This window comes from Pseudomonas sp. GW822-FHT02D10, assembly GCF_058802345.1.
Genome location: NZ_JBXAOB010000010.1, coordinates 1 through 55538, shown reverse-complemented (window position 1 = coordinate 55538; position 55538 = coordinate 1). Strand labels below are relative to the sequence as shown.

Annotated in this window: 58 protein-coding genes and 1 tRNA gene; 10 read left to right on the top strand and 49 right to left on the bottom strand. The window is 59.0% G+C overall.

Translation table 11 applies throughout. The features are described 5' to 3' along the window. Positions 1-128: 128 nt before the first annotated feature. The 13 genes from AC1RPZ_RS17315 to AC1RPZ_RS17255 form a co-directional block, all read right to left on the bottom strand. Positions 129-917, bottom strand: coding sequence for a TatD family hydrolase (locus AC1RPZ_RS17315; RefSeq protein ID WP_493138198.1), 789 nt, complete (start codon positions 915-917; stop codon positions 129-131). Positions 918-929: 12 nt separating this feature from the next. Then, a complete protein-coding gene (locus AC1RPZ_RS17310) occupies positions 930-1286 on the bottom strand; it encodes a PilZ domain-containing protein (RefSeq protein ID WP_493138197.1) in 357 nt (118 codons plus the stop codon). Positions 1287-1328: 42 nt separating this feature from the next. Next, entirely contained in the window at positions 1329-2315 is a 987-nt protein-coding gene (locus AC1RPZ_RS17305; protein ID WP_493138196.1) for a DNA polymerase III subunit delta', read from the bottom strand. Further along, entirely contained in the window at positions 2308-2940 is a 633-nt protein-coding gene (gene tmk, locus AC1RPZ_RS17300) for a dTMP kinase (protein WP_493138195.1), read from the bottom strand. Before tmk ends, AC1RPZ_RS17305 begins: the two co-directional genes overlap by 8 nt. Positions 2941-2959: 19 nt before the next feature. Continuing rightward, on the bottom strand, positions 2960-4132 hold the full coding sequence (gene mltG, locus AC1RPZ_RS17295; protein ID WP_493138194.1) for an endolytic transglycosylase MltG: 1173 nt from the start codon (positions 4130-4132) through the stop codon (positions 2960-2962). A gap of 3 nt (positions 4133-4135) precedes the next feature. Beyond that, a complete protein-coding gene (gene pabC, locus AC1RPZ_RS17290; protein ID WP_493138193.1) occupies positions 4136-4951 on the bottom strand; it encodes an aminodeoxychorismate lyase in 816 nt (271 codons plus the stop codon). Further along, positions 4951-6195: a beta-ketoacyl-ACP synthase II gene (gene fabF, locus AC1RPZ_RS17285; protein ID WP_493138192.1), complete on the bottom strand. Its 1245-nt coding sequence runs from the start codon at positions 6193-6195 to the stop codon at positions 4951-4953. Before fabF ends, pabC begins: the two co-directional genes overlap by 1 nt. A 109-nt stretch (positions 6196-6304) precedes the next feature. Next, positions 6305-6541: an acyl carrier protein gene (acpP, locus tag AC1RPZ_RS17280; RefSeq protein WP_003175607.1), complete on the bottom strand. Its 237-nt coding sequence runs from the start codon at positions 6539-6541 to the stop codon at positions 6305-6307. Between the two features lie 192 nt (positions 6542-6733). After that, positions 6734-7477 (bottom strand): 3-oxoacyl-ACP reductase FabG, encoded by a 744-nt coding sequence (gene fabG, locus AC1RPZ_RS17275; protein ID WP_007942004.1) that lies wholly within the window; start codon positions 7475-7477, stop codon positions 6734-6736. 17 nt (positions 7478-7494) lie between these two features. Next, positions 7495-8433: an ACP S-malonyltransferase gene (fabD, locus tag AC1RPZ_RS17270; protein ID WP_493138191.1), complete on the bottom strand. Its 939-nt coding sequence runs from the start codon at positions 8431-8433 to the stop codon at positions 7495-7497. Positions 8434-8559: 126 nt separating this feature from the next. Beyond that, complete coding sequence (gene plsX / locus AC1RPZ_RS17265) at positions 8560-9570, bottom strand: phosphate acyltransferase PlsX (protein WP_493138190.1); 1011 nt, start codon at positions 9568-9570, stop codon at positions 8560-8562. 3 nt (positions 9571-9573) lie between these two features. After that, positions 9574-9756: a 50S ribosomal protein L32 gene (gene rpmF, locus AC1RPZ_RS17260; protein WP_003179396.1), complete on the bottom strand. Its 183-nt coding sequence runs from the start codon at positions 9754-9756 to the stop codon at positions 9574-9576. A 13-nt stretch (positions 9757-9769) separates the two neighbouring features. Continuing rightward, entirely contained in the window at positions 9770-10297 is a 528-nt protein-coding gene (locus tag AC1RPZ_RS17255; protein WP_008152342.1) for a YceD family protein, read from the bottom strand. A gap of 105 nt (positions 10298-10402) precedes the next feature. Between AC1RPZ_RS17255 and AC1RPZ_RS17250 the strand changes: the two genes are divergently transcribed. Next, a complete protein-coding gene (locus AC1RPZ_RS17250; RefSeq protein WP_493138189.1) occupies positions 10403-10981 on the top strand; it encodes a Maf family protein in 579 nt (192 codons plus the stop codon). Between the two features lie 47 nt (positions 10982-11028). Here the strand turns inward: AC1RPZ_RS17250 and AC1RPZ_RS17245 are convergent, their stop codons facing one another. Genes AC1RPZ_RS17245 through rluC form a run of 3 tightly spaced genes read right to left on the bottom strand, consistent with a single transcriptional unit; the run spans position 11029 to position 13648 of the window. Then, entirely contained in the window at positions 11029-12018 is a 990-nt protein-coding gene (locus tag AC1RPZ_RS17245) for a S49 family peptidase (RefSeq protein WP_493138188.1), read from the bottom strand. Positions 12019-12039: 21 nt separating this feature from the next. Beyond that, positions 12040-12702 carry an HAD-IA family hydrolase gene (locus tag AC1RPZ_RS17240; protein ID WP_493138187.1) on the bottom strand — a complete coding sequence of 221 codons (663 nt, stop codon included), beginning with the start codon at positions 12700-12702 and terminating at the stop codon, positions 12040-12042. After that, the gene (gene rluC, locus AC1RPZ_RS17235) at positions 12692-13648 is read right to left on the bottom strand and encodes a 23S rRNA pseudouridine(955/2504/2580) synthase RluC (protein WP_493138186.1); all 957 of its coding nucleotides are present in this window, start codon (positions 13646-13648) and stop codon (positions 12692-12694) included. The genes AC1RPZ_RS17240 and rluC overlap by 11 nt, the downstream gene beginning before the upstream one ends. Positions 13649-14389: 741 nt before the next feature. Here rluC and rne point away from each other — a divergent pair. Both rne and AC1RPZ_RS17225 read left to right on the top strand, forming a co-directional pair. Then, positions 14390-17533, top strand: coding sequence for a ribonuclease E (rne, locus tag AC1RPZ_RS17230; RefSeq protein WP_493138185.1), 3144 nt, complete (start codon positions 14390-14392; stop codon positions 17531-17533). A gap of 256 nt (positions 17534-17789) precedes the next feature. Further along, a complete protein-coding gene (locus tag AC1RPZ_RS17225) occupies positions 17790-18653 on the top strand; it encodes a LysR family transcriptional regulator (protein ID WP_493138184.1) in 864 nt (287 codons plus the stop codon). Positions 18654-18704: 51 nt separating this feature from the next. On the opposite strand, the gene AC1RPZ_RS17220 is transcribed toward AC1RPZ_RS17225, so the two are convergent. The 12 genes from AC1RPZ_RS17220 to AC1RPZ_RS17165 form a co-directional block, all read right to left on the bottom strand. Then, a complete protein-coding gene (locus AC1RPZ_RS17220; protein WP_493138183.1) occupies positions 18705-19601 on the bottom strand; it encodes a hypothetical protein in 897 nt (298 codons plus the stop codon). Beyond that, positions 19601-20518 (bottom strand): DMT family transporter, encoded by a 918-nt coding sequence (locus AC1RPZ_RS17215; RefSeq protein WP_493138182.1) that lies wholly within the window; start codon positions 20516-20518, stop codon positions 19601-19603. The genes AC1RPZ_RS17220 and AC1RPZ_RS17215 overlap by 1 nt, the downstream gene beginning before the upstream one ends. Before the next feature lie 11 nt (positions 20519-20529). Further along, positions 20530-21891, bottom strand: a complete 1362-nt coding sequence (locus AC1RPZ_RS17210; protein WP_493138181.1) for an acyltransferase — start codon at positions 21889-21891, stop codon at positions 20530-20532. A gap of 227 nt (positions 21892-22118) precedes the next feature. Beyond that, positions 22119-22703: a nucleotidyltransferase family protein gene (locus AC1RPZ_RS17205; RefSeq protein WP_493138180.1), complete on the bottom strand. Its 585-nt coding sequence runs from the start codon at positions 22701-22703 to the stop codon at positions 22119-22121. 222 nt (positions 22704-22925) lie between these two features. Further along, the gene (murB, locus tag AC1RPZ_RS17200; RefSeq protein WP_493138179.1) at positions 22926-23945 is read right to left on the bottom strand and encodes a UDP-N-acetylmuramate dehydrogenase; all 1020 of its coding nucleotides are present in this window, start codon (positions 23943-23945) and stop codon (positions 22926-22928) included. Then, positions 23942-24406: a low molecular weight protein-tyrosine-phosphatase gene (locus AC1RPZ_RS17195; RefSeq protein WP_493138178.1), complete on the bottom strand. Its 465-nt coding sequence runs from the start codon at positions 24404-24406 to the stop codon at positions 23942-23944. The genes murB and AC1RPZ_RS17195 overlap by 4 nt, the downstream gene beginning before the upstream one ends. Further along, a complete protein-coding gene (gene kdsB / locus AC1RPZ_RS17190) occupies positions 24406-25170 on the bottom strand; it encodes a 3-deoxy-manno-octulosonate cytidylyltransferase (RefSeq protein WP_493138177.1) in 765 nt (254 codons plus the stop codon). The genes AC1RPZ_RS17195 and kdsB overlap by 1 nt, the downstream gene beginning before the upstream one ends. Next, complete coding sequence (locus tag AC1RPZ_RS17185; protein WP_019689343.1) at positions 25167-25352, bottom strand: Trm112 family protein; 186 nt, start codon at positions 25350-25352, stop codon at positions 25167-25169. Before AC1RPZ_RS17185 ends, kdsB begins: the two co-directional genes overlap by 4 nt. Before the next feature lie 24 nt (positions 25353-25376). Beyond that, positions 25377-26387 carry a tetraacyldisaccharide 4'-kinase gene (gene lpxK, locus AC1RPZ_RS17180; RefSeq protein ID WP_493138176.1) on the bottom strand — a complete coding sequence of 337 codons (1011 nt, stop codon included), beginning with the start codon at positions 26385-26387 and terminating at the stop codon, positions 25377-25379. Next, positions 26387-26815, bottom strand: a complete 429-nt coding sequence (locus tag AC1RPZ_RS17175; RefSeq protein WP_493138175.1) for an ExbD/TolR family protein — start codon at positions 26813-26815, stop codon at positions 26387-26389. The genes lpxK and AC1RPZ_RS17175 overlap by 1 nt, the downstream gene beginning before the upstream one ends. Then, entirely contained in the window at positions 26812-27447 is a 636-nt protein-coding gene (locus tag AC1RPZ_RS17170) for a MotA/TolQ/ExbB proton channel family protein (RefSeq protein WP_493138174.1), read from the bottom strand. The genes AC1RPZ_RS17175 and AC1RPZ_RS17170 overlap by 4 nt, the downstream gene beginning before the upstream one ends. A 110-nt stretch (positions 27448-27557) precedes the next feature. Continuing rightward, positions 27558-29792, bottom strand: a complete 2235-nt coding sequence (locus tag AC1RPZ_RS17165) for a DNA internalization-related competence protein ComEC/Rec2 (protein WP_493138173.1) — start codon at positions 29790-29792, stop codon at positions 27558-27560. A 135-nt stretch (positions 29793-29927) separates the two neighbouring features. Between AC1RPZ_RS17165 and AC1RPZ_RS17160 the strand changes: the two genes are divergently transcribed. Further along, a complete protein-coding gene (locus AC1RPZ_RS17160) occupies positions 29928-30446 on the top strand; it encodes a DUF2062 domain-containing protein (protein WP_493138172.1) in 519 nt (172 codons plus the stop codon). 170 nt (positions 30447-30616) lie between these two features. Here AC1RPZ_RS17160 and AC1RPZ_RS17155 read toward each other — a convergent pair whose 3' ends face one another. The 4 genes from AC1RPZ_RS17155 to AC1RPZ_RS17140 all read right to left on the bottom strand — a co-directional run bounded on the left by AC1RPZ_RS17155 (position 30617) and on the right by AC1RPZ_RS17140 (position 33784). Continuing rightward, a complete protein-coding gene (locus AC1RPZ_RS17155) occupies positions 30617-31396 on the bottom strand; it encodes an ABC transporter permease (RefSeq protein WP_493138171.1) in 780 nt (259 codons plus the stop codon). Next, positions 31393-32325 (bottom strand): ABC transporter ATP-binding protein, encoded by a 933-nt coding sequence (locus AC1RPZ_RS17150; RefSeq protein ID WP_493138170.1) that lies wholly within the window; start codon positions 32323-32325, stop codon positions 31393-31395. The genes AC1RPZ_RS17155 and AC1RPZ_RS17150 overlap by 4 nt, the downstream gene beginning before the upstream one ends. Positions 32326-32458: 133 nt before the next feature. Next, positions 32459-33082: a glutathione S-transferase family protein gene (locus AC1RPZ_RS17145; RefSeq protein WP_493138169.1), complete on the bottom strand. Its 624-nt coding sequence runs from the start codon at positions 33080-33082 to the stop codon at positions 32459-32461. 42 nt (positions 33083-33124) lie between these two features. Next, entirely contained in the window at positions 33125-33784 is a 660-nt protein-coding gene (locus AC1RPZ_RS17140) for a transglutaminase-like domain-containing protein (protein WP_493138168.1), read from the bottom strand. A gap of 249 nt (positions 33785-34033) precedes the next feature. Between AC1RPZ_RS17140 and AC1RPZ_RS17135 the strand changes: the two genes are divergently transcribed. Then, positions 34034-36484 carry an acyl-CoA dehydrogenase gene (locus AC1RPZ_RS17135; RefSeq protein ID WP_493138167.1) on the top strand — a complete coding sequence of 817 codons (2451 nt, stop codon included), beginning with the start codon at positions 34034-34036 and terminating at the stop codon, positions 36482-36484. Between the two features lie 94 nt (positions 36485-36578). Beyond that, a complete protein-coding gene (locus tag AC1RPZ_RS17130) occupies positions 36579-36977 on the top strand; it encodes a PA2817 family protein (RefSeq protein WP_493138166.1) in 399 nt (132 codons plus the stop codon). A 120-nt stretch (positions 36978-37097) separates the two neighbouring features. Here AC1RPZ_RS17130 and AC1RPZ_RS17125 read toward each other — a convergent pair whose 3' ends face one another. From AC1RPZ_RS17125 to AC1RPZ_RS17110, 4 genes are all read right to left on the bottom strand, one after another. Continuing rightward, a complete protein-coding gene (locus AC1RPZ_RS17125; RefSeq protein WP_493138165.1) occupies positions 37098-37862 on the bottom strand; it encodes an ABC transporter ATP-binding protein in 765 nt (254 codons plus the stop codon). Between the two features lie 102 nt (positions 37863-37964). Then, on the bottom strand, positions 37965-38675 hold the full coding sequence (locus AC1RPZ_RS17120; protein WP_493138164.1) for an ABC transporter permease: 711 nt from the start codon (positions 38673-38675) through the stop codon (positions 37965-37967). Next, a complete protein-coding gene (locus tag AC1RPZ_RS17115; protein ID WP_493138163.1) occupies positions 38672-39400 on the bottom strand; it encodes an ABC transporter permease in 729 nt (242 codons plus the stop codon). Before AC1RPZ_RS17115 ends, AC1RPZ_RS17120 begins: the two co-directional genes overlap by 4 nt. A gap of 57 nt (positions 39401-39457) precedes the next feature. Next, a complete protein-coding gene (locus AC1RPZ_RS17110; RefSeq protein WP_493138162.1) occupies positions 39458-40237 on the bottom strand; it encodes a transporter substrate-binding domain-containing protein in 780 nt (259 codons plus the stop codon). Positions 40238-41203: 966 nt separating this feature from the next. Between AC1RPZ_RS17110 and AC1RPZ_RS17105 the strand changes: the two genes are divergently transcribed. The 3 genes from AC1RPZ_RS17105 to AC1RPZ_RS17095 all read left to right on the top strand — a co-directional run bounded on the left by AC1RPZ_RS17105 (position 41204) and on the right by AC1RPZ_RS17095 (position 43569). Beyond that, positions 41204-42445, top strand: coding sequence for a type II and III secretion system protein family protein (locus AC1RPZ_RS17105; protein ID WP_493138161.1), 1242 nt, complete (start codon positions 41204-41206; stop codon positions 42443-42445). Positions 42446-42567: 122 nt separating this feature from the next. Further along, the gene (locus tag AC1RPZ_RS17100) at positions 42568-43278 is read left to right on the top strand and encodes a tetratricopeptide repeat protein (RefSeq protein WP_493138160.1); all 711 of its coding nucleotides are present in this window, start codon (positions 42568-42570) and stop codon (positions 43276-43278) included. A gap of 18 nt (positions 43279-43296) precedes the next feature. Beyond that, positions 43297-43569 carry a DUF3613 domain-containing protein gene (locus AC1RPZ_RS17095; protein ID WP_493138159.1) on the top strand — a complete coding sequence of 91 codons (273 nt, stop codon included), beginning with the start codon at positions 43297-43299 and terminating at the stop codon, positions 43567-43569. Positions 43570-43785: 216 nt separating this feature from the next. On the opposite strand, the gene AC1RPZ_RS17090 is transcribed toward AC1RPZ_RS17095, so the two are convergent. The 12 genes from AC1RPZ_RS17090 to AC1RPZ_RS17035 all read right to left on the bottom strand — a co-directional run bounded on the left by AC1RPZ_RS17090 (position 43786) and on the right by AC1RPZ_RS17035 (position 54120). Then, entirely contained in the window at positions 43786-44748 is a 963-nt protein-coding gene (locus AC1RPZ_RS17090; RefSeq protein ID WP_493138158.1) for a type II secretion system F family protein, read from the bottom strand. A 29-nt stretch (positions 44749-44777) separates the two neighbouring features. Then, positions 44778-45764: a type II secretion system F family protein gene (locus AC1RPZ_RS17085; RefSeq protein ID WP_493138157.1), complete on the bottom strand. Its 987-nt coding sequence runs from the start codon at positions 45762-45764 to the stop codon at positions 44778-44780. Further along, the gene (locus AC1RPZ_RS17080) at positions 45761-47203 is read right to left on the bottom strand and encodes a TadA family conjugal transfer-associated ATPase (protein WP_493138156.1); all 1443 of its coding nucleotides are present in this window, start codon (positions 47201-47203) and stop codon (positions 45761-45763) included. The genes AC1RPZ_RS17085 and AC1RPZ_RS17080 overlap by 4 nt, the downstream gene beginning before the upstream one ends. Positions 47204-47206: 3 nt before the next feature. Beyond that, positions 47207-48427 (bottom strand): AAA family ATPase, encoded by a 1221-nt coding sequence (locus AC1RPZ_RS17075; RefSeq protein ID WP_493138155.1) that lies wholly within the window; start codon positions 48425-48427, stop codon positions 47207-47209. Continuing rightward, on the bottom strand, positions 48421-48915 hold the full coding sequence (locus tag AC1RPZ_RS17070; protein ID WP_493138154.1) for a TadE/TadG family type IV pilus assembly protein: 495 nt from the start codon (positions 48913-48915) through the stop codon (positions 48421-48423). The genes AC1RPZ_RS17075 and AC1RPZ_RS17070 overlap by 7 nt, the downstream gene beginning before the upstream one ends. Continuing rightward, complete coding sequence (locus tag AC1RPZ_RS17065; protein WP_493138153.1) at positions 48915-49409, bottom strand: TadE/TadG family type IV pilus assembly protein; 495 nt, start codon at positions 49407-49409, stop codon at positions 48915-48917. Before AC1RPZ_RS17065 ends, AC1RPZ_RS17070 begins: the two co-directional genes overlap by 1 nt. An 8-nt stretch (positions 49410-49417) precedes the next feature. Then, a complete protein-coding gene (locus AC1RPZ_RS17060) occupies positions 49418-50764 on the bottom strand; it encodes a pilus assembly protein TadG-related protein (protein WP_493138152.1) in 1347 nt (448 codons plus the stop codon). A gap of 75 nt (positions 50765-50839) precedes the next feature. Next, entirely contained in the window at positions 50840-51658 is an 819-nt protein-coding gene (cpaB, locus tag AC1RPZ_RS17055) for a Flp pilus assembly protein CpaB (RefSeq protein WP_493138151.1), read from the bottom strand. Between the two features lie 15 nt (positions 51659-51673). Beyond that, complete coding sequence (locus AC1RPZ_RS17050) at positions 51674-53008, bottom strand: DUF8689 domain-containing protein (RefSeq protein ID WP_493138150.1); 1335 nt, start codon at positions 53006-53008, stop codon at positions 51674-51676. Between the two features lie 2 nt (positions 53009-53010). Continuing rightward, positions 53011-53541 carry an A24 family peptidase gene (locus AC1RPZ_RS17045; protein ID WP_493138149.1) on the bottom strand — a complete coding sequence of 177 codons (531 nt, stop codon included), beginning with the start codon at positions 53539-53541 and terminating at the stop codon, positions 53011-53013. A 30-nt stretch (positions 53542-53571) separates the two neighbouring features. Then, positions 53572-53766: a Flp family type IVb pilin gene (locus AC1RPZ_RS17040; RefSeq protein WP_493138148.1), complete on the bottom strand. Its 195-nt coding sequence runs from the start codon at positions 53764-53766 to the stop codon at positions 53572-53574. Between the two features lie 159 nt (positions 53767-53925). Beyond that, positions 53926-54120 (bottom strand): Flp family type IVb pilin, encoded by a 195-nt coding sequence (locus tag AC1RPZ_RS17035; protein WP_493138147.1) that lies wholly within the window; start codon positions 54118-54120, stop codon positions 53926-53928. 412 nt (positions 54121-54532) lie between these two features. On the opposite strand from AC1RPZ_RS17035, the gene AC1RPZ_RS17030 reads away from it, so the two are divergent. Next, complete coding sequence (locus tag AC1RPZ_RS17030) at positions 54533-55402, top strand: helix-turn-helix transcriptional regulator (RefSeq protein ID WP_493138146.1); 870 nt, start codon at positions 54533-54535, stop codon at positions 55400-55402. A gap of 59 nt (positions 55403-55461) precedes the next feature. On the opposite strand, the gene AC1RPZ_RS17025 is transcribed toward AC1RPZ_RS17030, so the two are convergent. Then, a tRNA-Gly gene (locus AC1RPZ_RS17025) sits at positions 55462-55537 on the bottom strand. Between the last annotated feature and the right edge of the window lies 1 nt (position 55538).

Here is a 55538-nt window from a genome sequence, read left to right as displayed (position 1 = left end):
AGTGTTGCGCCGATGAAGGTGCCAAAGGACCGCGTACCTTTGTTTTACTCCTAATGGTCTTAACCCGGATTCCCCCCCCAGAACCCGGGTTTTTTTTGCCTGCGATTTGAGCCTCAAGCTCGACCCTGTCAAATCGACTTGACGTGCGCCAGCGGGAACAGCCGCTTGAAGTTCTCCGTGGTCTGCTCGGCGAAGCGCTCGTAGGAGTCGCCACGCAACATGGCCAGAAACTCCGCCACATCTCGTACATACTGCGGAAGGTTCGGCTTGCCGCGATGAGGAATCGGCGCCAGGTACGGCGAATCGGTTTCCACCAGCAGGCGATCCGCCGGCACTTGCCGGGCCACATCGCGCAAGGCATCGGCATTGCGGAAAGTGACAATCCCCGACAACGAAATGTAAAACCCCAAATCCAGCGCAGCCCTGGCCATGTCCCAGTCTTCGGTGAAGCAATGCAACACACCGGCCTGCGGCAACGCGGCCTCACGCAATAACCTCAGCGTGTCGGCGCGGGCGCCACGGGTATGGACGATCACCGGCCTGGAGGTCTGCTGGGCCGCTTGCAGGTGTAAACGAAAGGACTCCTGTTGCAACTCGGCGGCTTCTGGCTCGTAGTGGTAATCCAGACCGGTTTCGCCGATCGCCACCACCCGTGGGTGATTGAGCTCCTGCAGCAGCCAGTCCAGCGCCGGAGCGGCGCCCGGCTGAACATCCAGCGGATGCACGCCCACCGAACAATCGACGTCGTCGTAACGTTCGGCAAGGGCTTTGACGTCCTTGGCGTTGTCGACACTGACGCCGATACAGAGGAAATGCCCTACCCCGCGCTGACGAGCGGCGGCAAGCGCAGCATCCAGCGAGCCGTCGTGTGCGGCAAGGTCGAGACGATCAAGGTGACAATGGGAATCTACGAGCATAAAAGGCTGCAACTACATCGTATGAGTGGGACGGTCGGACTTCAGGGCTCCGACCAGATAGGTTTCGATTCGGCTTCGGGCGGTATCGTCGCCTTCATTGAACTGCACGCCGACACCGGCGGCACGATTACCCTGAGCGCCCTTGGGGGTAATCCAGGTCACTTTACCGGCCACCGGAATCTTTTCCGGCTCATCCATCAAGTGCAGCAGCATGAATACCTCGTCGCCCAACTTGTAGCTCTTGTTGGTCGGGATAAACAGGCCGCCATTCTTGATGAACGGCATATAGGCCGCATAAAGCACGGACTTGTCCTTGATGGTCAGGGACAAGATACCGTTGCGCGGCCCCGGGCTGACAGATTCATTCATGCTGACCTCCACTGCTGAATACCAGAGTCTAGGCGCAGCCGATCAATTCCGGGTAGGCAAACCGACCCATTGCACCAGCAAGGCTTCCAGCAACAGCACCCGATTAAGATTGGCTTTGCTCAGGACTTTTTGTCGCTGCGCCAGAATCCAGTCCTGGATATTCAAGACTTTACCTTGCGAAGATTTCTGCGCCAGGTATTGCACCACCTTGCGCATATCGGCAAGGCCGAGTCCAGCTTCGTCCTGAGTCAGCTGATAACGCAGAATCAGGCTCGACCAGTCGCAGAACCAATCGAACAACAGCAGCAACGGGATCGCATTCCAGCCTTCAGCCAGTTGCGTCGGTGATTGCTGCTGCTTGAGCAACTTCTTCACCCCGTCAACCACCAGCGCACGCTGCTCGCGCACGCCCTGAGCCTGCAAGCTCACCGCCGCCAGCGGAGAACCGGCGGCCAGGGTCAACAGCTCGATACGCTCTTCTTCAGCGCAATCGGGCAAGGCCTTGGCCAGCCATTGCAGACTCATGGTTTCGCTCGGCAACGGACAAGCCTGTTGCACGCAACGACTCTTGATGGTCGGCAGCAGACGACTGGTCTGGTGACTGACCAGCAGCAACACCGTATCGCCTGAGGGTTCTTCGAGACTTTTCAGCAAGGCGTTGGCGGCGTTGATGTTCATCGACTCGGCGGGCTCGATCAGCACGACTTTGCGGCCGCCCATCTGCGCGGTCTGGACCACGAAGCTGACCAGATCACGAACCTGATCGACCTTGATCGCCTTATCTGCCTCTTCCGGTTCCAGGATGTAGTTGTCGGGATGGCTGCCGGCCTTGAGCAGCAGGCAGGATTTGCACTCGCCGCAGGCGTCCTGCGCGGCCGGACGCTGGCAGAGCAAACTGGCCATCAAACGCTCGGCCAGCGCACGCTTGCCAATCCCGGCCGGGCCATGCAGCAAATAGGCATGGGCGTGTTGGGCGCGACCGGCCAGTTGCTGCCAAAGGCTGTCCTGCCACGGATAGGCCTCAGCCACGGTGACGCTCCAGCAATTGCGGCATCAAGACATCCAGCGACTGCTGAACCTGTGCCAACGGCTGTGAGGCGTCCACCAACAGGTAACGTGCTGGATCAGCCTCGGCGCGCTTCAAGAACGCGCTGCGCACCGCCTCAAAAAACACTCGACCTTCCAGTTCGAAACGGTCCAGCCGACCGCGAGCGCTGGCGCGCGCCATGCCGATTTCAATCGGCAAGTCGAACACCAGCGTCAGGTCCGGGCGCAGGTCGCCTTGAACGAAGGTTTCCAGGGTCGCGATACGCTCAAGCGACAATCCGCGACCACCGCCCTGATAGGCGTAAGTCGAATCGGTAAAGCGGTCGCACAACACCACCGCGCCCCGCGCCAGCGCCGGGCGAATCACCTCGGCCAGATGCTGCGCTCGCGCCGCGAACACCAGCAACAGCTCGGTATCCGGGTTCATGACCTCGTCGACCGGGGCCAGCAGCACATCGCGGATTCGCTCGGCCAGCGGCGTACCGCCCGGCTCCCGAGTCAACACCACTTCAATACCCTCGGCGCGCAAACGTTCGGCCAGGTATTCGCGATTGGTGCTCTTGCCGGCGCCTTCCGGGCCTTCCAGGGTAATAAACAAGCCAGTCACAGGCAGTCCTTAGTCAGAGTCATTGCGGGCTTTGCGGCTCATCGGCACTCGGTGCTGGAGCCGGTTGCGATGGCGGCGTTTGCGGCACCACCTCTGGAGCCGTGTCGGGCGCCGCTGGAGAAGTCGGTGCCTGAGCATCAGGCGTCGCAGCCCCATTGGCCGGCGCCGGGCTGGAGCGATAATCGGCGCGTCGCTTGATCTGGTACTCGCGCACGGCATTGTTGTGGGCATCCAGATCGTCGGAGAACGCATGACTGCCGTCGCCGCGCGCAACGAAATACAAACTGCTGCCGGACGCCGGATTCAGCGCCGCATGAATCGCTTCACGGCCGACCATGGCAATCGGTGTCGGCGGCAGCCCGGCGATCATATACGTGTTATAGGGCGTCGGTTCTTTCAGGTGGGCGCGGGTCAGCTTGCCGTTGTAGCGCTCGCCCAGACCATAAATGACGGTCGGATCGGTTTGCAGCAACATGCCGATCTGCATCCGCCGAACGAATACCCCGGCAATCTGTCCTCGCTCTTGCGGTACACCGGTCTCCTTCTCCACCAGCGAGGCCATGATCAGCGCCTGATAGGGCTCGGTATAAGGCGCGTCAGGGGAACGTTTGCTCCACTCTTTTGCAAGGACTTCGTCGAGGCGCTCGTAGGCTTTTTCCAGCAGCTCGACATCGGTCATGCCACGCACAAAACGATAGGTGTCTGGAAAAAACCGGCCTTCCGGAAACACTCCAGCGTGACCAAGCCTGCTCATCACGTCGCTGTCGCCAAGACCCGCGAGGGTTTGTTCGAGCTTGTCATTTTTTGCCAGCGCCGCTCGGACCTGGCGGAAGTTCCAGCCCTCGACCAGGGTCAGGCTGTACTGAACCACTTCGCCGCGCTGCCAAAGACCGATCAGCCCCTGCGCACTCATGCCCGGCAGCATGCGGTATTCACCGCTGTGCAGCGGCTGCGCGGCAAGGTTCAAGCGCCAGTACAGGCGTAACCAAAAGGCGTCCTGAAGCACGCCGTCGGTTTCCAGGCGATTGAAGGTCCCGGACGGTGTCGCTCCGTTCGGGACATCCAGCAACTCTTCCCGAGTAATGTTGAGTGGCTGCTCCAGCGCCGAATTGATCTTCCAGGCCGAAGCGCCCAGCAGCAGCCCCGCCAGAACCAGTCCGGTTTCCAGCAGCAGCAAGAATTTACGTCTCACGAATCAAGCATCCAGTAGCGCGCGGGCAATGCCTTGCAGTTTACGGGTGAGCGGCCCAACCGGCCAGCTCAGCGCAGCATAAGCGCGTACCGGCCAGATGCCGTACACGCTGTTGCAGACGAACACTTCATCAGCCTGTTGCAACTGATCAAGACCGATGTCAGTGACGCGTGTGGGAATCCCCAGCAACTCGGCTTGGGACAAGAGTTCCGCGCGCATCACTCCGGCCACGCCGCAACGACTCAGATCAGCCGTCAGCAATGCGCCATCGCGCACCAGGAACAGATTACTGAAAACACCTTCGATCACCCGCCCCTGACGATCCAGCATCAATCCTTCGGCGTGCTCGGCGTCCTGCCATTCCGAACGGGCAATAACCTGCTCGAGACGATTCAGGTGCTTGAGGCCGGCGAGTAAGGGTTGCTCGGAAAGTCGTGTGGCACAGGGAAACAGCCGGATACCTTGCTGCGCATGGACAGCAGGATAAGTCGCTGGAGGATTGCCTTGCAGAATACGTCGCGGCGCCACCGAAGGCTCGGCCGCATAACCACGCTGACTATCGCCGCGGGTGAGGATAAGTTTGAGCACGCCTTCGCCAAGTGCGGCGGCGTACGTCAGTAACTCACTGCGAATCAACGCGTGATCCGCGTTAATCGCCAAACGCGAGCAACCATCGACCAGACGACTCACATGTCGATCCAGCAGTAGTGGCTGCCCGCCCTTGACTGCGATGGTCTCGAACAGACCATCGCCATACGCCAGGCCGCGGTCTTTTAGCGACAGTGCGTCAGCCGGCTGACCGTCGACCCAGCTTTCCATCAATCAGCAAACCGACGGAACACCAGCGAGCCATTGGTACCGCCAAAACCGAACGAGTTGGACAGCACCACATCGATGTTCATGTCGCGCGCAGTGTGCGGCACGAAGTCGAGGTCGCAACCTTCATCCGGCTCATCGAGGTTGATGGTCGGTGGCGCCACCTGACCGTTGATGGCCAGCACACTGAAGATCGCTTCAACCGCGCCCGCCGCACCCAACAGGTGACCGGTCATGGACTTGGTCGAACTGACCGCCAGCTTGTAGGCGTGATCGCCAAACACCGACTTGATCGCGCAGGCTTCGGCGAGGTCACCGGTCGAGGTCGAAGTACCGTGGGCGTTGATGTACTGCACTTGGTCGACGTTCAGCCTGGCATCACGCAGCGCATTGACGATGCAACGTGCGGCGCCTGCGCCATCGGCGGGTGGCGAGGTCATGTGGTACGCATCGCCACTCATGCCAAAGCCAATCAGCTCGGCGTAAATGGTCGCGCCACGCGCCTTGGCGTGCTCCAGCTCTTCAAGCACCAATGCACCAGCACCGTCGGACAGGACGAAGCCATCACGGCCCTTGTCCCACGGACGGCTGGCGCGGGTCGGCTCGTCATTGCGGGTCGACAGCGCACGAGCAGCAGCAAAGCCACCCATGCCCAGACCGCAAGCGGCCATCTCGGCGCCGCCGGCAACCATCACGTCGGCCTCACCGTAGGCAATGTTGCGCGCCGCCATACCGATGCAGTGCGTGCCCGTGGTACAGGCTGTCGAAATGGCATAGTTAGGCCCCTGCGCACCCAGATGGATGGACAGGAAACCGGAAATCATATTGATGATCGAGCCCGGCACGAAGAACGGTGAAATTCGACGAGGGCCGGAATCATGCAGCGTGCGGCTGGTTTCTTCGATATTGGTCAGACCGCCAATACCCGAGCCCATGGCCACGCCGATGCGCTCACGATTGGCGTCGGTGACTTCCAGGCCAGCGTTACGCACTGCCTGAAACCCTGCTGCCAGACCGTATTGAATGAACAGGTCGAGTTTGCGAGCTTCCTTGACCGACAGGTATTCCTCGACATTGAAGCCCTTTACCGAGCCGCCAAAATGGGTGGAATAGGCAGAAAGGTCGGTGTGTTCGATCAGACCAATGCCACTGCGGCCAGCCAGAATGCCCTGCCAGCTGCTCGGCACATCCGTGCCCAGTGGCGACAACATACCCATACCGGTGACTACGACGCGTCTACGCGACACAGCACTCTCCTTATTTCAAATGACGACTTTGCATCAGGCCTAAAGAAAAAACCGCACGCCGTAATGGCAGTGCGGTTTTTCCATGACAGCTAACAACGGCTACAAACTATTACGCCTGATGGCTAGTAACGTAGTCGATGGCAGCTTGTACAGTAGTGATCTTCTCAGCTTCTTCGTCAGGAATTTCGGTCTCGAATTCCTCTTCCAGAGCCATCACCAGCTCAACGGTGTCAAGGGAGTCGGCACCCAGGTCTTCAACGAAGGAAGCAGTGTTCACAACTTCTTCTTCTTTAACGCCCAGTTGCTCAGCAACGATTTTCTTGACGCGCTCTTCGATGGTGCTCATACCTTGTTTTCACTCCTAATGGACAAATTCAGGCAGCTGGCCAGTGGGTAAGTGTATAGAAAGGCTTTTCAGTATTTCAACTGAAAGCTTCACTCCTCAAACCCTGACGACCATCTGCCTATAAATAGATTGCAGCTTTATAACGGATTTTAGACAGCTCGTATGACATTTTTTTGAAGCAACCCGTCACATTTAACTCATGTACATCCCGCCGTTCACCGGGATTGTAGCCCCAGTAACGTAAGCCGCACCGTCCGACGCAAGAAAAGCGACCACGGACGCGATCTCTTGAGCTTGCCCCAGACGGCCCAGCGGAATTTGTGTCTGCAAGGCTTCACGCTGCGCCTCTGGCAGTTCGCGGGTCATATCGGTGTCGATGAACCCAGGGGCCACCGAGTTGACCGTAATCGAGCGCGAACCCACTTCACGCGCCAGAGCGCGACTGAAACCTTCCAGACCTGCCTTGGCGGCTGCGTAGTTTACTTGGCCTGCGTTGCCCATGGCACCCACAACCGAACCAATACTGATAATTCGTCCCCAACGTGCCTTGGTCATGCCACGCAAAACACCCTTGGACAGGCGAAACAGACTGTTCAGGTTGGTATCGACGACGTCATGCCACTCGTCATCTTTCATGCGCATCATCAGGTTATCGCGGGTGATACCGGCGTTATTCACCAAAATCGCCGGCGCACCGAACTGCTCCTGAATGCTTGCCAGCACGGCCGCTACAGACTCGTCGCTGGTGACATTGAGCTCAAGACCGGTGCCTTGAATGCCGTTTTCTTTCAGGGTTGCCGCGATGCGCTCAGCGCCCGAAGCGGAAGTCGCGGTACCCACCACGATAGCGCCCTGACGACCCAGTTCCAGTGCGATAGCCTGGCCAATACCACGGCTGGCGCCGGTAACCAGTGCAACTTTACCTTGCAGACTCATGCAGGCTTCTCCTAAGTTCAGGCCAACGCTGCACGAGCAGCAGCGAAAGCATCCGGGGTGTTCAGGTTAGAGGTCGACACGCCTTCGGCGCAGCGCTTGTTCAGGCCAGCCAGGACTTTGCCCGGACCACATTCAACCAGTTGAGTAGCGCCTTTGGCGGCCAGCGCCTGGACCGACTCAACCCAGCGAACCGGCTTGTAGAGTTGCTCGAGCAGATCGCGCGTGAGGGTTTCCAGATCCGGCGCCACATCAGCGCTGACGTTCTGTACCAACGGGATTTGCGGAGCCTGCCAGTTGATCGCAGCAATCGACTCGGCAAAGCGCTCGGCAGCCGGGCGCATCAGCTCACAGTGCGACGGCACGCTGACCGGCAGCGGCATGGCGCGCTTGGCACCACGCGCCTTGCAGCCTTCGATGGCGCGCTCGACAGCCGCCTTGGCACCGGCGATCACGACCTGGCCCGGCGAGTTGAAGTTGACCGCACTGACCACTTCACCTTGCGCCGCTTCAGCACAGGCAGCCAGCACATCAGCGTCGTCCAGACCGAGAATGGCGGCCATACCGCCCTGCCCGGCCGGCACCGCTTCCTGCATCAGCTGACCGCGACGCTCTACCAGCTTCACCGCGTCGCCCAGACTCAGACTGCCAGCCGCAACCAGCGCGCTGTACTCACCCAGGCTGTGACCGGCAACGTAAGCCGGACGCGCGCCGCCCTCAGCCAGCCACAGACGCCACAGGGCAATCGAAGCAGTGAGAATCGCCGGTTGGGTTTTGTCGGTTTGATTGAGTTGCTCTTCCGGCCCTTGCTGGGTCAGTGCCCACAGGTCGTAACCCAGAGCATCGGAAGCTTCTTTGAAAGTATCGAGGATCAACGGATGTTGCGCGCCCAACTCGGCCAGCATGCCGAGGGACTGCGAACCCTGTCCTGGAAAGACGAATGCGAGGGAAGCAGACATGTAACAAGCCCCTAATGATCTTGTCGTCGGAGAATTGACGTCCTGTACGGCTGGACGCAAGAAACTGACAGTTGGATGGCCAATTGAACTGAGCGGTCACATTTAAGCATTGTCCGACGAAAATGCCTAAAGCAACAAATCCTCAAGACGACCATGAAGCCGCTGCGGCAGGTTCTCCTGAATCTCGATCAGGGCGCGCTGAATGGCGCTCTGAAAGCCCTGCACACCGGCCGAGCCGTGACTTTTGATGACAATCCCCTGCAAGCCGAGAAAGCTTGCGCCATTATGTCGCGCAGGCGCCAGATCGGCCTGCAAGCGCTTCATCAGCGGCAACGCCAAAGCCCCGACCATTCTCGACGCCAGGTTTTGCTTGAACAACGCCTCGATCCGCCCGGCAATCATGGTCGCCAGCCCCTCGCTGGACTTGAGCAGGATATTGCCGACAAAACCGTCGCAGACCACCACATCAGCCTCACCACGGTACAAGCCATCACCCTCGACGAAGCCGATGTAATTCAGCCCGCGAGCGTTTTGCAGCAGCGTGGCCGCCAGCTTGACCTGTTGATTGCCCTTGATGTCCTCGGTGCCGATGTTCAGCAACGCAACCTTCGGCCGAACAACACCCAAGGTTTCAGCCGCCACCGAGCCCATTACCGCGAACTGGAACAGGTGCTCGGCACTGCAGTCGACATTCGCCCCCAGATCGAGCAACTGGCAATAACCGCGCTGCGTCGGGATCGCCGCCACCATGGCCGGCCGATCGATACCCGGCAAGGTCTTGAGCACATAACGCGACAACGCCATCAGCGCACCGGTATTACCAGCACTGACACAGGCCTGAACCTTGCCGTCGCGCAACAGCTCAAGCGCTACCCGCATCGAGGAGTCCGGCTTGCCACGCAGGGCCTGGGAAGGTTTTTCGTCCATGCCGATAACGTCGCTGGCCGGCGCAATGGTCAGGCGCGCGCGATCCACAGCCGAATGGCCGGCAATCAATTCTTCTAAAAGGGAGGGTTGACCAACGAGGGTCAGGTGTAGCGAGGGCGTAGCAGACAGACAAGCAAGGCTGGCCTGAACAATGCTGCGGGGACCGAAGTCCCCGCCCATTGCGTCAATCGCGATGACTTGAGCGGACAAGGATTACTCGTCAGCGCCCTTGTCGATCACTTTACGGCCACGGTATACGCCTTCTGGCGATACGTGGTGACGCAGGTGAACTTCACCAGTGGTCTTTTCTACGGACAGGGTGCTTGCCTCGAGAGCATCGTGCGAACGACGCATGTCACGGGCGGAGCGGGATTTTTTGTTCTGCTGAACAGCCATAATTGATTAACTCCTAAACGTTTGGGTCACGCTTTAACTGCGCCAATACACTGAACGGGTTGGACCGCGTTACCTCGTCCTCGCTCGGTTCGGGCTCATCGAGACCCGCCGGCTGCTGGCATTCTTCCGGATGATGAGCAGGCACAATGGGCAAGGCGAGCAAAAGCTCCTCCTCGATCAGTGACTGCAGATCCAAAGGATCTTCGCCCAGTTCCAGCACGTCATAACCTTTCGGCAACGACTGGGTATTCGCACCCTCCTTCACCACAGCATAACTGCATTCGCTGTGAATCGGCAGGGTGACCAGCTCAAGACAACGCTGGCAAACCATTTTGACTTCGGTGTCGATAAAGCTGTGGATGACCACAGATTTACGTTCATCTCGCTCAAAAACGAATTTAGCCTGCACCGTACCGACAGTGTCGGAAAGCGGGTCGCAGAGTCTCTCCAAATCGGCCAGCAGCATTTCACCTTGAAGGGTGGTGCCACGATCAGCCAATTTGCGCGGGTCAACGTGAGGTGGAATCGGGTCATTCAACATAGGCGCAGCATTATAGGGATGCACCCAGCCATGTCAAAGGAAATTCAGCCCTGTCCGTCACTTGGAAGCCCCGCTAGAATTTGCGACTGACTTTTGGAGAGCCGTATGCTGCCTTTATTACTTGCTTCAAGCTCGGTTTATCGCCGCGAATTACTGGCCCGCTTGCAACTGCCATTTACCAGCAGCTCACCGGACATCGACGAAAGCCACCAACCGGGCGAGTCGGCCATCGAGCTGGTAAAACGCCTGGCTCATGAAAAAGCCCGGGCGCTGGCCGGCGGTCACCCTGCCCACCTGATTATCGGTTCGGACCAGGTCGCGGTGCTCGACGGACGGATTATCGGCAAGCCTGATACGTTCGAGAAGGCTCGCGAGCAACTTCTGGCCGCCAGCGGCGCCAGCGTGACCTTCCTGACCGGCCTGGCACTGCTCAACAGCCAGACTGGCCACTGCCAGCTCGACTGCATCCCTTTCACCGTACACATGCGCACACTCGATCAGGCGCGCATCGAACGCTACCTGCGCGCCGAGCAGCCCTACGACTGCGCAGGCAGCTTCAAAGCCGAGGGATTGGGCGTGAGCCTGTTTCAAAGCACCGAAGGTCCAGATGCCACCAGCCTGGTCGGCCTGCCATTGATTCGACTGGTGGACATGCTGTTGGCCGAAGGCGTGCAGATTCCCTAAAGATAAAAAAACCGGCCACGCAGGCCGGTTGTTTTGTCGCACGACGATCAGCGCAATGCCGGCCCATGAAAGCCCATCCACATGGCCAACTGCTCAGCCACGCCGGCGCCGAGCTTTTTCGAGAACCGGTCGAACGTCGACTCTTGAACCGTGAAGTCGACCAGTTCTTTCTCGCCGATCACGTCACGCGCTACCGAACTGGCGCTGCCCAGACCATCAATCAAGCCCAATGGCAGCGCCTGCTCACCTGACCAGACCAGCCCGGAGAACAGCTCTGGATGCTCTTTGTCTTTCAGGCGATCGCCGCGGCCCTTTTTGACGCTGGCGATGAATTGCTGGTGAGTGGTATCCAGCACACCTTGCCAGAACGCGGTCTCTTCAGGTTTTTGCGGCTGGAACGGATCAAGGAACGACTTGTGCTCCCCAGAGGTGTAGGTCCGACGCTCGACACCGAGCTTCTCCATGGTGCCGACAAACCCGTAACCGGCCGCTGTCACGCCAATCGAACCCACCAGGCTCGCCTTGTCAGCGTAGATCTGGTCTGCCGCGCTGGCGATGTAGTAAGCACCCGAAGCGCCGAGATCGGAAATCACCGCGTAAACCTTGATACTCGGATGCAGGGCGCGCAGACGACCAATTTCATCGTAGACATAACCCGACTGCACCGGACTGCCGCCCGGGCTGTTGATCCGCAGCACGATACCCTTGACCTTCGGATCCTCGAACGCAGCGCGCAAGCCACCGACGATATTGTCGGCGCTGGCCGACTCCTTGTCGGCAATCATTCCATTCACTTCGATCAACGCGGTGTAGCCCGACCCGCGAGTCGCGCTTTTTTCAATGCTCACCAGTGGCGTGAAAAGGATCAGCGCGACAAGCAGATAAACAAAGGTCAGCAGCTTGAAGAAAATCCCCCAACGCCGTGAACGACGCTGCTCCTGCACACCGGCCAGCAGAGTCTTCTCAAGCAGCTTCCAGCTCTTGTCATCGCTTCCTTCAGCGCCAGCCTTGGCTGGCGCCTTCCATTCGTCGACCATTCCATCCACCCCAACAGAAACTTAATTGGCCCGCTGACCCAGCCAGGCGTGCAATTGCGAAAAGTGATCAATGGCCAGACACGGCTCGAACACGCGCAAGGCTTCTATCGATTGAGCACCATAGCTGACAGCGACCGAATCCATCCCGGCGTTGCATGCCATCTGCAGATCGAACGACGAATCCCCCACCATCAACGCCTGCTCCGGACGGACGTCGCAATGGGCCAGAATCTGTTCGAGCATCAGCGGATGCGGCTTGCTGGCGGTTTCATCGGCGGCGCGGGTGATATCGAAATAATCCTCCCAGCCGTGGGATTTCAGCACACGGTCCAGTCCGCGACGTGCTTTTCCGGTGGCCACCGCCAGGTGATAACCCTCGGCACGAAACGCCTCAAGCGACTCGACGACACCTTCAAACAACGGCGAAGGCACGGCCTCCGACGCAATGTAGTGATCCGCATAGTGCTGCCGGAACGCCACCATCTCGTCATCGCCAATTTCCGGGTACAAGGTCCGAATCGCTTCCGGCAAGCCCAGACCAATGATGCCCTTGACGGCCAGATCATCGCGCAACTGAAAACCAGAGCGCTGCGATGCCACATGCATCGCCTCGACAATCCGACCGATGGAATCAGCCAGAGTCCCGTCCCAATCGAAGATCAGCAGCTTGTAATCAGGGTGCACTCAGGCGCTCCACGGTCTTGGCCCACATTTCATCGACAGGGGCCTGAAGCTTCAACTCGCCGCCATCAGGCAGCGGTACGGTGAGCATGTAAGCGTGCAGGAACAGGCGTTTGCCACCCAGATCGCGAATTTCCTTGGAGAAGCCCTCGTCGCCATACTTGGTATCGCCGGCGATACAGTGACCAGCGTGCAGGGTATGCACACGAATCTGGTGAGTACGGCCGGTAACAGGCTTGGCCTCGACCATGGTTGCAAAGTCGCCAAAGCGGCGCAGCACCTTGAACAGGGTCAGCGCTTCCTTGCCCTCCTCGTCCACTTCCACCATGCGCTCGCCGGAACGCAGATTGCTCTTCTGCAACGGCGCTCGGACGCTCTTGATGGAAGTAGCCCAATTGCCGCGCACCAGCGCCATATAGCGCTTGTCGACACCATCGCCACGCAAGGCAGCGTGCAGATGGCGCAGCATGCTGCGCTTTTTCGCGATCATCAGCAGACCGGAAGTATCGCGATCGAGGCGGTGAACCAGTTCCAGCTCCTTGGCGTCCGGACGCAACTGACGAAAGGCTTCGATCACCCCGTAGTTCAGGCCGCTGCCACCGTGCACAGCAATCCCGGCGGGCTTGTTGATCACGATCAGCGCCTTGTCTTCGAAGACAATCGAGGCTTCAAGGCGCTGCAACAAACCTTGCGCCAATGGCACAGGTTCGTCGCGTTCCGGCACACGCACCGGCGGCACGCGCACGATGTCGCCCGCCTGCAGCTTGTATTCGGGCTTGATCCGACCTTTGTTCACTCGCACTTCGCCCTTACGCAAAATGCGGTAAATCAAGGTCTTGGGCACGCCTTTGAGCCGAGCGAGAAGGAAGTTATCAATACGTTGGCCGGCATATTCCGGCGAGACCTCAAGCAGTTGTACGCTTGGAGTCGAGGGGGCAGTAGTCGTCATGCCGCGAATGATAACAATTTTTTATGGAATTGAAGCACTTAATCATTGCTGCTATAGTCGCGAACGCCGCCAAAAGCGGTCTGGACAGAGGACGAACGGCAGATTGCCGGCCCTGACCAACGCAATTCATCAGGACGCGAGGCCGTCCTACGGGGCTTTCGCTACGTTGGAAGGTTCGTGATTGTAACGAGCGCAGGTGACATGAGGCCTGAAGCGAGCGCAGCAAACAGAGTAACCACTCGTCTGATGCGCCGATATTTACGGCCAGTTCACAAAGTGCAGTCAGTCTCGAACCAGCCCTTAAGCGAATGTTTCGGAAACAACGCCTGTTACAAGCTGAGTGCTAGCAAAACAACTTTCACCCAGTCTTGTGTAGCCATGAGCGTGAACTCCCCACTGGAGAACACGGTAAATGCCAACCCGCTGCGGATTCTGCGCGCGGCAGCACCCGAATTATCAGGGATACGTGTAGGGTGGAGATGCACAACCGTCGGACTGTGTAGCACTAGGCTTATATTTAGACGCTTCATCTCGTCCACAGTCGCCGGTTGATTCCTCCTCCTGACTGAGTGCTTAAGTAGCCACAGCAAGCAGGACGCGTACGTCGCGACGCAGGCCCACATTGGCCGGACATCGCTAGACACTGGAGTAGCCAACTACTCCTGACGCACCTGACACCGACCGTGAGAAGTCGTGTGTGCCGAACGCCGTTTCCGGCAGCCCGGAAACCGACGGTACTACATGAAAAGAATGCTGATTAACGCCACTCAACCCGAAGAGTTGCGTGTTGCACTGGTAGACGGCCAGCGCCTCTACGACCTGGACATCGAATCCGGTGCACGCGAGCAGAAGAAGGCCAACATCTATAAAGGCCGGATTACTCGCATCGAACCAAGCCTTGAGGCTGCCTTTGTCGATTTCGGCTCTGAGCGCCACGGCTTCCTGCCCCTCAAAGAAATCTCCCGCGAATACTTCAAGAAAACTCCTGAAGGCCGCGTCAACATCAAGGACGTCCTGAGCGAAGGCCAGGAAGTCATCGTTCAGGTTGAAAAAGAAGAACGTGGCAACAAGGGCGCCGCCCTGACCACCTTCATCAGCCTGGCCGGTCGTTACCTGGTTCTGATGCCTAACAACCCGCGTGCTGGCGGTATTTCCCGTCGCATCGAAGGTGAAGAGCGCAACGAACTGCGTGAAGCCCTGAACGGCCTGGTTGCCCCGGCCGACATGGGTCTGATCGTGCGCACTGCCGGCCTTGGCCGCAGCAGCGAAGAAATGCAGTGGGACCTCGACTACCTGCTGCAACTGTGGACTGCCATCAAAGAAGCCTCGCTGGACCGTTCCGCGCCTTTCCTGATCTACCAGGAAAGCAACGTGATCATCCGCGCGATCCGCGACTACCTGCGCCAGGACATCGGCGAAGTGCTGATCGACAGCGTTGAAGCCCAGGACGAAGCCCTGACCTTCATCCGCCAGGTGATGCCGCAGTACGCCAGCAAGATCAAGCTGTACGAAGACAGCGTTCCGCTGTTCAACCGTTTCCAGATCGAAAGCCAGATCGAGACCGCTTTCCAGCGCGTCGTTGAACTGCCTTCCGGCGGCTCCATCGTTATCGATCCGACCGAAGCCCTGGTGTCCATCGACATCAACTCGGCGCGCGCCACCAAAGGCAGCGACATCGAAGAAACCGCACTGCAGACCAACCTTGAAGCCGCCGAAGAAATCGCCCGTCAGTTGCGCCTGCGCGACATCGGCGGCCTGATCGTCATCGACTTCATCGACATGACCCCTGCCAAGAACCAGCGTGCCGTGGAAGAGAAAGTCCGCGAATGCCTGGAAGCCGACCGCGCTCGCGTGCAAGTCGGTCGCATCTCGCGCTTCGGCCTGCTGGAAATGTCCCGTCAGCGCCTGCGTCCATCGCTGGGCGAAAGCAGCGGCATCGTCTGCCCACGCTGCAACGGCACCGGCATCATCCGTGACGTTGAATCGCTGTCGCTGGCAATTCTGCGCCTGATTGAAGAAGAAGCCCTGAAAGACCGCACCGCCGAAGTTCGTGCACAAGTGCCGATTCCGGTCGCTGCGTTCCTGCTCAACGAAAAACGCAACTCGATCACCAAGATTGAACTGCGCACCCGCGCCCGCATCGTCATCCTGCCGAACGATCACCTCGAAACGCCGCACTTCGAAGTTCAGCGTCTGCGCGATGACAGCCCGGAAGCCAGCATCAACCAGTCCAGCTACGAAATCGCTGCTGCCGCTGCTGAAGTGGAAGAAGTTCAACCGGCCGCCGCCACTCGCACCCTGGTTCGCCAGGAAGCTGCCGTGAAAACGGCTCCGGCGCGCGCCAACGCTCCGGTTCCGACCGAAGTCGTTGCCGCCCCGGTTGCTGCACCGGCCGCAGCCCCTGAGCCAAGCCTGTTCAAAGGCCTGGTGAAGTCGCTGGTCAGCCTGTTCGCCACCAAGGAAGAGCCTGCCGCTCCGGTTGTGGTTGAAAAACCGGCGACCGAGCGTCCAGCACGCAACGAAGAGCGTCGCAACGGTCGTCAACAGAGCCGCAACCGTAACGGTCGCCGCGATGAAGAACGCAAGCCGCGCGAAGAACGCGCCCCTCGTGAAGAACGCGCGCCACGCGAACCGCGTGAAGAGCGTCAACCACGCGAAGTCCGTGAAGAGACTCCAACAGTCGCTCGCGAAGAACGCGCACCACGTCCACCGCGTGAAGAACGCGCACCACGCGCTCCTCGTGAAGACCGCAAGCCACGTGGCGAGCGTGAAGAGCGCCCGGTTCGTGAACTGCGCGAACCCCTGGATGCCGCGCCAGCCGCTGCTGCCGCTGCCGCCGCTATAACTGCTGTTGCTGAAGAGCGTCCGGCTCGTCAGCCACGTGAAGAACGCGCTCCACGCCCACCGCGTGAAGAACGTCAACCACGTGCCGAGCAAGCCGCTGCCGCCGTCGCCGAAGAAGAGCTGCCAACCAACGAAGAGCAACTGCTGGAAGACGGTCAGGACAACGCCGAAGGCGATCGTCCACGCCGCCGCTCCCGTGGTCAGCGTCGTCGCAGCAACCGTCGCGAGCGTCAACGCGATGCCAACGGCAATGTGATCGAAGGCTCGGAAGAGTCCGAAACCGGCGAAGCGCCAACAGGCGCTGAGCTGGCTGCCGGCCTGGCCGTTACCGCTGCTGTTGCCAGCACTGTGATCAGCGCTCCAGCTGAAGCCCAGGCTCACCAGCAAGCTGAACGCGCTACTGCTGCCGTGACTGAAGAAGCCTCTCAAGAAGTTGCTCAGGTTGAAGCGCCAGTCGTGGAAGCCACTACCCCGGTCGAAGCGCCAGTCGCTCCTGCTGTAGAAGTGGCTCCAGTTCGTGAAGCACAGCCTGAAGTGCACACTGCTGCTGAACCAACCGCTGTTGCAGAACAACAACAGCCAATCGTCGCTGCCGAGCCTGTGGTTGAAGCCCCAGTCGCTGAAAAAGCGCCTGAGGTTCGCGAAGAGCAAACCGCGTTCAACTGGGTTGCGGAAACTGTGGCTGTCGAAGCTCCAGCACCCGTTGCTGAAGTGGTTGCCCCTGTAGCTATGGCTGCCGAGCCTGCTCCAGTAGTAGCGCCAGTGGTTGCCGAAGTGGTTGCACCGGTTGTCGAAGCCGCGCCTGTCAGCGCCCTGACCGAAAGTGGTCGTGCGCCGAACGACCCACGCGAAGTGCGTCGCCGCAAGCGTGAAGCCGAGCTTCTGCAGAAGCAAGCCGAACTGGCTGCCGCTGCCGAACCGGTTGTTGCTGCCGAGCCTGCTGCCCCTACCATCGACGAAAACCTGCATTCCGTCGAACAAGCGGTAGAGCAAAACCCTGAGGCCCTGGAAAAAGAGCACGAGCCTAAACCCCTCGCCTGATTCCATCAGCCACTGAAAAGCCCCGCCTGGTAACCCAGGCGGGGCTTTTTTATGCCTTTGAATACCGACAGCCCGTTGCGGTTTAACAATGCCTTATTACCGAAGCTCCTGCGCTCCTGGTTAAACACTCGCTCAAAATCCTGTAATACTTTTTTACAAAATAACAACTCAACGTGCAGAATAGAGCGGTTGCTGGGCTAAAAGCAGACCCTGCCACGGCCCGAAAGCCTTCGGCCCGTTATGGAGCAAAGAGTGCATGACTATGGAAATTGCTGAACTGGACGCTTTCAAAGCGATTGTTGACTATGGAAGCGTCACGCAGGCCGCAATCAGATTACACCGCGCTCAATCCAGTATTTCCTTCCGAATCAAGACACTCGAATCACGGCTCGATACCAAGTTGTTCGAACGCTCCGGTCGCGGCATCACAATGACGGCTCAAGGCAAGGAACTCTATGCCTACGCCTCACAAATCCTCGATCTGGTTGCTCTCGCTCAAACCAGCCTGACTCAGGCAAAAACCGAAACACGCGTTCGCCTGGGAGTCATCGAAAATCTCACCATCACTCGCCAGAACCTGCTGCAAAGCATCGTTGCCAATCCCGACGGCCTGGCAGTGGATGTCAGCATTGGTAACACACAGTCACTGCTCAAGGATCTTGAGGCCGGCAAACTCGACGCGGTAATTGTCGGCGCTGGCTTTGCGCCTGCGCATTATCGCCGGGTGACACTGTTCAACGATCCGCTGGCCCTGATCTACAGTGCGACACAGCCCGTCATCCAGGACTTGAAAGCGTTCAGCGGTCAAGTTTTCCTCGTCAATAGCCGGCGCAGCGCTTCGCAACGTAATCTCGACGAGCTGTTTATGAAGGGCAACATCACCCCTGAAAAGATCATCGAGTGCGGCTCTTATCCGCTGCTGTTTTCAAATGTGATCAACGGCGTGGGTGTCGCCTTGGTGCCTTTGTCACTGGTCGATTCGTGCTGCCGCGGTGAACAGGTGCAGACTTACTCCCTGAGTGGCCCATATGCTTCGCTGACCACTGAATTCGTGTATTTCGATCACCCTGGAAAACCGGCCCCCAGGGCGTTGGCACAATGGGTGTTGGACTTCGAATAGTCGGCCCGCTTACCGCTGGAGGCAACAGCGATATAACAGGCCTGGCACTCGTCAGCAGTTACACGATTGACGCACCACCTCATCTTCAAAAAGGTTGGACAGTCGTAGCCCCTCCTCCTGGCTGCTCGCCTGAATCACGTCACCGTGCTGCAACTCGAAGGCATCCTTGTCAGTACTTATTGAAGCGCCGAGCAAAACGTAGTGGACCGTACCTGGCTCGCAGAGCTCTTCATGCTGGAACAACAGGGCTTCGAGTTCACTTTTGGCGAACATCAGTTGATCAAGCCCCAAAAGCGACTGTTTGCTCCACACGGTCTCTCCACGCCGGACAATCGAACTACTCACCACCGAATGGCGCGGTGGTTCAGCGATCACCAGTTCGTGGCACAACGCGGTATTGCGCAACTTGGAAAGACCGGCCAGCCCGGGTTGAATGTGACGCAGCACCGGGTCAGAGAAATCCACTGCCAAGGTGTAGCCGATATAGCGCGGGTTTCGGCAGTCGTCGATGAGGTACACACAGGCATACTCGATCTCGACTCCCGCCCCACTGGCATGACACGGCGATTTGATCGCCCGGGAAGCAGCTATCAGCCCTTTGCCATTGCCTTTGTAGTACCAGTCCGGGGAGGACCGCTCAGGCATGGGCAGACCATTGACCGAGCGGTGCGTGTAACCGAAACCGCTCACCATGCATACAGCATCCTGAACGGGCCGCATCGGCACGTTAAAGGTCATTGATGAAAGCGCCTCAAGCGGCACCGCAACAAGGGACAAGCCGTTCTTGAAGCGCTCCCAGGATTGCTTGCTGCGCATGAACCGCACGGCCAACGCCTGGGAGGTCTCGACACCTGCGACCTGCCAGACCGCAACCGATGCCCCCTTGCCCTGCACAAGCCCCACCCACCGAACGCCGTGGCGATCGACCGAATCAATGATTCTGTCCATCACGCGGCCTCCGCGCGTAGCGCAATCGGTGCCCGTCGCTTAATGGAACAGAGGATCACCCCAAACACAATCAGCACCAGACTGACCAGGTGATAGGCGTGCAGTTGTACGTCCAGGAACACAATACTGAACAGCCCCCCGGACAGCGGCACCAGATGAGTGAAGATCTCGCCACGAGTGGCACCGATTTCACCGATGCCTTTGCTCCAGAACAAGTACGACAGCCAGGACGGGAAGATCACCAGATACGCCAGACCGAGCCAGGGTGCAGCGCCCTGCCCCAAGTTGAAGGTTAAATCAGGATGCAAGACCCAAACCCCCAGGCTGAATGGAATCAGGCACAGCGCCCCCACCACCGCGCAATACGTCACGAATGCATTGCCGGCGATGGTTTTGGGCTTTGTCCGCAGAAAGGAACAATAGACAGCCCAACTGGCGGCCGAGGCCATGGTCCAGAAATCGCCTTTGTTGAAGCCCTCCAGAAAACTCAAATCGGAAAGGTGCCCCATGGTCACCAGCCAGAACACACCGACCGTACTGATGACCACCCCAAGCATGTTCGACCTGGAGATGAAATCACCAAAAACGAAACGATTGAGGGCCAGTACCAGACACGGCGTAGCCGACAGGTAAATCGCCGCATTCAAAGAACTGGTGTATTGCAAACCTATATACAACGTCAGCGGAAATATAACCTGCCCACAAACCGCCAACATCACCAGGGTCAACCATGACTTGCGTGCGGCCGGCAAACTGGCGACCACAGATTTATAGTTAATCACCAACAGTAATGCACTGGTAATCAGCCATCGAAGTTGCGACAGCAGCACAGGGTCAACATCCACCACCATCAATTTTCCGACGACATAATTACCGCCCCAGAACACGGCAGCGAGTGAAAGTAGTAAGTACGGCATTGGCACCCTCGTTAGATCTTCTTCATTAACATGAAAGAGGCGCCGTCGAACTCGACTTCCCCCAGCAGATGGAACGCGTCTTGATACACAGACAATTGCGCCTGTAACACATCAGTGATGGGCACCAACATAAGTGCCTCCGTCGCCAACACCCGGGCCAGTTCATTGACATAGACTCGGCAAGGCTCGGCCTCAACAGGCGAACTGTTTGCGACAATCAGTGAATAACCCAATCGACGGCGATAATGAAAATCGCCGGCCGAGGCAAACGGCAGCCTCGAAAAATCCAGGTCGGCGCGCAGTCTGAGCTGCTTGTGGCCGTGGTCCTGCGCCCACTGCAAGTGGTGAGCAAACTGCTGCCGGGTGGTGGAGATGACGTCGAGACTGTGCCGGGCGAATGCTTGAAGCTGGGCGTTATCGGTCGGCGCAATCAGCAACACGGACTTCTTGCCCGGTGTGTCCAGATACTCCGCCAAGGATGCCGGCAATAGTGATGTTTCGCGCTTCGGGGTATCACGGTAGATCATCAACCAGTCCGAATTGATCGCGGCCCAATCACTGACTTGCAGCGTCTGCTCGATCGACGGCTGATACGTTTCCATGAGGTGAGCCTTGAACGGCAGGTATTGCAGGACTTTCCCCTGATCGCCAACGATGGAATAGTCGCCGACCCAGGTATTGAGAAAGGAGCGGATGCCGACGATGCTAGCCTTGCCCAGGTAATCCGCGTTCCAGCCGACGATCGCTTCACGCCCGACCCATGCGTAATCGCACAACCTCACGGGGGGCAGGCGCGTCATCGCAACGGTCCGCGAGCCGATGGAGAGCCGACCATAAGGATCATGGTCCTGACGAAGCAACTGACTGCCCGGCGACAGCCAGACACCATCGCCAATATCCACATCGCCACCGGCGTTGACTGCGGCATTACGACCGAAACGCACATACTGGCCAATCTTGATCGAAGGCAACTCATCCGCCGAGTGATCGAGTTGATGATCCGCATGGGGGTGGCTGAAATACGCACCGTTTTCAAAGTGAGTGGGCGAAATCAGGTGTTCCCCGACCTGCTCCTTGACAATCAATGGCGAGCCACTGGTATTGACGGAAAAGTGATCCTTTGACAAACCGAAGTCATCAGAGAGTACTTGCAAGCGTTCACTAAACGTAACACCAAACTTAATCTCGTCACGGTGACAACTTATCGTTTGAGAAGCCTTTCTGAGTTGACGCAGCGTGTTGACATAACGGGGAACCGGCTGATAAACATCGTCAAAACTTAACGCCCGCTCCAAGGCGCCCAACGTTTGGGCCTCACTGCCCAGTTCAATAGGGCTAACACTAACCGACGCATCCATATACTGCTTTATCATGTAGGCTCTTAATTATCTTGATGAGTACTAACCGGGCATACACCGCAACAGTGAACACCGCACGCAACAAGATCGTATGTCGGATAAAACCGGATGAATAACGAGTTTTATATCTGGCACCCATCGATAAATACGAATAGGCAGTAGAAGGGGCAGAGTTCAGTACTCTGCCCTATAGAGGCCTGGGGGCTGGCCTCGACCCGCGAGGTATCACGACCAATCGACGACTACTGAAAGGCCAGCGCGACCGGCAAATCCACATCCCACAACACCCCGGGATCATCCACCACCACCTCAACGACCTTCGCGGACGCAAACAACGGCTTCGCCCCGCGATCACCGGACAATGCCATCAGCGCCGCACCAAACGAACGCCCAAACCCCACCGGATGCCCAAACTCGCCACCCTGCACGGGCACACTGATGGTATCGACTGCTATCCCCTCAACAATCCGCTCAATACTCGACGGCAAGATAAACGGCATATCCCCCAACACCACCAACCAGCCATCAAGCGCCGGACACGCAGCGACCGTCGCCGCAATGCTGTCGCCCATGCCCGCCGATGCCAACAGCAATACCTGGCAGCCATAAGCCCGAGCCAGCCGTGCGACCTCTGGACGATCTGGCGTCGTCACCAGCAACCGCACCTCAACGCCGGATGACAGATTACGCAGCACCTGTTCGATCACCGGCCGCACCATGCCGTCGCGCCCTTCACACATCGCCAGCAACTTGTCCTGATCGGCACCGGCCACTTGTCGATAACGACTGCCCTGCCCTGCCGCGAGAATGATCGCGCCTACGTTCATGTGTCAGCCTCCGCCAGCGAAGGTTTCTTCTGACTCAGCTCGACATCGAGTTGATGATCTTGACCATTGAGCTTCAGGGTAATCATGGGCACGCCCGCATAGATCTGTGGTTATGGAGCAAATAGCTGCATCGTCAGGAGGCTAAGTTAACTCAGCACTAACAAAAAAGCCCTGCAACCAAGGTAGGTGTGCAGGGCTCTGGATTCAGCAGAGGAGCGTCGCTCAATACTGATTCGGCTCCATTTCCAGCTCGACATTGAAGCGCTCGGCGATGTCTCTCTGGATCCGCTGTGCCAGGTTAAGCAGCTCAAGCCCGGTGGCCCTGCCATAGTTGACCAGCACCAGCGACTGCAAACGGTGGACGCCGGCGTCACCGTCACGAAAGCCTTTCCAGCCCGCCTGCTCGATCAACCAGCCGGCCGCCAGTTTGACCCGACCGTCGGCTTGTGGATAACCGATCAGGCCCGGATGCTCAAGCCGGATTTGTGCTGCCAAGACCGCCGATACCAGCGGGTTCTTGAAGAAGCTGCCGGCATTGCCGAGCACTGCCGGGTCGGGGAGCTTCTCATTGCGAATGCTGCAAATCGCCTGACTGACATCGGTCGCGGTCGGATGATCGATGCCTTGCTCGGTCAAACGCTGCCGAACCGGGCCGTATTCCAGATGCAAATGCTCGATGCGGTCCAGGGCAAAACGCACCCGCAGGATCAACCAGCGACCGACTTGCTGCTTGAACAGGCTGTCACGGTAGGCAAAGTTGCACTCGGCCAAGGTGAAATCCCGCAGCTCGCCGGTCTGGCGGTCCAACGCGGTCAGCCCGGCAAACACGTCCTTGATCTCGACCCCGTAGGCACCGATATTCTGCATCGGCGCCGCACCGACCGTGCCGGGGATCAGGCTGAGATTCTCAAGGCCCGACAGGCCCTGCGCCAGCGTCCACTGAACAAACGGGTGCCAGGGTTCACCCGCCTCGGCCTCGATCACCACCTGACTGCCGTTGTCACTCAACACTCGGATACCACGGGTGGCCATACGCAGTACCAGCGCCGGGATGTCTGCGGTCAGCAACAGGTTGCTGCCACCACCGATTACCAACAACGGCACGGCGTGCGCGGCCGAGTAAGCCAGTGCCTGGCGCACATCGCTATCGCTGTGGGCTTCGGCGAACAATTGCGCGCGAACGTCTACGCCAAAGCTGTTGAACGGCTTCAGCGAAACCTGCGATTGCAGGTGCAAAGTCATAAGCGTCCCTTCAATTCAATCACCAGCAAATCGCTGGCGCGCTCGATCAGGTCCAGCACCTGCTCGAAGCCTTGATCGCCGTCGTAATAAGGATCCGGCACTTCATCCACGCTCGATTCATAGCGACGCAGGAACAAATCCAGCTCCGCCCTGCCCTTGGCCGGTTGCAATGCCTTGAGGTCGCGCAGATTGCCGTGGTCCATCGCCAGGATCAGGTCGTAGCTGGAAAAGTCGGCGCGCGTGACCTGTTGGGCACGCTGTGCGGACAGGTCATAGCCACGGCGCAGGGCAGCGGCCTGGCTGCGTTTGTCCGGCGCCTTGCCGACGTGCCAGTCACCGGTGCCGGCAGAAGCCACTTCGACCTGATCGGCCAAATCGGCTTCACGCAGTTTGTGCCGCAGCACGCCTTCAGCCGTGGGCGAACGGCAGATGTTGCCCAGGCAGACGAACAGAACCCGCATCAGGCCTCCAGCAGGCGACGAACGCGTTCGAGGTCTTCAGCGGTATCGACCCCCGGCGGCGGTGCGATCAGCGCATCGGCGACATGAATCCGCACACCGTGCCAGAGCGCACGCAACTGCTCCAGGCTCTCGGTGTTTTCCAGCCAGCACGGGCCCCAGCTGACGAAGTCATGCAGGAAGCCGGCGCGGTAGGCATAGATCCCGATGTGTCGACGGTACGGTACGCCGGCCGGCAATTGCTCGCGGCTCTTGGCGAAATCGTCCCGCGCCCATGGCAAGGTCGCACGACTGAAGGTCAACGCCAGGCCATTCAGGTCGCTGACAACCTTGACCACGTTAGGGTTGAACAGGGTTTCAACGTCTTCGATCGGCTCGGCCAGGGTCGCCATACGCGCTTTGGTATGGGCCGCCAGGTTGGCCGCGACCTGATCGATCACAGTCGGCGGAATCAACGGCTCGTCGCCTTGCACGTTGACCACGATAGCGTCCGGCGCCAGGCCCAGTTGGGTGGCGACTTCAGCCAGACGGTCGGTGCCGGAGTTATGGTCCTCGCGGGTCATTACCACTTCAGCGCCAAATGCCTTGCAGGCCTCGACAATGCGCGCATCGTCAGTGGCGACCACCACCCGTTGCGCGCTGCTTTTGCTCGCCTGTTCCCAAACGTGCTGGATCATCGGCTTGCCGGCAATCATTTGCAGCGGCTTGCCCGGCAGACGGGTGGAAGCAAAACGCGACGGAATCACGACGGTGAAAGCAGTGCTCATTTATCCAGACGCTCTTCTGCCGTCAGAGTGCGCGCTTCGCTTTCGAGCATCACCGGAATGCCATCACGAATCGGATAGGCCAGACCGGCGCCTTTGCTGATCAGCTCGGTTTTATCGGCGCTGAGCTTGAGCGGACCTTTGCAGATCGGGCAAGCGAGGATGTCGAGCAATTTGGTGTCCATGAGCATTCCCTGGATAACAGCGTTTTAAGGCAAAAGACGTGCAGGCAACAGCCGCATCAACTGCGTATCGAACCAGGCCACGAAGGCCGGTGATGGCGCAGCATCGACCGCCAGATACCACCAGTCAGCAGCCGCGAAGGCTCGGCATTTCACCGCATCCTTCTCGGTCATTACCAACGGCAGTGACGGTGTGAAATTCAAGGCCGCCGCGCTGTACTCGGCGTGGTCGGCGAAAGCATGTGCCACAGGCTGCCAGTGTAGCGTTTCAAGGGTGCTGAAGAAACGTTGCGGATTACCGATTCCGGCCACCGCGTGCAGCGCCTGGCCAGCGGGGAAATGCTCAAGCGAGCGGCGTTCACCCGTCAGCAGGTTGACCAGCGCGGTCGGTTGCAGCAGGAAAGCAAAGCCGTCGCCACGATCTGCCGAGGCGCCGTTGTAGAGCAGCGCATCGACGCTTTGCAGGCGTTCGACCGGCTCACGCAGAGGACCCGCCGGCAGGCAGCGTTTATTGCCCAGTCCACGCGCGGCATCGATCAGCACCAACTCAAGATCGCGTGCCAGACGGTAATGCTGCATGCCATCGTCAGACAGAATCAGGTCCAGCGGTTCAGCGGCCAGCAGTGCCTGCACGGCGCGACTGCGATCCGGGTCAATCATCAACGGCACGCCCGTGCGCTGGACGATCAACAGCGGTTCGTCGCCAGCGATGGCTGCGCTCTGCTCAGCTTCGACCCGCCAAGGCAGTTGCGGCGGTTTGGCGCCATAACCACGACTGACCACGCCCACCCGCAGACCGCTACGTTGGCAGTGCTCGATCATCCACAGAATCAACGGCGTCTTGCCGGTGCCGCCAACCGTAATGTTGCCGACCACGATCAGCGGCACCGGTGGCTGGTAGATTTCGCCTTGGCCTGCCAGAAAACGTTCGCGTCTGGCTGTGACCACGCGCCGGTACAGCCACTCCAGTGGCTGCAATAATTTCAGCGCCGGATGACCGGCGTACCAGGCGGCGAGCAAACGATCGGACATGGCCATCAGGGCGTCGGCGCCGCCTCAATGGTAGTCATGCGCAAGTGCGTGAAACCCAGCTTGCCCGCGGCATCCATCGCGGTGATGACCGCCTGGTGCTGGGTTTTGCCGTCAGCACTGATGGCCAGCGGTAAATGGGTGTCGCCATTGGACGCATTCTTCAAGGCCTCGATCAGGCTGGCCAGATCGTTCTTCGGCAACAACTGGTTGTTGACCGAAAACACCCCTTCGGCGCTGATGGCGATGTCCAGCTGCTTGGTCTGCTGGTCTTCGGCAGGCGATCCGCTGACGGCTTCCGGCAGGTCGACGCGCAGCTGGGTTTCACGGGTAAAGGTGGTGGTCACGACGAAAAACAGCAGCAGGACAAACACCACGTCGATCAACGACACGAGGTTGATGTCCACGTTCTCCCGTTGCTTGCGACGGAATTTCACGCTTTGCCCTCAGCCAGATCAACGTCACGGTCGCCCTGCACCACTTCAACCAGCTTGATCGCTTCCTGCTCCATGCCCACGACGAGTTCATCGATGCGCCGTTGCAGGAACCGGTGGAAGAACACCGCCGGGATACCAACCATCAGGCCCGAAGCCGTGGTGATCAAGGCTTTGGAAATACCGCCGGCCAGCACCGCGGCGTTGGTCGTCATGCCCGTGCCCATGAACGAACTGAAGATATCGATCATGCCCAACACCGTGCCGAGCAAACCGAGCAACGGCGCCATGGCGGCGATGGTGCCCAGCGCGTTGATGTAGCGCTCCAGCTCGTGGATCACCCGGGCAGCGGCCTCTTCGATGCACTCTTTCATGATCTCGCGACCATGCCTGGAGTTGGCCAAACCTGCCGCAAGGATCTCGCCCAAGGGTGAGTTGGCGCGCAGTTCCTTGAGTTTTTCTTTATTGAGTTGCTTGTCCTTGATCCAGACCCAGACCTGCCCGAGCAAGTGCTCCGGGGTCACGCGACTGGCTCGCAGAGTCCAGAGACGCTCGGCAACGATCGCCATTGCCGCGATGGAACTCAGAATGATCGGCAGCATCATCCAGCCGCCGGATTTGACCAATTCCCACACAGTGACAGTCCCCTCGAAAAAGTGCGCCACTTTAACATACAGACTCGACATAGAGGCCCGGCACACCGCAGACCGTGTGTCGCATGGCGCACCGCGCTGATGACTGGTGGTTATTGGCTGACGGACGGCGAATCGCGCCAGAAACGCGCTTGCTGACGCAATGATTCGGGCGCCTCGAACGCCCCCAGACGCAAACGCAAGGCGCCCTGTTCGGCGCTGTCATAGACCTGCATGCCCAACCTGCGATAACGCGCCAACACTTGAGGATGGGGATGACCGAACGAATTGTCGTGCCCGCGAGAAATCAGCACGCCTTTGGGAGCCAGCGCCGTGAGAAAAACCATCGACGATGAGCTGCGACTGCCATGATGCGGCGCCTGTAGCCAGTCGGTCGCGACCGCCAGCGGACTCTCCAGCAACGCCTGCTCGGCCCGGGCGTCAATGTCGCCAGTTAACAGCAGACGCTCGTCGCTGGCTTCGATTTGCAGGACACAGGATTTCTGGTTGCTTTCGCTCGCCTCGGACCATTGCCAAAGCGTAAAACTCACACCGTCCCACTCCCAGCGTTGACCGCTCTCACAGGCTTGCGCGTGCAACTCGGCCGGCAGCGCTTCAGGATCACCGCTGAGCACCTGCGTCACCGGCAATCCGTTTGAAACCGAGCGCGCACCACCCGCGTGATCGGCATCGGCGTGACTGATCAGCATCACATCCAGCGTGCGCACTCCCAACTTGCGCAGTGACGGCAACACCACCCGCTCGCCCAGATCGAAATCACCGAAACGCGGACCGGCGTCGTAGAGCAACGCGTGATGGCGAGTGCGGACCACGATGGCCAGGCCTTGGCCCACATCCAGTTGCCAGATTTCAGCCATACCTTCGGGCACAGTCCTGAGCGGCGGGAACACCATCAACAGCAGCATCGGCCAGCCCAACAACCGCATGGGCAAGCCTTTGGGCAGCAACAGTAGAAAAGTGCCGAAAGCACTTATCCCCCAGACCCAGAGCGGAATCACCGGTGCAACCCATGCCGGTATCCGCCCAGCCACCAACGCCAGGCCGTTGAACAGAACATCGAGCAAGCCACCGGCCAGCCACAACAGCCCCTCACCGACATAAGGCAGCGGCAGCAGTAAAGTCCCCAGCAAGGCCGGGGGCAACACCACCAGGCTGATCCAGGGCACCGCCAGCAGATTGGCCAGCGGACCACTGAGACTGATGGGCAAACCAAGTATCAGCAGCAACGGACACAAGCCAATCGCGATCAGCCATTGCGCGCGCGTCCAGGTTTGCCACCAGCGCCAGGGGCCCAAGCGGCCGCCGAAGGTGAAGATCAGCACCGCTACGGCCGCAAACGACAACCAGAACCCTGGCTGCAAACTCGCCAGCGGCTCAAGCAACAGCACCGCATTCAACGCCAGCAGCAATGGCCACCAGGCACCCAGATGCCGAAACCGCAGACGCCACAACAGCACCAGACCGATCATCACGCAGGCTCTGCGCACCGGCACCTCGAAACCGGCCAGCAATCCATAACCGAGCGCCGCCGCAAATGCCATGCCGCAGGCCCACGGCAACCAGGGTAATCTCCGCGGCCACAGGCCATAACGCGCCAATCCGGCAATCAGCAGGTAAACCATCCCGGCCAGCAAACCGATGTGCTGCCCGGAGATCACCAGCAAATGCACGGTGCCGGTGTCTTGCAACACACGCCAGTCTTCGCTGCTCAGCCCGGATCCGTCGCCCAGCACCAGCGCCGCCAACGCCCCCGCGCGCCCCTGAGCATCGACCGCCAGCAAGCGCTGGCGAACAGCATCGCGCCAGGCCCACTGCGCAGGTCTGAGTAACTGCCCGTCCTTGACACTTCCCGTGGCGCCGATGCGTTGCGCCAACAGCCAAGCGTCGTAATCAAAGGACTGCGGATTGAGCAACCCCATGGGACGCTTCAATTTCACCGCCAGTCGCCAGCGCTCGCCGCTGTTGATGGTCGGCCCGTCGTACCAGGCCAACCGCATCAGCCTCGGCAATTGTGTGCGCCGCGCCTCACCATCGGCCAACTCGAAACGCACCACGCCTTGGGCGTTCTGCGGTAAGCCGACGACGCGCCCTTCGACCCAGCGAGTTTGTCCGTCGAGGCCCGATGCCAAACGATCATCCAGCGCCCAGTGTGCACTGGCGCACGCCCAGCTGAAGCCGAACAGAAAAAACGCCAGTGGATACGTGCGAAACGGCAACAGCATCAAAGCCAGTACCGGTAACAACAGCAGTAACCCGACCGGTGGCAGCACTGGTAAAAAACGCAAGGCCAACAGACCCAACGCAAGCGCCAACATCCCTGTGCGCATAAGCCCGTCCTTGAGAGTCCCTTCTCTTGGATTAGCCGAGTTACAAAAGCCCGCGTTTATTAATTGTCACAAAGTCTGAACTGGCGCTCCGTAGAATCCGGGCATACTTGCCGCTTGAACTGACCGAGAAGCCCTATGCCCCGGCGCTTATTCAAACGTTACATGCCAGATCCGACCACTGTCCGGGAACACAAATCCTTACGCTTTCTCGGCACGCTGCTGCATGACCCGAACCTCTGGCACCTGAATCGGCATTCGGTTGCGCGCGCCATGGCCGTGGGAGTATTCGCCGCGTTCCTACCGATTCCGTTGCAAATGCTGGTGGCGGCAATCCTTGCCATTTGGGTGCGCGGCAATATTCCGATCGCAGTGAGCCTGGTCTGGCTGACCAACCCGATCACCATGCCCTTAGTGTTTTACGGCACTTATCAGACCGGCGCCTGGCTGATGGACGTCCCCGCCCGCAGTCTGCCGGATGAGCTGACCTGGGAATGGATCAGCAGCCAGTTGTCGACGCTATGGCAGCCGTTTCTGCTGGGGTCGGTGGTGGTTGGCCTGGTGCTCGGCGCATTGGCCTACTGCCTGACCATGACCTACTGGCGCTGGTGGGTCAGCCGGCAATGGAAGCGGCGCAAGCAAAGTCGGATGCTCTGAATGCAAAACGGCCTCCTGAGTGGAGGCCGTTTTTATTGCGGTGTCTGGGCTGACGCCATCGCGAGCAGGCTCGCTCCCACATAGGCTCCGTGTCGATCACAAATTATGTGGGAACACCAATCCAGTGTGGGAGCGAGCCTGCTCGCGATGGCAGGCGGCGCGGTCGCCCCTTATGTACGCATTCCGCGTCCGCTGACCAACAGCCGCGCACAACCGATGTACAACACCACAGTCGCCACCAGCATGAAGGTGATGGCCACGCTGATCTTGATGTCCGAGACGCCGAGGATGCCGTAACGGAAGGCGTTGACCATGTGCAGCACCGGGTTGGCCAGCGACACGGTCTGCCAGAACGGTGGCAGCAGGCTGATCGAGTAGAACACCCCGCCCAGGTAGGTCAACGGCGTCAGCACGAAGGTCGGGATAATCGAAATGTCGTCGAAGTTGCGCGCAAACACGGCGTTGATGAAGCCCAGCAGCGAGAAGATCGTTGCCGTCAGCACCACCACCAGCAGGGTAATCCCCAAATGGTGCACTTGCAGGTGAGTGAAGAACAGCGAAAGCAGCGTCACGATCACGCCCACCGCCAGACCGCGCAGCACCCCGCCCACGGTGTAACCGATCAGTATGGTGTGCGGCGAAACCGGTGAAACCATCAGCTCCTCGATGGAGCGCTGGAATTTGCTGCCAAAGAAACTCGAGACCACGTTGCCGTAGGCGTTGGTGATCACCGACATCATGATCAGACCCGGCACGATGTATTCCATATAGGTGAAGCCACCCATATCACCGATTTGCCGGCCAATCAGATTACCGAAGATCACGAAGTACAGAACCATGGTGATCGCCGGCGGCAGCAGGGTCTGCGGCCAGATCCGGGTAAAGCGCCGGACTTCACGGTAAACGATGGTATTTAGCGCGACGAGGTTGGGTTGCAGTTCAGAACTCATACGGCCACCTTCGCCAGATTTTTCTCCACCAGAGACACGAACAACTCCTCGAGGCGATTGGTTTTGTTGCGCAGGCTCAGCACTTCAATGTTCTGCATGGCCAACTGACCGAACAACGCGGTGATGCCGACGGCCTTGTCGACCTGGACTTCCAGGGTGTGGCTGTCGAGCAAGCGGGTCGGATAGCCGTTCAACTGCGGCGCTACCGTCATGTCGTGCTTCAGGTCCAACAGGAATGTCTCGACATGCAGCTGGCTGAGCAGGTTACGCATGCTGGTGTTTTCGACAATCGTGCCGTGGTCGATGATGCCGATATTGCGGCACAACTGCTCAGCCTCTTCCAGGTAATGCGTGGTGAGGATGATGGTAATGCCTTTCTGGTTCAGCTCGGTGAGGAAGGTCCACATCGAGCGACGCAGTTCGATATCCACGCCAGCCGTCGGTTCGTCGAGGATCAACAGACGCGGCTCGTGCACCAATGCGCGCGCAATCATCAGTCGCCGCTTCATGCCACCCGACAGTGAACGCGACGGCACATCGCGCTTGTCCCACAAGCCGAGCTGAGTCAGGTATTGCTCAGCGCGTTCCTTGGCGACTTTGGGCGGGATACCGTAGTAACCGGCCTGAGTCACGACAATGTCGAAGGTCTTTTCGAACTGGTTGAAATTGAATTCTTGTGGCACCACTCCGATGCAGCGCTTGAGCGCGGCCGGGTTGCGGTCCAGGTCGTGGCCAAAGATGCTCACCGTTCCGCTGGTCTTGTTCACCAGGGTCGAGAGAATGCCGATGGTCGTGGATTTGCCGGCACCGTTGGGGCCGAGCAAGGCGAAAAAGTCACCTTCGGCGACATCCAGATCGATACCACTCAAGGCCTGGAAACCGTTGCCGTAGGTTTTGGTTAGCTGCCGGATGGACAGAGCAGAACTCATATCGGATTTACGCACCAAGAAGGGAAGTCAGGAATAAATAAGGACGCGCGGCGAGCAATGCAACCGCGGCGCATGAGCGCAATGGTGCTTGGCGACGCCGCACAAGTACAGTCAAGTGTGTTGATAGTCAGTATTAAGTCAACGCGGTCATGACCGCTTTTTGATAAGCCGGACGTTGCTTGAGGCGCGCATACCAGGCTTCCAGATGGCGCATTGGCGCTCGCTCGATGGGCATCTCGAACCAGGCATAGATGAAGCTGCCCAACGGGATATCGCCCACGCCGATCTCGTCGCCGGACAAATACGGTTTCTGTGCCAATGCCTGGTCGACCATCGACAACAATTGCTCGCAGGTTTTCTGCGCAGCGTTGATCGCGGCCCAGTCCTGCTGATCCGCCGGGGTGCGCAACACGCCCCAGAATACCTGGCGGAAAGGTTCGGCAAACGACGAAGTGGTCCAGTCCATCCACTTTTCCGCGCTCGCCCGGGCCTGCACGTCGGCCGGGTACCAGTTCGAATCGGCAGCGTGACGGGCGGCCAGGTAACGCACGATGGTATTGGATTCCCACAGCACAAAACCGTCGTCTTCGATCACCGGGATGCGGCCATTGGGGTTCATCGCCCGGTAGTCTGGCGTGTCGACCACACCAAATGCCCCGCCCGCATCCTGCGTTTCGTAGGTCAGCCCGAGTTCCTCGGCGCACCACAGTGCCTTTCTGACATTCGACGAATTTTTCCGACCCCAGATCTTCAGCATGACCGCTCCTAATGGATGAATGCCGGAGCAGTCTACGCCGGATCAGGTGTGACTCAAATCGCTCTGCATGTCACCGAGCACTGCCGGCGACTGATCGTTGAACAAGTGTGGGTAGAGTTTTTCCAGGTACTCGAAAAAGAACGCCTCGGGTACATCGGCGAACTGACCGTGATCGACCAGGTACTCCATCGACTGCTGACCCTGGCGATTGAACGGGTGGAACACGCTGTCGTTGATCCCGTCGAACTCCAGCGCCGGCACATCGAACAGCTCACAGAGCTTCTGGTTGAACGCCGGCGTGGCCTTGACCCAGCGGCCTTGCAAATACAACTCGGTGTAACCGTGCATGGCGAACACGTCGCTCTTGAGCAACTCGATCAAACGCGGGGTCGACAGGTGATTACGCACATCCGCGAGACCAATCCGCGCGGCGATCCCGCAGTGTCGCGCGCAACCGGCCAGCAACGTGGCTTTGGGCACGCAGTAGCTCTCGCCGGTGGCCAACGCATAACTGCCGCGCAAGGTCTCGGGATCACGGCTGAAGGTGTACGGGTTATAGCGCACCGCTTCACGCACGGCGTAATACAGACTCACCGCCTGCTCGACCGGATCACGGCTGTTGCCGCGATGCTGTTCAGCGAACTCCACCACCGCCGGGTGGTCACTATCGATGAAGCGGCCGGGACTCAGATACTCGTGCATGAAAAAAATCTCCTGGGGAAGCCACGAGTCTAGCGACAGACCCCGCACAGAGATAACGACGTTTCGGCCAAACATCAGCGCTTGTCGCACGCTCAGCGAAGCTTTTTTACAGCGTCCGCCAGCGCCATCACTCACGAAATTCACCGCTGTTTCCCACGTTTTCAAACACATCGCTCTGACCACCCTGTTTTGCAGATGCCGTCTAAGCTCTGAAGGTGGTTTTGACCCTGGCTTCACGGAGGATTGAATATGCTGCTGTTGTGGATACTGGTTCTGGTGGTCGGGATTGCCTGGCTGGCTCACCGCCGCATCGCGCCCCTGCCCGCCCTGGGTATCGTGGCTGTCTATCTGCTGGCGATGGGAGTCTTCAGCCACCATCATCGAGGCTGGCTGCTGCTGATTTTCTGGATCGTGCTGGCCGTCGTGGCGGCGCCCCTGCTGCTGCCCGAGCTGCGACGCAAATACTTCAGTGCCCCGCTGTTCAACTGGTTTCAGAAAACCCTGCCGCCGATGTCGCAAACTGAACGCGACGCCATCGATGCCGGTACCGTCTGGTGGGATGGCGAGCTGTTCAGCGGGCGTCCGGACTGGAACAAACTGCTGTCCTATCCCAAAGCGCAGTTGAGCGAAGAAGAACAGGCATTCATCGACGGCCCGACCGAAGAGCTCTGCGCCATGGTCAGCGACTGGCAGATCGGCCAGACGATGGACTTGCCGGCCGAGGCGTGGGCACATATCAAGCAGCATGGTTTTTTTGCCCTGATCATTCCCAAGGAATTCGGTGGCAAGGGGTTTTCCGCCTACGCCCACTCGCAAGTGGCGATGAAACTGGCCACCCGCAGCGGCGACCTGGCCTCCACCGTGATGGTGCCGAACTCCCTCGGCCCGGCCGAACTATTGCTGCATTACGGCACCGATGAACAACGCAGCCATTACCTGCCACGCCTGGCGCGTGGCGACGATATCCCGTGTTTTGCGTTGACCGGCCCACTCGCCGGCTCCGATGCGGGCGCCATGCCCGATACCGGGGTGATCTGCAAGGGTGAATGGGAAGGCCAGGAAACCCTGGGTCTTCGGCTGAACTGGGAAAAGCGCTACATCACCCTCGGCCCGGTCGCCACCCTGCTCGGTCTGGCGTTCAAGGCCTATGACCCGGACCATCTGCTGGGTGAACAAGAGGACCTTGGCATCAGCCTCGCGTTGATCCCTACCGACACCGCCGGGGTCGAAATCGGCCGACGCCACCTGCCCCTCGGCGCCGCGTTCATGAACGGCCCAAACGCCGGCAAGGACGTATTCGTACCGTTGGAGTTCCTCATCGGCGGCCAGGAAATGCTCGGCAAAGGCTGGATGATGCTGATGAACTGCCTGTCGGTCGGGCGTTCGATTTCGTTACCGGCAGTCGGTACTGGTGCGGCCAAGTTCACCAGTCTGGTGACCGGCCAATATGCTCAGGTTCGCGAGCAATTCAATGTACCGCTGTCCGCCTTCGAAGGGATTCAGGAAGCCATGGCGCGTATCGGCGGCAACGCCTGGATGATGGACGCCGCACGAATGCTCACCGCCAACGCGGTGGATCTTGGCGAGAAACCTTCGGTGCTCTCGGCAATTCTCAAGTATCACCTCACCGAGCGCGGTCGCGAATGCATCAGCCACGCCATGGACGTGCATGGCGGCAAGGCGATCATCATGGGCCCCAACAACTACCTCGCGCGCAGTTGGCAAGGTGCGCCGATTTTCATCACGGTGGAAGGCGCGAATATCCTTTCGCGCAACCTGATGATCTTTGGTCAAGGCGCGATTCGTTGCCATCCGTTTGTGCTCAAGGAAATGGCCCTCGCCGGCCGCGAGGACAAAGACCAGGCACTGAAAGAGTTCGACGGCCTGTTGCTCAAGCACATCGGTTTCGCCGTGAGCAACGCCGCCAGCACCCTGGTGCTGAACCTCGGCCTGGGGTATTTCGAACACGTCCCGGGGGACAAACTCAGCCAGGGCTACTTCCGTGCCCTCAACCGTCAGACAGCGGCATTCGCCCTGCTCGCGGACTTGAGCATGATGCTGCTGGGCGGTGAACTGAAACGCCGCGAGCGACTGTCGGCCCGACTCGGCGACGTACTGAGCAACCTGTACCTGGCCTCTGCCGCCCTCAAGCGTTACCACGACCTCGACTCGCCGGAGCACATGGCGCCGTTGTTCACCTGGGCCATGGAAGAGTGTCTCGGCCAGTCGGAACGGGCGCTGGATGAACTACTGAGCAACTTCCCGAGCAAGGTGCTGGGTTGCCTGTTGCGGGTGATCGTGTTCCCGTTCGGTCGTCGTCACAAAGGGCCGTCGGACAGCCTCGGTGCCGAAGTGGCTGCGGTCATTGGCCGGGCCAAAGGCGACCCGACGCTCGAAGAATTGCTGGGGGGTTGCTACCGCCCACAATCGGTCGAGGATCCGGTCGGCGCCCTGCAACATGCCTGCGACCTGCTGAGTGCTGCACAACCGTTGCAGAAAAAAATGCACATCGCACTCAAGAGCGGGCAGTTCAAACCGGCCGCCGGGGAGCACGTCATCGACGCGGCACTGGAGGCCGGTGTGCTGCAAGCGGCAGAAGCCTATACCTTGCATGAGGCCGAAGCCGCACGGCGCAAAGTGATCGACGTCGATGACTTTTCCAAGGAGCAGCTTGAGCTGGCTGAGGGCAAGACCCGCTAACGCGGCTGCTCGTCCAGCGAGCAATGATGAAAAGCGGGCGCTGGAGCGATATACTCCGGCGCCCGTTTTGCTTTAGTTCTAGAGGACTCCCGTTATGCTCGACCAAATTCTCGTCCAGCTCGACCTCCTGCGCAGTATTCTGGTCGCTGTCGGTGAAGCCGAGCAGGTTCCAGACGAAAGCCATGCCTTGTTCCTGGAGCGCTTCGACGAACTGCGTGCGTCGCTGCCAATCGACCCGATCGAAAGCCAATACCTGGGTCAGGACATTCTTTGTCAGGTCATCACCCGTTATCCGCAAATTGCCCACCTCGTTCCCCGCGACCTGCTGTGGTATTTCGCCGGTGACTGCCTGCACTACATGCCAGACGATGAAATCGATCTGTATCAGGCACTGGAAGAACGTCGTTACGAAGCCGAACAGAACGACGAACCGTTCGACTGGAACCAGGAAAAACAACTGCTGGCCCTGTCGAACCAGGGCAGCAAGCACTGATCCCGATCAGACATACAAAAGGCCCGCACGGTTAACCATGCGGGCCTTTTTTGCGGGTAGTGAGTCGATAGCTCAGCGCCTCGACACCGTTGAAGATTCAGGCGCTGTATGGGCTAGTGCTTACTTCAGATTGCCGCTGAGGAACTGCTGCAAACGCTCGCTCTTCGGATTGCCCAGCACGTCCTCTGGCGCGCCCTCTTCCTCCACTCGCCCCTGATGCAGAAACAGCACCTGATTCGACACTTTGCGGGCGAAGCTCATTTCGTGAGTCACCATGATCATGGTCCGGCCTTCTTCGGCCAGGCCCTGGATCACCTTGAGCACTTCGCCCACCAGTTCCGGGTCGAGCGCCGAGGTCGGTTCATCGAACAGCATGACTTCCGGTTCCATCGCCAGTGCGCGGGCAATGGCCACCCGCTGTTGCTGGCCGCCGGAGAGGAACGCCGGGTACTGATCCGCCACACGGGCCGGCAGGCCGACCTTGTCCAGATATCGTCGGGCGCGATCTTCCGCGTCCTTCTTGCCGACACCCAGCACCCGGCGCGGGGCCATGGTGATGTTTTCCAGCACGGTCATATGACCCCACAGGTTGAAGTGCTGGAACACCATTGCCAGACGAGTACGCAGTCGTTGCAGCTCGGCATCGTCGGCCACGCGCATGCCATGGTGGTCCTTGACCATGCGAATCTGCTTGCCGTCCAGGCTCATGCCGCCGTCGTTGGGTGTTTCGAGAAAGTTGATGCAACGCAGGAAGGTACTTTTGCCCGAGCCGCTGGCGCCGATCAGGCTGATCACATCACCGGTTTTGGCTTTCAGGGAAACGCCCTTGAGCACTTCGTGGCTACCGTAACTCTTGTGTAGTTTTTCAATGGTCAATTTGTACATGTGCGCAAGCATCCTCAAAGGGAAAATGGATCGCCGCTGCGTAGACGTCACAAACGGCGATGAAACCCGCGGCCTGATGAGCGGCCGTTGAAGCACTAAGTCCTAGTGAGCCGGGCCAAGAAAGGCCAGCCAACGACGTTCGGCAATGCGGAACAGACCGACCAGCGCAAAGGTGACGGTCAGGTAGATCAGCGCGGTAATACCGAACGACTGAAAGGTCAAAAAGGTCGCCGAGTTGGCATCCCGCGCCACTTTCAAAATGTCCGGGACGGTGGCGGTGAAGGCGACGGTGGTCGAGTGCAGCATCAGGATCACTTCGTTGCTGTAGTACGGCAGCGAGCGGCGCAATGCCGAAGGCATGATCACGTAGGCATAGAGCTTCCAGCCCGTCAGACCGTAGGCCTTCGCGGCTTCGACTTCGCCGTGGGCCATACTGCGAATCGCCCCGGCGAAGATCTCCGTGGTGTAGGCGCAGGTATTCAGGGCAAAGGCGAGGATGGTGCAGTTCATCGCATCGCGAAAGAACGCATCGAGCACCGGCTGCGCGCGGACCGCCGCCAGGCTGTAGATCCCGGTGTAGCAGATCAGCAACTGGATATACAGCGGCGTGCCACGGAACAGGTAGGTGTAGAACTGCACCGGCCAGCGCACGTAGAGTTTGTTGGAAACCCGGGCAATCGACAGAGGAATCGACACCAGGAAGCCGATGAAGATCGAGGCGCTGAGCAACCACAGGGTCATGGCCAGACCGGTGATGTGGTAACCGTCGGTGTAAAGAAACGGTTTCCAGTAGTCCCGTAGAAGTTCGATCATCGTACCGCCTCCCGGGAGCCTGCCGCGTAATGCCGTTCGAGCCAGCGCAGGACATAGTTCGACGCGCTGGTAATCACCAGGTAAATCAGCGCTGCCAACACTAGAAAAAAGAACAATTGATAAGAGCTTTTACCGGCGTCCTGAGCGGCCTTGACCAGGTCCGCCAGACCGATGATCGACACCAGCGCCGTGGCCTTGAGGATCACCATCCAGTTGTTACCGATGCCTGGCAGGGCGAAACGCATCATCTGCGGGAAGACCACGAAGCGAAAGCGCTGAGCGCGACTCAAGCCGTAGGCGGTAGCCGCTTCCATCTGCCCACGGGGCACAGCGAGGATCGCGCCGCGAAAGGTCTCGGTGAAATAGGCGCCGTAGATAAAGCCCAGGGTGATGATCCCTGCGGCGAACGGGTTGATCTCGATGTATTCCCAGTCCAGCGCCTCGGTGAAACTGGTCAACCAGGTTTGCAGGCTGTAGAAAATCAGCAACATCAGCACCAGGTCCGGTACCCCGCGAATCAGCGTGGTGTAGAGCTGGGCCGGAATCCGCAACAGTTTGACGCTGGAGAGTTTGGCACTGGCGCCGATCAGGCCAAGCAGAACGCTCAACAACAGCGACAGTATCGATAACTTGACGGTCATCCAGGAGCCTTCCAGCAACAGAGGGCCGAACCCCTTCAAGCTGAATGCGGAGAGCCCGAGTGTCTGCAAAAGTGCTTCGAACATAATTCAGGGACCTATAGCCATAAAAAAGCGCCCATCCTGAAGACGGGCGCCGGGGCGTTACTTGCCGCTGTACAGATTCAGATCACCGAAGTGTTTCTTCTGGATCGAGTCGTAGGTGCCGTCATCGTGTACCGCCTTGAGGCCTTTATCGATAAACGCCTTGAGTTCTGTGTTGCCTTTGGCGATACCCACCGCCGTTTTGGCTGGCAGCAGAGGATCGTCGATCGGCTTGCTGACATCGTAGTCGGCGCCTTGTGGCGACTTCAGGAAGCTCAGCTTGGCTTGCAGCATGTCCTGGATCGTGGCGTCGAGGCGACCGGAAGTCAGGTCAGCGTAAACCTGGTCCTGGTTGGCGTAGGCCTTGGTTTCTACCCCGGCCTTGTCCAGTACAGCCTTGGCGTAGGCTTCCTGGATGGTGCCTTGCTCGTAGCCGACCTTTTTACCCTTGAGCGAGGCCACGTCAGAAACGCCGGAGCCTTTCTTGTAGACCAGAGCGGTCGGGCCGGAGAACAGCTCGCTGGAGAAGTCGATGACTTTCTCGCGGGCGGGAGTCACGGTCATGGAAGAGATCACGCCGTCGAACTTGTTAGCCTTCAGGCCTGGAATCGTGCCGTCGAAATCGCTCTCGACCCATTTGCACTTGACCTTCAGCTCAGCGCAGATTGCGTTGCCCAGATCGATATCGAACCCCGTCAGGCTGCCATCGGCCGCTTTGGACTCGAACGGTGCGTAGGAAGGGTCAACGCCAAAACGCAGCTCTTTGTACTCTTTGGCCGTGGCTACGCCTGCGGCCATGCACAAGGTCAAGGCAGAAAGGGTCAGCAATGTTCTTTTCATTATTATCAATTCCTAAAACCACTACGGGCGCTTGTAGCGCATGGGTGCTGTTACTGGAATGCGTGCAACGTGGTGAACCTGAACCAAAACCTCAAAGCAATGCTGCGCGTCAACGCCTTCTGGCGACTCCTACGCACACACACTTACTTGTACATACAAGCATATGCAATCACCCAGCCAACTCGCTGAACGGCAGCTGAAGAAAGTTTTTAAAGCAACAGGAATGGCTCTAGAACGGGGCTTTAGCAATGAATCTGAAACTTTCGAGGGTTGTCGAGCCGCGCTCGCAGCTGTTACCTGAGCCGCGCTTTGCGTCGTATTGGTGCATCCGGTAACAATTTGAAAGGGGGCATTACGTGTGGAAATACCCCGTCGTGGGGCCGCATCGCGGGTGAGTGCATGACTCGAAAAATAGCAATGCGTCTATATTTTCGCTGAAGTTTTTCTTCTAACTCGTGGCGCTTTGCCTTGGTTGAACTACTTTCAAACAAGGAAAAGTTATACCGGCGTGAGTTGTCCACGTTTTGTTCAGCGATCAGATAGCAGATTGGCACAAGGAGTTACCTCACTATGATCCTGGCTGGCGTTTTTCTATTGAGTGCCCTGATTGCCAGTTACTTTTTGGGGGAACCACGTCGGCGGACAGTGCGGTTTATAGCCACTGTCGCTGTCGAGCCTGTGCCTATCGTTCTGGTCGGTAGCCTGTCCGAGCCAAACAAGGCTGGCAAAAAAACCTCGCGGGGCCTGAGCCCAGGTCTCTGGATCACTAACGACAGTTTTAGCGTAGGTCGCTCGCCGGCCAGTAGACCAGCGTATTGCGTCTGCTCACGCGCAGCACCCAGGAATATTGCCGGGGCCACTAATGGTTAGTGGCCTGGCGAAGTGGAGGGCCGGCCCGGGCCCCTTGAAGAAATCCAAGGCAACCAGGTCAGCCCGCAGATGGCCTATTCAGCGAGGATGCACTTAATGAGCTATCGTACCGTGCCCGCTTTCAAACGAGTTATCCATGGCCTGTTGTGGATGGGCCTTGGAGTGGACGCGGCTCAGGCCGCGGCGAACAATTGCTCGCAATTGGCAAGTTTACCCGCCGTGTTCGAGGTCGGTCAGGGACTTCAGGATGAGTTGCGCATGCCGGTCCCGATCAAGCAGTTGGCAGTGGGCGACCCGAAAGTGGCCGACGTGCAAACCAGTAGCAGCAACTCCTTCATACTCACAGGTGTATCCCCCGGAGCCACCAGCCTGATGGTCTGGACCGCCTGTTCGCCGACGCCGCGCCAAAGCATGGTGTTCGTCAAGGGCAGGGCCACCGCGGCGCTGACCAGCGTGTCGACGGTGCCTTCCGAAGACCCGCTGTTGCCGAGCCAGGTGCAGACCGACATCCGCTTCGTTGAAGTCAGCCGCACCAAATTGAAAGAGGCCAGCACGTCGATCTTCGGCAAAAGCGGCAATTTTCTGTTCGGCTCGCCGGGCACCGTGCCCGGGGTGACTGTGACCCCTGGTCAGATTGGTAGCCTGAGGCCAAACATCCCGCTGAATAACAGCACTTTCAATATCGGCTTCGGCGGCGGCAATGTGCTGGGGATGATCAATGCACTGGAAGGCAGTGGCTTTGCCTACACCCTGGCGCGGCCGAGCCTGGTGGCCCTCAGTGGACAGAGTGCGAGCTTCCTGGCCGGTGGTGAAGTGCCGATTCCGGTGCCCAGTTCAAGCAGCAACAACTTCTCCATCGAGTACAAGGAGTTCGGTGTCCGCCTGACCCTGAGCCCAACCATCGTAGGGAAAAATCGCATAACCCTGAAGGTAGCACCAGAGGTTAGCGAGCTGGATTTCACCAACGCCGTGCAAATCGCCGGCACCGTGGTCCCGGCGCTGACCGTGCGACGTACCGACACCAGCATTTCCCTGGCCGATGGCGAAAGCTTTGTCATCAGCGGCCTGATCAGCAACAAAAACAGCTCCCAGGTGAACAAGTTTCCGGGGTTGGGCGATATCCCGATTCTCGGCGCGTTCTTCCGCGATAACACCATCAACCGTGAAGAGCGCGAACTGTTGATGATCGTCACTCCGCACCTGGTTCAACCGCTGGCAGCCAACGCACAACTGCCATCATTGCCTGGTGAACAACTGCGTAATTACGACCCGAACTTCTACCGCATGTACTTCCTCGACAGCGGCGACTTCGACAGTCGCATGGGGCTCTCGCAATGAGCCCGAGCCTGAACCAGACCTGTCTCGCCATCACCCGTAACGACGGTGACCTTGAGCGCGTCCCCGGCCGGATTGGTTGCCATTGGCCAGGTGTTCAACGTGTTGTAGCCAGAGGACAGTCAATGAAAGCGCTCATTGCAATAGCGGCGACAATGATGCTCGCAGGTTGTGCCACAAATGGCCTGTCTTCGCGACCGAGTAGCTGCGCGAGTCCAGGTTCGGATCAGCAGTTGTCCCTGAATCTGGCCGACGACATGACCAGCGATGGCCGTTTGTATGCCAGCCTGGCGAATCTGGAAGGGTTGCCTGAGGATCTGCCCCAGGTTCGCCTGCGCAAGGCTCGAGTCCTGCGCCTGCTGGGTCGTAACGACGCAGATCCGCTGTATAAGAGCCTGCTCGGCACTTGTCTGGCCGCTGAAGGCGAGCATGGCCTGGGCCAGTTGGCCGCTGCCAGAAATGATAACGCGGCCGCCGTGGATCACCTTGAGCGTGCAATGAGGATGGCCCCCACCGACGATAAAATCCGTAATGACCTGGGGGTCGTCTACCTCAATCAGCGTCGGATTAATGAAGCACGCTTTCAGTTTCTGACAGCCATGGAGCTCAAGCAGTCAGACTCACTGGCGGCACTCAATTTGGTGACACTGCTGATCTATCAGGATAACTGGAAGCAGGCTGCCGAGCTCGCGAACCGCGCCAGCCTGAGCCCCAAGCAAGTCAGCGAAGCTCAAGCTCGCGCGGAAAGACTCAAGGCCCCCGCTAAAAAAGTGGTGGCGTCCGAGGGAAATCGCATGACAGAGGTAGTCGATGCCTCCCCCAGTGCGACCAAGTAGAAACTACGAGGAGTCGAGATGAATACCAAGAGGCTGTTGATAGCGTGCATGGTTTCCCTGTCCACGACCGCCTGGGCTATTGAGCCGGGGCCCTCTTCGGTGGCACAACAAGGCACTGAACAGTGGATGCAACTACAGATTCGCGGCGTGGTTGCCTCCCCTAAACTGCAAACCGTCTCGTCCACCGAACGTGACCTGTCCATGCAACGCTGGCTGAATAGCTTTACCTACCCGATTCCTGAACGTTATGAGCAAAAGGTATCGGGAAGTATGAGCACCAGCAGCAAATGAGACACGTCGGTGAGCGATCAGCCTCCGGCGTAGTCCAGAGTTACCTGGCAAGAACGCCGGAGCCAATAACGTGCGTGGGTAAAAGGGTAAAAGGGTAAAAGGGTAAAAAGGGTAAAAAGTGGATCAGGCGCCGGGCCTGACCCACATAAGACTTGCTCCATCTTGTGCTCCGAGAGCACAGCCTTCCTGCTCGACAGCAAACTACTCCCGCTTATCTCACCCGAATGCTTTGAGCACCCCGAGCAGAGCCGGCCCAATGGCGACCAGGAAGAAGCTCGGCCACAGACAGAAGATCAGTGGGAATATCAGCTTGGTACCGATTTTCGCCCCCATTTCTTCGGCTGCCTGTGTACGCCGGTCGCGAAACTCATCGGCATAGATGCGCAGGGTATCGGCCACGCTGGTACCAAAGCGGATACTCTGCCCCAACAGGCTGACCAACCCTTGCACATCTTCCAGCCCGGTGCGCACGGCCAGTTGCTTCAGCGCCTCGGTACTGGTAATGCCGGCGCGTATTTGCGCATTGACCAACGCCAGCTCCTCAGCCAGCTCGACCTGACTGACCGCCATCTCCTCAGCTACCCGTTCTATGGTCGTCGGCAAGGCCAGACCTGATTCCACGCAGACCACCATCAGATCCAGGGCATCCGGAAACGCGGCACGCAGCCGGGCCTGGCGCCGCTGCTTGCGCTTGCCGACATACATCGCTGGCAGCAGCCAACCGACAGCGGCCGCCATGAGCACCAGCAGCAGGCCCAGGGTCAGGGAAAGCCTGGGAATCAGCGGCAAAGCCAGCAGCGCAACGCCAACCAATATCAGCGGAAACAGCAAGCGCACCGCCCAGTACATCTGCACCGCCGAAGACGAGCGGTACCCCGCGTGCATCAACAGGAGCTGGGTTGCAGACGTCTGAGCTGATTCGGCTGAGCCAAAACGCTGGCCGACCCGCTCCAGCAATAATTGCAGATTACCCGGCGCATCCGGCCCCGCGGCACTCCCGAAATGCCCCCGTTTGATCAGCGCAAGCCGACGCTGCATCGGGTCCTGCAGCCCCAACAACAGCAATATCACGGTGACGACCGCGAGCACCGTACTCAACCCTATCGCACTGACAAACAACAGGCGCGCCAGCGCCTCATTACTCGTCACCCGACTGAACAACCCGAGCAAATAGTCCATGACCTGCACCTCCACGTGGCGAAAACCGCTTAAACCTGAATCCGGATGATTTTGCGGATCCAGACAATCCCGACCAACATGGCGCAGAAAGCCCCAATGATCAGCTTATGGCCGATCGGATCATTGGTCAGCACAGGCAAGTAGCTCGGGGTTGTGATCAGGATCACCGCCGCCAGCACGAAGGGAATGGACACCAACACCCAGGCCGACATTCGCCCTTCGGCCGATAAGGTCTTGACCTTGCGCTGAAAGCGGAAGCGCCCCCGGATCAGGCGACTCAAACGCTCCAGCACCTCGGTCAGATTGCCACCGGTCTCGCGATGGATGAGGATCGACGTCACCAGCATCATCACCGTCATGCTCGGCATACGCTCCAGCAGGCCGAGCATGGCCCGGCGCACATCATTGCCATAGTTGATATCGGCGAAGGTCAGGCCGAACTCTTGCGCCACCGGCCCTTTGTGCTCTTCGGCGACCAGACGCAGGGTTTCGTTGAATGGATGTCCGGCGCGCAGCGCCCGGCACATGGCATCCAGCGCATCCGGCAAGCCCTCCTCAAACTCGGCAAAGCGTTTGTTGCGGTCACGGAGGATTTTCAGCAGCGGCAGCCAGGCCACCGCAAATGCCACGGCCAACGCCATCCACCAGAGTGACGAAAGCAACAAGACCAAAGCTCCCGCGCCAACGCCCATGGCGATCCCGAGGAACAGCACCCGATAGGCCCGATATTCGTGTCCGGACTGCTCGATCAGCTGTGTCAGGCTCGCCATAAACGGCAGCTGCTCAAGCCTGGCCTCCAGAGGCGACAAGCGTGTCAGGTATTTCTGCCTCAATACGGTCTGCATGTTGGGCAGATTGTTAGCTCTCTCCAGCACATGCAGGCGGCCGCGAATGCGCTTGCGCATCTTGCCCGCCTCGCCGAACACCGGCACCACCACGCCCTGGGACAGGAGGAAGACAGCGATAAACACCATACCGAGAAAGACCAGGATGAATTCACCGGATATATGGTTCATGACTGCCGTGCCTCCATCCATTCAGGCCTGAACAAGTTCAGTGGCAACTCGATGCCACGTTTGGCCAACACGTCGCGAAAGGCCGGGATCATGCCGCTGGGCCGATAATCACCGAGCACTTCACCGTGTTCGCCAATGCCACTGCGCGCAAAAGAGAAAATCTCGGTCATGGTGATGATCTCGCCTTCCATGCCGTTGATTTCCTGCACGCTGACCAGACGCCGCTTGCCGTCCTCCTGACGCTCCAGCTGGATCACCACATCAATGGCCGAAGCGATCTGCTGACGCATGGCCTTGATCGGGAAGGTGGCACCGGTCATCGACACCATGTTCTCGATTCGCCCCAGCGCATCGCGCGCGGTATTGGCGTGGATCGTGGTCAACGAGCCGTCGTGGCCGGTGTTCATGGCCGTCAGCATATCCAGCGCCTCGGCACCCCGCACTTCGCCGATGACAATGCGGTCCGGGCGCATCCGCAGACTGTTGCGCACCAACTCCCTCTGGCTCACCTCGCCACGCCCCTCGATGTTCGAAGGACGGGTTTCCAGACGCACCACATGGGGCTGCTGTAGTTGCAGTTCGGCCGAGTCTTCGATGGTGACGATCCGTTCGTTTTGCGGAATGAAACTGGACAGCACATTGAGCATGGTGGTCTTGCCACTGCCGGTACCGCCGGAAATCAGCACGTTCAAGCGTCCACGAACAATCGCCTTGAGCAGCAGGGCAATGGCCGGGGTCAAGGTTCCTACCTGAATCAGGCTGTCGGTGTTGAGCAGGTCCACGGCAAAGCGGCGGATCGACATGCTCGGTCCGTCGATGGCCAGCGGCGGGATAATCGCGTTGACCCGCGATCCGTCCTTGAGCCGGGCATCCACCAACGGCGAGGACTCGTCGATACGCCGACCCAGACTGGAAACGATGCGGTCGATGATGTTCAGTAAATGCTGATCGTCGCGAAAGCGCACATCGGTCCGCTGCAACTTGCCAAAGCGCTCGACATAGACCGAGGCATAGCCGTTGACCAGAATGTCGGACACGCTGTGATCCGCCAGTAACGGCTCCAGTGGACCAAGGCCGAGCACCTCGTCGGTGATCTGCTTGATGATCAACTGGCGGCTGACCGAACTCACGGGGGCCGAATGCTCATCCAGCAGACGCTGACAAATATCGCGGATCTGCCGCGTGGCCTCGGCCTGCTCAAGGGAATCGAGCAAGGACAGGTCCATGACTTTAAGCAATTGCTGATAGATCTTTTCCCGCCACTCGGCCTCCACCGGGGTGACCTGGCTGCGGGTCTCGTATATAACGTCCGGAACCGAACGTTCCCACGCCATCAATTCCTCTGCCGGATCCAGCAGGTCGTCGCCCGGCTGACCCGACAACGATGCGGCGGGTTTACCGGACTGTTTGCGCAAGCGGTTACGAAAGTCGCTGATCATGGGTCATCCCCCGAAAAAACGGTTGAAGGCACGTTTGAGTAAGCCCTTGTTCCCGGTCATCTGATTGCCGACCAACTCCTCGGTCATCGCGCGCAAGGCGACGGTGATCGGAGCCCGCGGTGCTTGCAGCCCCAACGGCACGCCAGAGTTCTGACTCTGGCTGACCAGGTTGAAGTCGTTGGGTAATTTCAATAAGTTCACGCAGCGCAGGGCCTCGCCGACATCCTTGAGGCTGATTGCCGCCGCCTTGTCATAGCGGTTGACCACCACCTGCAATTGATCCCCGCGCACGCCCAGGTCTTCGCGAAGAATCCGCGTCAGGGAGCTGGCATCCCGCAGATGGCTGACGCTCTGCTGCACCACGACGTACACCCGGTCCGCCTGCTCCAGCACAGAGCCTGTGAGGTGGTCGATTTGCCGCGGCAGGTCGACCACCACCCAGTCATAACTGGCGCGAGCCAACTGCAACAGGGTGTCAAGTTGTTCGGGCTGGGCATCCTGCGGCAGACACAGCTCGCCGGCCCGGCCACCCAGCACATGCAAGGTCGGGCTGAAGTGGCTGCAAAAGCCGCGTAACGCGATACAGTCCATGTCCTCGACCTGCTGCAACACCTCCAGATGGCTGTGCGACTGCGCCACATCCAGGTAATGCGTCACGCTGCCAAATTGCAGGTCCATATCCAGCAACAGGGTATTGCCGCCCTTGACGCTGAGCTGATGAGCCAGGTTGCAGGCCAGCAAGGTGCCGCCGGAGCCGCCCTTGGCGCTCATCACGGCGATCAGTTTGCCTTCTACCCCACTGCTGACCCGGACCTCCATGACCAGACGACTCAAGGCGGCGACCAATTCTGTCTCGGCTATCGGCTCCGGCAAGACATCACGAGCGCCGGCCTGCATCGCCAGACGCATACTGTCCTGCTCGTTCAACAGACCACACACCAACAGCGGCGGACGCTCATGGGCCGGACGCTGTAACAGTGCCGACAGCTCCTCGCGCCACAGGTGGCTTACGCGCACCAACAGCAGATCGGGCATCCGATCCAGACCGTAGAGCGGGTCGACATGCCCATTACTCACCAGGCGCGTGCTCACTTCCAGGCTGGGCATGCGCTGGCAAACGCTTTGCAGATCACGCAGCGCTGTGGCATCGCGGCTGCTGATCAACAATCGCAGCCCGGGTTTGCCGGTCGCGGTGGTTAACGAAGTTTCCTTTATATTCAGCATGGAGTGACCTCCCCCGATTCGGGATGATGCCCAAGGCTTTCGCGTGGCAAGGTCGCCCTGAATACCGGCAGGGTAATCGGCACACCAAACCCGGGAATAAACAGATTGAAAACGTAGCCTTGCAGGCTCAACCGGACATAACGGATGGCACGGAATCCAGTGACGCTGACGGTGTCGGAGGGGTTAGTCACCACAGCACCGTTGGTGTCCAGATAGGTCAGCGTCAGGTTGCCGGTGCCCAGATTGGTGATCAGCTGGCTCGTGCCCGTATTGCCCGCGGGATTGAAGATCGCCCGCTGCAACACGATCGGATCGCTGATATTGCACACCGCCGCCAGGCGCGCACCGCGCCGCACGGATTCATCGAGGGCATTCACCGTGAAGTACAGGCGGCCCATTTCCAGCACGCCGAACAACAGAATGAACACCAGCAAGCCGATGAAGGCGAACTCCACCGCATAGACGCCGCGCATATGTTTGCGATTCATCACAGAGCCCTCATGACGGTTGTGGCGACCAGCGGAACACTCAGCACAATCGGATTACCAAAGAGCCCGGTAATCGAGCCGGTACAATTGCCGCCGCCAATCACCGGGCAGAAGGTATAGGTGATGGTGACCTTCACATGGTCGGGGGGTTGGAGGGGGTTGCCCACCGCGGTGACAGCCACGTTAGCGGTCGTCAACCCTGACACCACCGCAGTCCCGGTGTTGGCAGGCACGCCATAGACCGCCACGTTTTTTGTCTGGGTCTGCAACGTGCTGCTCAGAGTGACAGTGCCAAGCGTCGAGTTCCAGGCCTGGCTGGCAACGTAACGGCCGGCATCACGGCTGGCCTGTAACAGGGTGTTGTACTGAAAGAGCATTCGGCCGAACTCGCCGAGGGCCAGCAACAGCAGCAGCAACAACGGCAGAACGATGGTGAATTCCACCAATGCCATTCCTCGCTGGCCCTGCGGTTGTTTAAAAGCGCGAAGTTCCATGACGCCTCCTACGAGTCAGAGCTCGGAGTGCCGCTGCCATTGATATAGGTTTTGTAGAGCTGAATGATCCGTGGGCCGGCATCACCCGAAGGATTGGGACCGGGCACGTTGTCGCCCTGGCACTCCTGCACGAACTGTCCGAAGATCTCCGAGGTACTTCCCGTGTTACCGGCCGGCTGCACCACGAAATAGCAGCCAAAACCCAGGACCGGAATCGAGGTGGCGCCATTGTTTTGCCCTGTGCAGTTGCCAATCACGATTTTCAGCATCCGTCGTTCGTAGACCCCGGTGCTCAGGCAACCCGTGCCTGAACCGGCAATACACGCCGCAGAACTCGCCAGCCAGTCGTTGTAGCCAAGCACCGCCTTGCCGCCAGCGGTGAGCGTGCCACCGCTCGATATGACGGGTTGGCCCTTATACTCCGCGCGTGGCGGTGTGCTTGAGCTGTTCCAGGTGATCACGGGCGTGCTGTAACTAACCACCAAGTCTGGCGGATACTGCGTGTCATTGAGCCCTCCACTGTACTGGTCGAAGCGGGTGTTCAAACCTTGGGACACCGGGCCGACGTTGTTGCCCGGTTTGGTCGTGACATTTTGCCCGACGCTGCGGCACACCGAGCCGCCTCCCGCCAGGTCATCCCTGACCGTACTGCCACCCGAACCAAAATCGAGCAACTGAAAGTTGCCTGGGCCAATGGCGGATGTAGTGCCAGAGCCCGTTTTCAAATCCTGCAAATCGCCAAATTTATAGCCCCAGAACACTCCGGTGCTCGGGCTGTATTTGGTCGGGTCACCACAGACCATCAGTGGCGCGAGATCACAGGGGCTGGTGGGGCTCGGTCCGGCGGTAGCCATCGCCGCCACCGCCTTGTTGCCCAGACCGGCAGTGCCCAATGACTGGACGAAACTCCAGAAAAAACCGGTCAGGCGATAGCTGGGTACCGTCACCCGAACGTAAGTGGCATTCGCCGGCCCCGGATAAGAGAACGGTCCGTAGACGTTGCTGGCCAGTTCCACCACCGCGAAGGTGCCCGCGTTGTTGCCGATGGCCGTTGCCAACTCGGTGTTGCCCGTGGCATTGGCATTGAGCGTCAGCGTATTCAGCGCGGCAGTGCGCGTTGTGCTGGCAATGCTGGTACCGCCGGTGACCTCGCTCAGGGTTTTGGCGCCACTCAGCGCTGCGGCGTCCACCGCATTTTGCAGGCGGGTCTTGTTCAGCAGCATGTGGCCGCCGTCCAGCGCCAAGGCCGCCATCATGGTGATCGCCGCCAACGCGATCACCATCAACACGGTCACCGATCCCCGCTGGCGCCTTGGCGTTACCGGAAACGGCCGTTGAATTCGAGAATTCATCATCAAGCCCTCATTTACCGATACGGACCCGGATCGGCTCCGCCACTACATAGGTGCCCAGGAAACTATGGCGCCCTGTCAGCGCACATTGACGACATGGGCTTCGATGCCACGGATAACGGTGACAGCCCCGCCGCCACTGGCGCTCCGGTGCACCACGCGTCTTGGCGCTGTTTCGGTGGCCATCGCGATGACCTGTGTAACAGGCGCAGGCGCAACAGGCGCGGCGGTCGGCTTTTTCGTGAGGTTCAGCGGATTGCGCAGCGCCAGTTGCAACTTCCCTTCCGTCTGCGCCGTGACCAGGGTTTCCGCCTCAGTACCCGTCATCTCCAGTGTCACTGCGCGTACTACCACGGGTTGGGTCTTGTCGGTACCCGCCGTCTGATCCACTGCCAACACTCGCAAGTTCTCGAGGATGGTCCTGGACACGGCATTGTTGCTGCTGCCATCCGTGTGTTTGGTCGCCAGCACATCGACCCGGTTACCCGGTAACAGGAACCCGCCGACACCGACCACATCGTCCACCCGTACCGAAATGGCACGCTTGTCGGGGGCAATCAGCGAGGCCAGGGTGCTGCCCCCCAGGTGCTCGCTCAGGCGAGCGCCGCGCACAATATCGCCCCGCAGGATGTCGAACGTGGCGATCTTGCCCACCGCCTTGTCGCTGGAATCGAAGGCATCGTCCGGGATCGTATCCATGGGCATGCGCACGGTCGTGACCTGTTGGGCCTCGACCATCTGCCCGAAAGGAATCTCGACCGTGGCGACTACCACGCTTCGAAGGTGATCATCCGGGCTGGCATTGAGCCGTGCGCTCAGCCAGGAGTTGGCCATCCATGCGGCGCCGAGGCCCAGGACCAGGGAAACACCAACCAAAGTGACAGTACGAGAACTCATGTCTGTATCTCCTACTCAAAGGAAGTCGAGCTGGACGAAGTAGTTGTGCCAGGCCCATTCCAGTTCCTGCGGCGACAGTGGCCCGGAACCGCCCTGGTAACGCTGACGATCGAGCGCCATGTTCAGGAGATCGCGGGGGTGGCAAGGCACCAGGGGCATGCCTTCAATGGCGTAAAGTCTTTGCAGTACATAACGCACCAGCAGCGGGTCATAACGTATGCCCAGGCGCTCGGACTCCTGTTGCCAGATCCGTTCGTACTCTTCGGGCTTCAGGTAACCGAATTGCAGCTTGTAGCCAATCCGACGGAGAAAGGCCTCATCGGCCAACTCCAGGGGATTGAGGTTGGTGGAGAACACCAGAATCAGATCGAACGGCAACTCGCAATGCCGCCCGCCGCCCAGGTTGAGGAAGTCGCGCTTCTCTTCCATCGGGACGATCCAGCGATTGAACAGCTCAGCGGGTGGCATGCGCTGGCGCCCCATGTCGTCGATGATGAACAGGCCATTGCTGGCCTTGAGCTGCAAGGCGGCCTGGTACTGACGGGTGAAGGGGTCATAGCGAACGTCCAGCTGTTCCATGCTCAACTCACCACCGGTGATGACAATCGGGCGCTTGCAGCAAAGCAGCCGACGGTCGATCCCTTCGTTGAGCATCAGATTGTTCTGTTGACTGCCATCATCCAGCCGCTGGTGTACCTGCGGGTCATAGATCTCGATCACCGACTCGTTGATCACAATGGCATGGGGCACCCAGATGGCCTCGGCGAACAGGCGGATCAGCCGACTGCTGACATAGGTCTTGCCGGTCCCCGCGGGGCCATAAATCATGATCGCGCGCCCGGAGTTCAGTGCCACGCCCAGTTGGTCGAGCATCCCCTCCGAGAGCACTACGCCGTTAAGCGCCGTGTGCATATCGTGAGCGCTGATGCGTCCATGGTGAATGGTCTGCACCTTGAGCAGGGAACGGTAGGCACTCACCGGGAACGGTGCCGCTCCGATATAGCCGCTACGCGACAGAGCATCACGGGCGGCACTGCGACCGCGTTCCGTCAGGCCATAACGCAGCGACTGCCCGCTTCCCGTTTGCGCGCCCATCTGCCCAAGCACTTCGATGCGACCATCCTTGCGCAGAAACGCCAGGACCTCTTCCAATACGGCTCCGGTCAGCGCCAGGCGCTCTACCAGCCGCGGCATGTCCAACACGCCGGCGTCGTACAAATGCTTGCACACCAACTCGCCGAGAAAACTGTCTGTCAGACCGGTCTCACTAATAGTGCATGGCTGGGGCGCCAGGCGCTGCACCGCTTCTCGCTCATTGTGGTAGGCATCACTATCGACGATGACGTGCATGACTAACCTCCCAACCCACTGGCAAAGAGTTGCCAGTGAACGGTGTTTAAAGTACCGAGCAGAATGGCAATCGAATAAGGGAAAGGCTTGCCGGCCACCTCATCTGAAGTCGGCGCCAGATAAGCCTGCGCCCTCAGAATCAGCCAATAGCGCCCCAGGGTCTGTAACAACTGACCGCGAACCAGCACTATCAGAAAACCGCACACGCCACCGGCGATCAGGCTGAATAATGCAGCCCACAACGCGTAATGGAACGGTAGAAAACTGCCGACCATGGCCATCAACTTGACGTCGCCGGCGGCCATGCCACCGAGGGCGTACATGGGCAGAAACAGTGCAAAACAGATCAGAATGCCCAGCAGGCTATCTCCCAATCCACTGCCCCCCCCTGAATACGTCTGAGCGACCAATCCCAAGGCAAGTCCCAACAGGATCAGCAGGTTGGGAATACGGTGGCGAAGCAGATCGCTCACCACCGCCACGCCCAAAAGTCCTATTAGTAAAACAGTCGATACCATCAGTTCCGTGGACATGGCGTGCCTCCCGACCGGGAATTATTGTTATCAGCAGGGAGCACCACCGTTAACTGCAGTGCACAGCGCCGTGATTTTGGTATTCACCTGACCTCCAAGAGTCACGAACGCTGCGGCGACAGCCACCGTAATCAATCCACCCGCCACTGCGTACTCCACAATGGTCAGGCCATCCTCGTCTTTGACGAACTTCAGTACCGAAGTCTTGATTGTTTGCAGAGTCATTTTGCTCACCTCACTCCAGCGGCCAAACCGCTCAGAACATACTTTGGTAGAGACAACGCGAAGCCCATCAAGAAAGTTGCCCGGAAACCTCATCAACAAAATAGAAGTAACCGCCTGCTCCATGGGCATCGCCACGTCCCCCAACGAGAACTATCGTTATCAGCAGGGAGCACCACCGTTAACCGCAGTGCACAGCGCAACGATTTTGGTATTCACATGGCCGCCGAGAGTCACGAACGCTGCGGCAACAGCCACCGTAATCAACCCACCGGCCACTGCGTATTCCACAATGGTCAGGCCGTCTTCGTCTTTGGCGAACTTCATTACCGAAGTTTTGATTGTTTGCAGAGTCATTTTGCCCACCTCACTCAAGTGTTGTTCTTCCGGGGAGCAGCACTATTTGCACTGCTTGTAGCTACCTTAGTCAGAGCATCCCCAAGGGGGTTAGGAGGATTTTGCGCATCGCTAGGACTTTTTTGCGGGCATGGCAACTACCCGGTAATTGGCGTCTGCAGGAGGAAAGGAAAGGCTAAAAAAAGGAATGGCCGGCAAATGCCATGTCGTTGATTCACAAGCGACGAACGGTTGATCCCGAATACACCGCCAATACACCCATAAATAACCGCCCGGCCCTGACTTCCAGGCGAAACTTAGAGCGCATAGAACTAAATTCGGTTTTTCTTATAAGGATTTAGTCTGCAAAGTGATATCACATTGACAATACTACTCAGCGGTTGGAGGCACGAAGAACCTAAGGGCCCAACACATGACATCGAACGTGATCAGGAAACCATCGCTACTCTGGTTCGATCGGACCCGCGATCGATCCACGGTAGAGCTCATCGCGCAGTTCGAGCACTTCTGCGACTGCACATTGGCGAAACACTCCATGTTTTCCGGCGCAGAGCGGCCAGACATGATCTGCATCCATTTTGATCGCCCCGACTCACCAGGCCTGAGGCTGCTGCTGGAGATCAAGCGCACCGCACCCACCATCCCGATCACCATGTTCACCGTGCAGCACTCGGAAGAACTGGCGGTATGGGCCATGCGCTCCTGTGTCTGGGAATACATGGTGTTACCCCTATCGGCCAGCGAGAGAGGTCGCTACCTGACCGCTCTGACGCAGCTCTGCGAGTTGCGCCGTAATGCCAACGGCCGAGACAAGACGTCACTGATCGACCACTCCCCGACCCTGCCGGACAGCATCCGGCTGACCCCCGGCCACCAAAAACACCAAGCGCTCAGCAATGTACTGCTCTACATCGACCAGCACTTTCGGGAAAGCATCGACCAGAGGGACCTGGCGAAGCGCTGCGGCATGACTACATTTCGCTTCAGCCGCCTGTTCAAGGAAGCCAATGGACTGGGCTTCACCGATTACATCTTGAATAAACGCATGAACTTCGCCAAGGAACTGCTCGACAACAGCCAGATGCCCATCACCAGCATCGGCTATGAGGCCGGTTTCAGGGACCCTTCCTACTTTGCTCGGGCCTTCAAGCAGTTCGCCAATTGCACACCCAGCGAATACCGCTTGGCACGCCAGATTAGAGTGGCCGTAGCAGCAGAACCGACGCTGGATGAGACAACCGCCGAAGTCATCGATAGCCTGATACACAGCCTTGGAGGCTGAGGCACTTTTATAACGCGCACACAAAAACGCCGCTCAATGAGCGGCGTTTTTGTTAAATATGGAGCGGGAAACGAGACTCGAACTCGCGACCCCGACCTTGGCAAGGTCGTGCTCTACCAACTGAGCTATTCCCGCA

Excerpts from the sequence above, each read along its gene's own strand:
- AC1RPZ_RS17315 (WP_493138198.1), bottom strand. The coding sequence starts at position 917 with ATGCTCGTAGATTCCCATTGTCACCTTGATCGTCTCGACCTTGCCGCA.
- AC1RPZ_RS17310 (WP_493138197.1), bottom strand. The coding sequence starts at position 1,286 with ATGAATGAATCTGTCAGCCCGGGGCCGCGCAACGGTATCTTGTCCCTG.
- pabC (WP_493138193.1), bottom strand. The coding sequence starts at position 4,951 with ATGGAAAGCTGGGTCGACGGTCAGCCGGCTGACGCACTGTCGCTAAAA.
- acpP (WP_003175607.1), bottom strand. The coding sequence starts at position 6,541 with ATGAGCACCATCGAAGAGCGCGTCAAGAAAATCGTTGCTGAGCAACTG.
- fabG (WP_007942004.1), bottom strand. The coding sequence starts at position 7,477 with ATGAGTCTGCAAGGTAAAGTTGCACTGGTTACCGGCGCCAGCCGTGGT.
- fabD (WP_493138191.1), bottom strand. The coding sequence starts at position 8,433 with ATGTCTGCTTCCCTCGCATTCGTCTTTCCAGGACAGGGTTCGCAGTCC.
- rpmF (WP_003179396.1), bottom strand. The coding sequence starts at position 9,756 with ATGGCTGTTCAGCAGAACAAAAAATCCCGCTCCGCCCGTGACATGCGT.
- AC1RPZ_RS17255 (WP_008152342.1), bottom strand. The coding sequence starts at position 10,297 with ATGTTGAATGACCCGATTCCACCTCACGTTGACCCGCGCAAATTGGCT.
- AC1RPZ_RS17250 (WP_493138189.1), top strand. The coding sequence starts at position 10,403 with ATGCTGCCTTTATTACTTGCTTCAAGCTCGGTTTATCGCCGCGAATTA.
- AC1RPZ_RS17245 (WP_493138188.1), bottom strand. The coding sequence starts at position 12,018 with ATGGTCGACGAATGGAAGGCGCCAGCCAAGGCTGGCGCTGAAGGAAGC.
- rluC (WP_493138186.1), bottom strand. The coding sequence starts at position 13,648 with ATGACGACTACTGCCCCCTCGACTCCAAGCGTACAACTGCTTGAGGTC.
- rne (WP_493138185.1), top strand. The coding sequence starts at position 14,390 with ATGAAAAGAATGCTGATTAACGCCACTCAACCCGAAGAGTTGCGTGTT.
- AC1RPZ_RS17225 (WP_493138184.1), top strand. The coding sequence starts at position 17,790 with ATGACTATGGAAATTGCTGAACTGGACGCTTTCAAAGCGATTGTTGAC.
- AC1RPZ_RS17220 (WP_493138183.1), bottom strand. The coding sequence starts at position 19,601 with ATGGACAGAATCATTGATTCGGTCGATCGCCACGGCGTTCGGTGGGTG.
- AC1RPZ_RS17215 (WP_493138182.1), bottom strand. The coding sequence starts at position 20,518 with ATGCCGTACTTACTACTTTCACTCGCTGCCGTGTTCTGGGGCGGTAAT.
- AC1RPZ_RS17210 (WP_493138181.1), bottom strand. The coding sequence starts at position 21,891 with ATGATAAAGCAGTATATGGATGCGTCGGTTAGTGTTAGCCCTATTGAA.
- AC1RPZ_RS17205 (WP_493138180.1), bottom strand. The coding sequence starts at position 22,703 with ATGAACGTAGGCGCGATCATTCTCGCGGCAGGGCAGGGCAGTCGTTAT.
- murB (WP_493138179.1), bottom strand. The coding sequence starts at position 23,945 with ATGACTTTGCACCTGCAATCGCAGGTTTCGCTGAAGCCGTTCAACAGC.
- AC1RPZ_RS17195 (WP_493138178.1), bottom strand. The coding sequence starts at position 24,406 with ATGCGGGTTCTGTTCGTCTGCCTGGGCAACATCTGCCGTTCGCCCACG.
- kdsB (WP_493138177.1), bottom strand. The coding sequence starts at position 25,170 with ATGAGCACTGCTTTCACCGTCGTGATTCCGTCGCGTTTTGCTTCCACC.
- AC1RPZ_RS17185 (WP_019689343.1), bottom strand. The coding sequence starts at position 25,352 with ATGGACACCAAATTGCTCGACATCCTCGCTTGCCCGATCTGCAAAGGT.
- lpxK (WP_493138176.1), bottom strand. The coding sequence starts at position 26,387 with ATGGCCATGTCCGATCGTTTGCTCGCCGCCTGGTACGCCGGTCATCCG.
- AC1RPZ_RS17165 (WP_493138173.1), bottom strand. The coding sequence starts at position 29,792 with ATGCGCACAGGGATGTTGGCGCTTGCGTTGGGTCTGTTGGCCTTGCGT.
- AC1RPZ_RS17160 (WP_493138172.1), top strand. The coding sequence starts at position 29,928 with ATGCCCCGGCGCTTATTCAAACGTTACATGCCAGATCCGACCACTGTC.
- AC1RPZ_RS17155 (WP_493138171.1), bottom strand. The coding sequence starts at position 31,396 with ATGAGTTCTGAACTGCAACCCAACCTCGTCGCGCTAAATACCATCGTT.
- AC1RPZ_RS17150 (WP_493138170.1), bottom strand. The coding sequence starts at position 32,325 with ATGAGTTCTGCTCTGTCCATCCGGCAGCTAACCAAAACCTACGGCAAC.
- AC1RPZ_RS17145 (WP_493138169.1), bottom strand. The coding sequence starts at position 33,082 with ATGCTGAAGATCTGGGGTCGGAAAAATTCGTCGAATGTCAGAAAGGCA.
- AC1RPZ_RS17140 (WP_493138168.1), bottom strand. The coding sequence starts at position 33,784 with ATGCACGAGTATCTGAGTCCCGGCCGCTTCATCGATAGTGACCACCCG.
- AC1RPZ_RS17135 (WP_493138167.1), top strand. The coding sequence starts at position 34,034 with ATGCTGCTGTTGTGGATACTGGTTCTGGTGGTCGGGATTGCCTGGCTG.
- AC1RPZ_RS17130 (WP_493138166.1), top strand. The coding sequence starts at position 36,579 with ATGCTCGACCAAATTCTCGTCCAGCTCGACCTCCTGCGCAGTATTCTG.
- AC1RPZ_RS17125 (WP_493138165.1), bottom strand. The coding sequence starts at position 37,862 with ATGTACAAATTGACCATTGAAAAACTACACAAGAGTTACGGTAGCCAC.
- AC1RPZ_RS17120 (WP_493138164.1), bottom strand. The coding sequence starts at position 38,675 with ATGATCGAACTTCTACGGGACTACTGGAAACCGTTTCTTTACACCGAC.
- AC1RPZ_RS17115 (WP_493138163.1), bottom strand. The coding sequence starts at position 39,400 with ATGTTCGAAGCACTTTTGCAGACACTCGGGCTCTCCGCATTCAGCTTG.
- AC1RPZ_RS17110 (WP_493138162.1), bottom strand. The coding sequence starts at position 40,237 with ATGAAAAGAACATTGCTGACCCTTTCTGCCTTGACCTTGTGCATGGCC.
- AC1RPZ_RS17105 (WP_493138161.1), top strand. The coding sequence starts at position 41,204 with ATGAGCTATCGTACCGTGCCCGCTTTCAAACGAGTTATCCATGGCCTG.
- AC1RPZ_RS17100 (WP_493138160.1), top strand. The coding sequence starts at position 42,568 with ATGAAAGCGCTCATTGCAATAGCGGCGACAATGATGCTCGCAGGTTGT.
- AC1RPZ_RS17095 (WP_493138159.1), top strand. The coding sequence starts at position 43,297 with ATGAATACCAAGAGGCTGTTGATAGCGTGCATGGTTTCCCTGTCCACG.
- AC1RPZ_RS17090 (WP_493138158.1), bottom strand. The coding sequence starts at position 44,748 with ATGGACTATTTGCTCGGGTTGTTCAGTCGGGTGACGAGTAATGAGGCG.
- AC1RPZ_RS17085 (WP_493138157.1), bottom strand. The coding sequence starts at position 45,764 with ATGAACCATATATCCGGTGAATTCATCCTGGTCTTTCTCGGTATGGTG.
- AC1RPZ_RS17080 (WP_493138156.1), bottom strand. The coding sequence starts at position 47,203 with ATGATCAGCGACTTTCGTAACCGCTTGCGCAAACAGTCCGGTAAACCC.
- AC1RPZ_RS17075 (WP_493138155.1), bottom strand. The coding sequence starts at position 48,427 with ATGCTGAATATAAAGGAAACTTCGTTAACCACCGCGACCGGCAAACCC.
- AC1RPZ_RS17070 (WP_493138154.1), bottom strand. The coding sequence starts at position 48,915 with ATGAATCGCAAACATATGCGCGGCGTCTATGCGGTGGAGTTCGCCTTC.
- AC1RPZ_RS17065 (WP_493138153.1), bottom strand. The coding sequence starts at position 49,409 with ATGGAACTTCGCGCTTTTAAACAACCGCAGGGCCAGCGAGGAATGGCA.
- AC1RPZ_RS17060 (WP_493138152.1), bottom strand. The coding sequence starts at position 50,764 with ATGATGAATTCTCGAATTCAACGGCCGTTTCCGGTAACGCCAAGGCGC.
- cpaB (WP_493138151.1), bottom strand. The coding sequence starts at position 51,658 with ATGAGTTCTCGTACTGTCACTTTGGTTGGTGTTTCCCTGGTCCTGGGC.
- AC1RPZ_RS17050 (WP_493138150.1), bottom strand. The coding sequence starts at position 53,008 with ATGCACGTCATCGTCGATAGTGATGCCTACCACAATGAGCGAGAAGCG.
- AC1RPZ_RS17045 (WP_493138149.1), bottom strand. The coding sequence starts at position 53,541 with ATGTCCACGGAACTGATGGTATCGACTGTTTTACTAATAGGACTTTTG.
- AC1RPZ_RS17040 (WP_493138148.1), bottom strand. The coding sequence starts at position 53,766 with ATGACTCTGCAAACAATCAAGACTTCGGTACTGAAGTTCGTCAAAGAC.
- AC1RPZ_RS17035 (WP_493138147.1), bottom strand. The coding sequence starts at position 54,120 with ATGACTCTGCAAACAATCAAAACTTCGGTAATGAAGTTCGCCAAAGAC.
- AC1RPZ_RS17030 (WP_493138146.1), top strand. The coding sequence starts at position 54,533 with ATGACATCGAACGTGATCAGGAAACCATCGCTACTCTGGTTCGATCGG.